This window comes from Kribbella sp. NBC_00382, assembly GCF_036067295.1.
In the GTDB taxonomy this organism is placed as follows: domain Bacteria; phylum Actinomycetota; class Actinomycetes; order Propionibacteriales; family Kribbellaceae; genus Kribbella.
The window spans coordinates 3043238-3100908 of sequence record NZ_CP107954.1; the positions used below are offsets into that span (position 1 = coordinate 3043238).

General features: G+C 68.0%; 46 protein-coding genes and 1 riboswitch (2 of these 47 running past the window's edge). Of the genes, 25 read left to right on the forward strand and 21 right to left on the reverse strand.

What is annotated here, in order from left to right; translation table 11 throughout:
* On the reverse strand, window positions 1-76 hold the start of the coding sequence (locus tag OHA70_RS14945; RefSeq protein ID WP_328332820.1) for a cytochrome P450. It extends 1145 nt beyond the left edge of the window; 76 of the gene's 1221 nt are visible here — the first part of the coding sequence; it begins with the start codon at window positions 74-76; its stop codon lies beyond the left edge, outside the window.
* A 386-nt stretch (window positions 77-462) separates the two neighbouring features.
* Window positions 463-4080 carry an NPCBM/NEW2 domain-containing protein gene (locus OHA70_RS14950; protein ID WP_328332822.1) on the reverse strand — a complete coding sequence of 1206 codons (3618 nt, stop codon included), beginning with the start codon at window positions 4078-4080 and terminating at the stop codon, window positions 463-465.
* Window positions 4081-4393: 313 nt separating this feature from the next.
* On the opposite strand from OHA70_RS14950, the gene OHA70_RS14955 reads away from it, so the two are divergent.
* The 12 genes from OHA70_RS14955 (at window position 4394) to OHA70_RS15010 (ending at window position 22296) form a co-directional block, all read left to right on the forward strand.
* The gene (locus tag OHA70_RS14955; protein ID WP_328332824.1) at window positions 4394-5722 is read left to right on the forward strand and encodes an alpha/beta hydrolase family protein; all 1329 of its coding nucleotides are present in this window, start codon (window positions 4394-4396) and stop codon (window positions 5720-5722) included.
* Window positions 5723-5810: 88 nt separating this feature from the next.
* Window positions 5811-6941 (forward strand): alpha/beta hydrolase family protein, encoded by a 1131-nt coding sequence (locus tag OHA70_RS14960; protein WP_328332826.1) that lies wholly within the window; start codon window positions 5811-5813, stop codon window positions 6939-6941.
* Between the two features lie 159 nt (window positions 6942-7100).
* A complete protein-coding gene (gene topA, locus OHA70_RS14965) occupies window positions 7101-9869 on the forward strand; it encodes a type I DNA topoisomerase (RefSeq protein ID WP_442913889.1) in 2769 nt (922 codons plus the stop codon).
* Window positions 9869-10312 carry a Fur family transcriptional regulator gene (locus OHA70_RS14970; RefSeq protein ID WP_328332828.1) on the forward strand — a complete coding sequence of 148 codons (444 nt, stop codon included), beginning with the start codon at window positions 9869-9871 and terminating at the stop codon, window positions 10310-10312. Before topA ends, OHA70_RS14970 begins: the two co-directional genes overlap by 1 nt.
* Window positions 10313-10693: 381 nt before the next feature.
* Window positions 10694-11941, forward strand: a complete 1248-nt coding sequence (locus OHA70_RS14975) for a winged helix-turn-helix domain-containing protein (RefSeq protein WP_328332830.1) — start codon at window positions 10694-10696, stop codon at window positions 11939-11941.
* Between the two features lie 70 nt (window positions 11942-12011).
* On the forward strand, window positions 12012-14861 hold the full coding sequence (locus tag OHA70_RS14980) for a glycoside hydrolase family 2 TIM barrel-domain containing protein (protein ID WP_328332832.1): 2850 nt from the start codon (window positions 12012-12014) through the stop codon (window positions 14859-14861).
* 51 nt (window positions 14862-14912) lie between these two features.
* Window positions 14913-16988: a dTMP kinase gene (gene tmk, locus OHA70_RS14985; RefSeq protein ID WP_328332834.1), complete on the forward strand. Its 2076-nt coding sequence runs from the start codon at window positions 14913-14915 to the stop codon at window positions 16986-16988.
* A complete protein-coding gene (locus tag OHA70_RS14990; RefSeq protein WP_328332836.1) occupies window positions 16985-18154 on the forward strand; it encodes a DNA polymerase III subunit delta' in 1170 nt (389 codons plus the stop codon). Before tmk ends, OHA70_RS14990 begins: the two co-directional genes overlap by 4 nt.
* 115 nt (window positions 18155-18269) lie before the next feature.
* Window positions 18270-18953, forward strand: a complete 684-nt coding sequence (locus tag OHA70_RS14995; RefSeq protein WP_328332838.1) for a DUF4190 domain-containing protein — start codon at window positions 18270-18272, stop codon at window positions 18951-18953.
* 11 nt (window positions 18954-18964) lie between these two features.
* Entirely contained in the window at window positions 18965-19639 is a 675-nt protein-coding gene (locus OHA70_RS15000) for a DUF4190 domain-containing protein (RefSeq protein WP_328332840.1), read from the forward strand.
* Window positions 19640-19732: 93 nt separating this feature from the next.
* Complete coding sequence (locus OHA70_RS15005) at window positions 19733-20764, forward strand: PSP1 domain-containing protein (RefSeq protein WP_328335132.1); 1032 nt, start codon at window positions 19733-19735, stop codon at window positions 20762-20764.
* Entirely contained in the window at window positions 20764-22296 is a 1533-nt protein-coding gene (locus OHA70_RS15010) for an alpha/beta hydrolase (protein WP_328332842.1), read from the forward strand. Before OHA70_RS15005 ends, OHA70_RS15010 begins: the two co-directional genes overlap by 1 nt.
* On the opposite strand, the gene OHA70_RS15015 is transcribed toward OHA70_RS15010, so the two are convergent.
* On the reverse strand, window positions 22297-22878 hold the full coding sequence (locus OHA70_RS15015) for a hypothetical protein (RefSeq protein ID WP_328332844.1): 582 nt from the start codon (window positions 22876-22878) through the stop codon (window positions 22297-22299).
* 136 nt (window positions 22879-23014) lie between these two features.
* Here OHA70_RS15015 and OHA70_RS15020 point away from each other — a divergent pair, with 136 nt between their 5' ends.
* Window positions 23015-23344: a sterol carrier family protein gene (locus OHA70_RS15020; RefSeq protein ID WP_328332846.1), complete on the forward strand. Its 330-nt coding sequence runs from the start codon at window positions 23015-23017 to the stop codon at window positions 23342-23344.
* A gap of 64 nt (window positions 23345-23408) precedes the next feature.
* Here the strand turns inward: OHA70_RS15020 and OHA70_RS15025 are convergent, their stop codons facing one another.
* From OHA70_RS15025 to OHA70_RS15035, 3 genes are all read right to left on the reverse strand, one after another.
* On the reverse strand, window positions 23409-24197 hold the full coding sequence (locus OHA70_RS15025; protein WP_328332848.1) for a hypothetical protein: 789 nt from the start codon (window positions 24195-24197) through the stop codon (window positions 23409-23411).
* Window positions 24198-24264: 67 nt separating this feature from the next.
* Window positions 24265-25041 carry a hypothetical protein gene (locus tag OHA70_RS15030; protein WP_328332850.1) on the reverse strand — a complete coding sequence of 259 codons (777 nt, stop codon included), beginning with the start codon at window positions 25039-25041 and terminating at the stop codon, window positions 24265-24267.
* 92 nt (window positions 25042-25133) lie between these two features.
* Window positions 25134-25937 carry a hypothetical protein gene (locus tag OHA70_RS15035; RefSeq protein ID WP_328332852.1) on the reverse strand — a complete coding sequence of 268 codons (804 nt, stop codon included), beginning with the start codon at window positions 25935-25937 and terminating at the stop codon, window positions 25134-25136.
* Between the two features lie 62 nt (window positions 25938-25999).
* Between OHA70_RS15035 and OHA70_RS15040 the strand changes: the two genes are divergently transcribed.
* The 8 genes from OHA70_RS15040 (at window position 26000) to OHA70_RS15075 (ending at window position 35654) form a co-directional block, all read left to right on the forward strand.
* The gene (locus OHA70_RS15040; protein WP_328332854.1) at window positions 26000-27298 is read left to right on the forward strand and encodes an MFS transporter; all 1299 of its coding nucleotides are present in this window, start codon (window positions 26000-26002) and stop codon (window positions 27296-27298) included.
* Between the two features lie 10 nt (window positions 27299-27308).
* The gene (locus OHA70_RS15045) at window positions 27309-28826 is read left to right on the forward strand and encodes an FMN-binding glutamate synthase family protein (protein ID WP_328332856.1); all 1518 of its coding nucleotides are present in this window, start codon (window positions 27309-27311) and stop codon (window positions 28824-28826) included.
* A gap of 10 nt (window positions 28827-28836) precedes the next feature.
* Window positions 28837-30561 carry a thiamine pyrophosphate-dependent enzyme gene (locus OHA70_RS15050; RefSeq protein ID WP_328332858.1) on the forward strand — a complete coding sequence of 575 codons (1725 nt, stop codon included), beginning with the start codon at window positions 28837-28839 and terminating at the stop codon, window positions 30559-30561.
* Between the two features lie 11 nt (window positions 30562-30572).
* On the forward strand, window positions 30573-31547 hold the full coding sequence (locus OHA70_RS15055) for a hypothetical protein (RefSeq protein WP_328332860.1): 975 nt from the start codon (window positions 30573-30575) through the stop codon (window positions 31545-31547).
* A 31-nt stretch (window positions 31548-31578) separates the two neighbouring features.
* A riboswitch (cobalamin riboswitch) is annotated at window positions 31579-31762 on the forward strand.
* Window positions 31763-31784: 22 nt separating this feature from the next.
* Window positions 31785-32807, forward strand: coding sequence for an ABC transporter substrate-binding protein (locus OHA70_RS15060; RefSeq protein ID WP_328332862.1), 1023 nt, complete (start codon window positions 31785-31787; stop codon window positions 32805-32807).
* Window positions 32808-32835: 28 nt separating this feature from the next.
* On the forward strand, window positions 32836-33837 hold the full coding sequence (locus tag OHA70_RS15065) for a FecCD family ABC transporter permease (RefSeq protein WP_328332864.1): 1002 nt from the start codon (window positions 32836-32838) through the stop codon (window positions 33835-33837).
* Window positions 33834-34862: a FecCD family ABC transporter permease gene (locus OHA70_RS15070; RefSeq protein ID WP_328332866.1), complete on the forward strand. Its 1029-nt coding sequence runs from the start codon at window positions 33834-33836 to the stop codon at window positions 34860-34862. The genes OHA70_RS15065 and OHA70_RS15070 overlap by 4 nt, the downstream gene beginning before the upstream one ends.
* Before the next feature lie 3 nt (window positions 34863-34865).
* Window positions 34866-35654 (forward strand): ABC transporter ATP-binding protein, encoded by a 789-nt coding sequence (locus OHA70_RS15075; protein WP_328332868.1) that lies wholly within the window; start codon window positions 34866-34868, stop codon window positions 35652-35654.
* A 34-nt stretch (window positions 35655-35688) separates the two neighbouring features.
* Here the strand turns inward: OHA70_RS15075 and pdxR are convergent, their stop codons facing one another.
* Complete coding sequence (gene pdxR, locus OHA70_RS15080; protein WP_328332870.1) at window positions 35689-37206, reverse strand: MocR-like pyridoxine biosynthesis transcription factor PdxR; 1518 nt, start codon at window positions 37204-37206, stop codon at window positions 35689-35691.
* 81 nt (window positions 37207-37287) lie between these two features.
* On the opposite strand from pdxR, the gene OHA70_RS15085 reads away from it, so the two are divergent.
* Window positions 37288-38772 (forward strand): CYTH and CHAD domain-containing protein, encoded by a 1485-nt coding sequence (locus OHA70_RS15085; RefSeq protein ID WP_328332872.1) that lies wholly within the window; start codon window positions 37288-37290, stop codon window positions 38770-38772.
* A gap of 107 nt (window positions 38773-38879) precedes the next feature.
* On the opposite strand, the gene OHA70_RS15090 is transcribed toward OHA70_RS15085, so the two are convergent.
* The 13 genes from OHA70_RS15090 to OHA70_RS15150 form a co-directional block, all read right to left on the reverse strand.
* Window positions 38880-40526 carry a solute symporter family protein gene (locus tag OHA70_RS15090; RefSeq protein ID WP_328332874.1) on the reverse strand — a complete coding sequence of 549 codons (1647 nt, stop codon included), beginning with the start codon at window positions 40524-40526 and terminating at the stop codon, window positions 38880-38882.
* On the reverse strand, window positions 40523-40867 hold the full coding sequence (locus tag OHA70_RS15095) for a DUF485 domain-containing protein (RefSeq protein WP_328332876.1): 345 nt from the start codon (window positions 40865-40867) through the stop codon (window positions 40523-40525). Before OHA70_RS15095 ends, OHA70_RS15090 begins: the two co-directional genes overlap by 4 nt.
* Window positions 40868-41066: 199 nt before the next feature.
* Window positions 41067-42602 (reverse strand): sodium/solute symporter, encoded by a 1536-nt coding sequence (locus tag OHA70_RS15100; RefSeq protein WP_328332878.1) that lies wholly within the window; start codon window positions 42600-42602, stop codon window positions 41067-41069.
* A gap of 12 nt (window positions 42603-42614) precedes the next feature.
* Window positions 42615-42995: a hypothetical protein gene (locus tag OHA70_RS15105; protein ID WP_328332880.1), complete on the reverse strand. Its 381-nt coding sequence runs from the start codon at window positions 42993-42995 to the stop codon at window positions 42615-42617.
* Window positions 42992-43741, reverse strand: a complete 750-nt coding sequence (locus OHA70_RS15110; RefSeq protein WP_328332882.1) for a LytR/AlgR family response regulator transcription factor — start codon at window positions 43739-43741, stop codon at window positions 42992-42994. The genes OHA70_RS15105 and OHA70_RS15110 overlap by 4 nt, the downstream gene beginning before the upstream one ends.
* Before the next feature lie 174 nt (window positions 43742-43915).
* Window positions 43916-45046 carry a histidine kinase gene (locus OHA70_RS15115; RefSeq protein WP_328332884.1) on the reverse strand — a complete coding sequence of 377 codons (1131 nt, stop codon included), beginning with the start codon at window positions 45044-45046 and terminating at the stop codon, window positions 43916-43918.
* Window positions 45047-45063: 17 nt separating this feature from the next.
* The gene (locus OHA70_RS15120; protein WP_328332886.1) at window positions 45064-45795 is read right to left on the reverse strand and encodes a metallophosphoesterase family protein; all 732 of its coding nucleotides are present in this window, start codon (window positions 45793-45795) and stop codon (window positions 45064-45066) included.
* A 60-nt stretch (window positions 45796-45855) separates the two neighbouring features.
* The gene (locus OHA70_RS15125; RefSeq protein ID WP_328332888.1) at window positions 45856-47049 is read right to left on the reverse strand and encodes a hypothetical protein; all 1194 of its coding nucleotides are present in this window, start codon (window positions 47047-47049) and stop codon (window positions 45856-45858) included.
* Between the two features lie 36 nt (window positions 47050-47085).
* Entirely contained in the window at window positions 47086-48237 is a 1152-nt protein-coding gene (locus OHA70_RS15130; protein WP_328332890.1) for a hypothetical protein, read from the reverse strand.
* The gene (locus OHA70_RS15135; RefSeq protein WP_328332892.1) at window positions 48234-49451 is read right to left on the reverse strand and encodes a hypothetical protein; all 1218 of its coding nucleotides are present in this window, start codon (window positions 49449-49451) and stop codon (window positions 48234-48236) included. The genes OHA70_RS15130 and OHA70_RS15135 overlap by 4 nt, the downstream gene beginning before the upstream one ends.
* On the reverse strand, window positions 49451-50644 hold the full coding sequence (locus tag OHA70_RS15140) for a hypothetical protein (protein WP_328332894.1): 1194 nt from the start codon (window positions 50642-50644) through the stop codon (window positions 49451-49453). The genes OHA70_RS15135 and OHA70_RS15140 overlap by 1 nt, the downstream gene beginning before the upstream one ends.
* Entirely contained in the window at window positions 50641-51828 is a 1188-nt protein-coding gene (locus OHA70_RS15145) for a hypothetical protein (protein ID WP_328332896.1), read from the reverse strand. The genes OHA70_RS15140 and OHA70_RS15145 overlap by 4 nt, the downstream gene beginning before the upstream one ends.
* 64 nt (window positions 51829-51892) lie before the next feature.
* The gene (locus OHA70_RS15150; RefSeq protein ID WP_328332898.1) at window positions 51893-52978 is read right to left on the reverse strand and encodes a hypothetical protein; all 1086 of its coding nucleotides are present in this window, start codon (window positions 52976-52978) and stop codon (window positions 51893-51895) included.
* Between the two features lie 93 nt (window positions 52979-53071).
* On the opposite strand from OHA70_RS15150, the gene OHA70_RS15155 reads away from it, so the two are divergent.
* The gene (locus tag OHA70_RS15155) at window positions 53072-54568 is read left to right on the forward strand and encodes a serine/threonine-protein kinase (protein WP_328332900.1); all 1497 of its coding nucleotides are present in this window, start codon (window positions 53072-53074) and stop codon (window positions 54566-54568) included.
* Window positions 54569-54573: 5 nt separating this feature from the next.
* Here OHA70_RS15155 and OHA70_RS15160 read toward each other — a convergent pair whose 3' ends face one another.
* The gene (locus OHA70_RS15160; protein WP_328332902.1) at window positions 54574-55515 is read right to left on the reverse strand and encodes a hypothetical protein; all 942 of its coding nucleotides are present in this window, start codon (window positions 55513-55515) and stop codon (window positions 54574-54576) included.
* An 83-nt stretch (window positions 55516-55598) separates the two neighbouring features.
* Between OHA70_RS15160 and OHA70_RS15165 the strand changes: the two genes are divergently transcribed.
* Both OHA70_RS15165 and OHA70_RS15170 read left to right on the forward strand, forming a co-directional pair.
* Entirely contained in the window at window positions 55599-56924 is a 1326-nt protein-coding gene (locus tag OHA70_RS15165; RefSeq protein WP_328332904.1) for a dipeptidase, read from the forward strand.
* A 52-nt stretch (window positions 56925-56976) separates the two neighbouring features.
* Window positions 56977-57671, forward strand: the 5' portion of a protein-coding gene (locus OHA70_RS15170; protein WP_328332906.1) for an NAD(P) transhydrogenase subunit alpha. The gene runs 430 nt beyond the window's last position; only the first 695 of its 1125 coding nucleotides appear in the window; it begins with the start codon at window positions 56977-56979; its stop codon lies off the right edge, out of view.

Below are 57671 nucleotides of genomic sequence, written 5' to 3' on the forward strand. Positions count from 1 at the left end.
TCGCGGCCATTTCGGGCACTGGGTCGAGGCCGACCCGGCGCAGCGGCATCGAGACCTGGCGCGGGAACACCCGCATCTTGGACAAGTTCAGACCACCCTTGCGAGTGGTTCGGCTCAAGACTCGGCTGCCGACCCATCTCTTCAGGTATGTCGCAACCATGACTCCCACGCGCCCTCTCTGAACCACTGCCCCCGACGGCTTTCGTCTACTTCGAAAGTAGTCGTACCGGGGACCAGATCTGATGGTGTTGGCACCACTTTCGCGGTGGCGCTGGCACCACCATGGGAGGGGGCCATGGCGCTGCTTCGTGGTGCCAGGTCAGACCTTGTCATGGACGAGGGCCGAGATACCACCGGAACCCACCTGTACCGTCCCCTGGGACGGCTGACAGGTGGGTTCCGGGGTAGCTCAGGGAAAGTCCAGCCGAAAGTCGGTTGCGCGGACTCCGGCCGGCTGCTGGATCAGGCGTTCTTGCAGGTCAGCCGCGCCTCCGCCCAGTCTGCATGGTCGCTGGTGACGCCGTCGCCGGCATCGGTCACCTGCAGCGTCAGGAGCTGGCCACCCGTCGTGTCGACGCTGACGGGCACCGTGGGTGAAGTACCGGTAAGCAGATCCGATGTGTACTTCGCCACACCGTCGACGAGCACCTTGAAGCTCACCTTGCCCCGGTCCTCCATCTCGTCGTCCACCCCGACCTTGGCGGTGAAGCCCGTGCAGTTGCCGCCGAGCCGCACGGTCACCGACGACGGCGCGTGCGTACCCAGTCCCTTCGCGTACTGCGTTCCGTCGAGCGTCAGTGCGGCTCCGTCACCGGCCGCGTCCTCACCGTTGCTCTTGTCCCGCTCGACCGGACCCCAGCCGTTGCTCGAGTCCACGAACTCCAGATCGCTCACCCACGGCTGGCCGGTCGGAGCCGGAGGCAACGGCTTGTCCGCGAGCGTCGCCGCGAAGAATCCGAGTCCGCCGCCGGGCAGCTTGATCGCCTTCACCGTCTTGCCCGGCGTCACCGGTACGGCGGTGTAGAAGACCCGGTAGTCCGTCGTGGTGTTGGACAGGCCGGACGGTGTGTACCGGCCCTTGACGGAGACGGCGAGTTTCGCGCCGCCCGTCGCCGGGTCCTGGCAGCACCAGTTGGGCAGTTGCAGCGGTGCGGTCGACTCGGTGCCGTCGGTGTAGATGATCGTCACGTTGCCCTTGGCGTTCAGGCTCGCGCCCGCGCCCAGCAGGGCCAGCGACGATCCGGTGCCCGAGACGAGGATCGGCGCGGACTGGTTCTTCACCAGGTTCGGCGTACCGGGTGCTCCGGTCGGCCAGGTGAAGTCGGCGCCCTGCACGGTGACCTTGGCGCCCGGGGTGTAGCCGGCCGCGGCCAGTGCTTCACCGTTGAAGCTGTCGCCCGAGCCATCGAAGTTGCCTTGGGCAAAGGTCTTCGCGTCGCTGATGCCGACCACGGTCGCGGCCTGCGACAACGATGCGTAAGGCAACTGTGCGAGCGCCACCGTGCTGTTGCTGTAGGTGTCCTCGTGGACCAGGTACGAAGCATCCAGCCGCAGTGTGAACGCGGCCGGCTTGACCGAGGCCGCGGGAGTCACGGCGAGCTTGGTGCTGACCGTCTTGCCTGGGTCGACCTTGGCGAAGGTGCTCGTCCCGGTCGAGGTCCAGCCGGCCGGCAGGTCCAGCGCGAGCTTGACGTTGCGCATGGTGGCGTCGGTCGGGTTGGTGAAGGAGGCCGTCAGTTCGGTGGCCTGGCCCGGTGCGTTCCACAGCGCCGGCGAGGAGAGCTCCGGCGTACCGGTGGACTCCAGGACGGCCTTGCCGCCGCCGACGGAGGTGGTGCCGGCGAGGCGGACGGTTGCTGTGGCGGCGGTGGAGATCGACGCGGTCTTGACGAGCACGACGCCGTTCTCGTAGTACCAGCCGGTGGTGGCTGCGTTGTACGTGTCCTTGGTGGCTTGCTTGTTGAGTTGGACGCTGTCCACCGAGACATCGCGCGGGGCGGTGCCGGTGTGGACGGTCAGCTCGTACGGACGTGTGGTCGGCTTACCGGCGTACGAGCCCTTGCTGGCGCCGATCTTGACGGTGACGTCGCCGCGGGCCGCGACGGGGGCGGTGACCTCCAGGAGCTGCGAGGCCGACTTTTCCTGCTTGTAGTCGCGGGTGACGCGGTCGTCCTCGTAGAGGTTGAACGACGACTTGCCCTCCGGGTAGACGTCGACAGTGAGCCGGTCGCCGAAGCCCTGCTCAGCGGCGTTGTTGATGCCGGCCTTCCACATCGGTACGACCGCGCCGGCCTTGACGAACAACGGCAGCGTGTCGAGCGGTGCGTGGTAGCCGTTCACCGTGGTCGGGCCGGTGTAGACCTTGCCGGTCCAGTAGTCGACCCAGTTGCCCTTGGGCAGGTAGATGCCGCTCTTGACGTCGTCGGCGCTCCAGGACGGCGCGACAAGGAACTCCTTGCCTGCAAGGAACTCGTACTTGGCCGCGTCGCCCCAGGTGTTCGGGTCGTCCGGGTACTCCAGCACGGGTGAACGGTTCAGCGGAGCACCGGTCGCGTGGGCCTCAGCGGCGTACGAGTAGAAGTACGGAAGCAGACGCTCGCGCAGCTTGAGGTACTTGCGGTTGATCGAGGTGTACGGCTCGCCGTACGCCCACGGCTGCTTGAACGCCGGGGTGGCCCAGCCCGACATCGTCATGAAGGCGGGGTTGAACGTCTTCCACTGCAGGTCTCGCGTGTAGCTGGTCGGTGAACCGCCGAAGATGCCGTCGACATCCCCTGCGCTGTAGGCGATTCCGGAGTTGCCGGAGCCGGTGATAGCGGGGATCTGCCACTTGATGGCGTCCAGCGAGCCGCTGTGGTCGCCGGTCCACTGCACTGCACACCGCTGCGCACCTGCCCAGCCCTCAACCATCCAGGCGTAGCCACGGGCGTTGCTGTACTGCTCGATGCCGTCGTGCGCGGTGTCGCAGGCGCTCAGCGCGTAGCGGTAGCCAGGGCCGACCCATGCGACGTCCAGCTTGCGTACGCGGACTCCTGCGTCGCCTACCTCGGCCGGCTGTCGGTCGAGCGACGACTGGGTCCACAGGCCCATCTGGATGTTCCGCTTGCGCAGCTCGTCGCCGGTCTGCTTGAGCGCGGGGATGTCCCGCTTGCCCCACCAGGTGCCGTCGACCTGCTCCGAGTCGGTGTTGGCCGAGTAGCCACAGCCGTAGTCGTCGTTGACCAGCATCCAGCCGCCGGGCATGTCGTTGTCCTGGAACTTCTGCGCGACCTTGACCGCGTCCAGCGTGGTCGTCTTCTCCGGGTTGACCTTCCAGTCGTTGCTGGGGTCCGGATCGGTGGCGTAGTGGCCGCGGTTGTAGCAGTCCGAGTCGCCGTACTCGAGCCCGTAGATCGGCGGCATGAACGGCCGGCCGGTGAGCTCGGTGTAGCGGTTGAGCGAGGTCTTGAGGTCGCCGACGAAGTAGTACGCGTCGAACCGCTTCTCGTCGTGCTTGGTGACGACGGGACTGGTGAAGCTGTAGCTACCGGGGGAGAAGGTGTTCCGCAGTACGCCGTACCCGGCTGTGCTCATGTAGTACGGAGAGGCGTTGGGGTTGCCGCCGTCCTCCCAGTTGAAGTCCTTGGCGACCGTGATGGTCTGGTCGCGATGGGAGAAGCGGCCGTTCTGCATGCCGCCGCCGAAGAACTGCTCGTTGGCGCCGCGGCTCAGCGACTGCGTGGTGGACCTGTCGGTCCAGGACAGGGGTGCCGTCTCGGACCAGACCTGCTGCCCGTTCGCCCGGTAGAGCGAGAAGCGCAGCGGCGACTTGTTCGCCCGTACCTCGACCTTGCCGGTCGTCAGCGAGTAGTAGCTGCCCTTGTCGGTCCAGCTCGTCGCGGGCTTGGCGTAGTCGGTCTTGGCGACGATGTTCGACGCCGGGGCGGTCGGGTCGGTCGGTGGGGTGTTCGCCGGGTCGGTGAACGTGCCGTCCGGGGCCAGCCAGATCCGGAACACGTCGTCCTTGACGAAGACGACCCGCACCTTCGCAGTACCGGCAGACAGCGTGTACTGCGCGCCGTCGGCGGCGAAGTCGGTCACTGCGCCCAGGGAGGTACCCGCCGCGGCGGTGCTGGTTGCGGCTGGTTCTGCGCTGGCGGGGCCGACGGCGTTGGCCAAGGCACCCGCTACTAAGGCCAGGGATGTCCCGGCGATGACTGCTGAACGTTTAACGCGGACAAAGATGCTCACGAGTGCCTCACTTCACGCATCTATGAACAGGATTGCGCTATTGATAACCCACCGGCCTACCCGTTGTCACTAGTTCGGCCGTACCTGTTGTCATGAAGTTGAGATGGGGACTCCATCGGGTGGCGGACTCACGCCGACGGTCCCGGCCGCTTTGATGATTCGCATGACGAACTATCGAAGCTTCAGCCGTAGCCTCGGCGCCGGCCTGGCGGCGAGCGTCTTCTTGTCGGTCCCGGCGCTGGCCCAGGCGTACCCCGCCGATGAGCGCGACAGCGGACCGGCCGTCAGCGGCGCACTCGCCCCGGCCGGTACTGCGACGACGTACCCGCCGACCAAGATCCACGTGCCGGCCCCGAGCGGACCGGACAAGATCGGCACGGTCGAGCTGCACCTGGTCGACCCGGCCCGTGACGACGCGAGCGCGCCGGGCGGTAAGCGTGAGCTGATGGTCAGCGTCTGGTACCCCGCGCGGCCCCGCGCCGAGGGTCCGCTGGCCAAGTACATGCCGCCGAAGACAGCGGACGTACTGAGCCACAGCCTGGCCAAGGCAGCCTTCGGCCTCAACGACCCGGTCTTCGACTTCGCGGGCAGCGACACGCACGCCCAGGTCGGTGTGCCGGCTCAAGCCGGTAGGCATCCCGTGGTGCTGTACTCACCGGGCTACCCGCTCAGCCGGTTCTACGGCACAGCTCAGGTGGAGGAGTTGGCCAGCCAGGGGTACATCGTCGTGACGATGGACCACACGCATGAGGGTGCGGTCGAGTTCCCGGGCGGCCGGTTCGTACCGGGTACGGACGTGTTGCTGCCGACAGCGGATGAGACCAAGGCGGCTGTCGACGCCAGGGTGGCTGATGCGCGGTTCGTGCTCGACCGGATCTCGCTGCTGGCCTTCGGGCTCAACCCGGATGCCGAGAAGCGCCAGTTGCCGCGTGGTCTGCGGCAGGCGATCGACATCAACCACGTGGGGATGTTCGGCTTCTCGGCCGGCGGCCACACGGCGGCCAACGCGATGCTGGCCGACCCGCGGATCAAGGCCGGGGTGGACCTCGACGGCACGCTGGCCTACGACATGCAGAAGGGTCCGCTCGGGCCGGCCGCGCTGAAAGGGCTGGACCGTCCGTTCATGCTGTTCGGATCGGACGGCAGCCAGCGGACGGATCCGACCAAGCCGGACACCTTCGACATCTCGTGGGCGACGTTCTGGCAGCAGCAGAAGGGCTGGAAGCTCAACCTCCAGTTGCCGGGGACGAACCACCTCGGCTTCTCCGACTACCAGTTCTTCTTCTACGACATCTTCTACGGGCTGACCGGGGACGACGACGGCGCGGTCCAGGTCCAGGCGAACGTCGGCGGCATCCTGGACCGGCACCGGATGCTGCTGGCCCAGCGCACGTATCTGACCGCGTTCTTCGACCAGTTCCTGAAGGGCCGGCCGCAACCCCTGTTGCAGAAGCAGTCGCAGGCGTTCCCGGAGGTCCAGTTCGTGTCCTGACCGGGCAGGCGGGTGCTACCTAGGGATGACCTCGGGATCACGCCTTAGGACGATTCGCTGAGGCGGTTGCTGGGATTGGCTGGATGGCATGATCCAGCGCCGAATCATCGCAACCGTCCTTGCGACCACCTTCGCGGCGCTTGCCGTACCGATCGCGGCTGCCCGGGGGCCGGTGGGGGCGGCTCAACCCGCGGCTGCCGCGAGTACGGCGTACCGGGTGGAACTGCCGGCGCCTACCGGGCCGTACGCGATCGGGACCTGGGAGGTGCACCTGGTGGATGCCCGGCGGGCGGACCCGTGGCAGCCGGGGAAGCGGCGGGAGTTGATGGTCAGCGTCTGGTACCCGACCCGAGGTACTCACCGGCAATTCGCCCCGTACGCCGGGCCTGCCGTCGCCCCGGCGCTGGGCGCGCAGATGGCCTCTCTCTTGGGGCTGCCCGGCAATACCGTCGACCTGGCCGGCAGTACTACGCATGCCCGGCTTCGCGCGAAGCCCTGTGGGCGGCACCCGGTACTGCTCTATTCACCCGCCTCGGGCACCTCCAGGGTGATCGGTACGAACCAGGCTGAGGAACTGGCCAGCCGGGGCTATGTAGTGGTGACTATCGACCACACCGGGGAGGTACCGGTCGAATTCCCGGGCGGCAGGGTGGTGGGCGCGCTGGTGCCGTGGGAGGCGCCGGGGGCCGCGAAGAAGGCCACGGACACGCGGGTGGCGGATGTGAGATTCGTCCTCGACTCGCTGCCGGGGCTGCCGCGCCGGCTGAGCCACGCGATGGACCTGAGCCGGATCGGGATCTACGGGTACTCGATGGGCGGCTCGACGGCCGCCTCGGCGATGCTGGTGGACCGCCGGATCTCCGCCGGGGTGAACCTTGACGGCGGGATGCGGGACGGGGAGCAGCCGAGTGAGGTGAGCCTGCGTGGACTAGACCGGCCGTTCCTTTTGGTCGGCGCGGGGGCGCATTCCCGGAGTACGGACCCGACCTGGTCCAGCTTCTGGACGGTTCAGCGCGGCTGGAAGAAGGAGTTGCGCCTCGTCGACGGCGGGCACGGGTCGCTCGGTGACTATCAGTTCACCCTGCCCGGCCTCGCGCGCGCGTCTGGTATCGACCCCACAGTGCTGTCGGAGGGCCTCGGTACGGTCTCTCCCGAGGTGTCCGTCGCCTTCACGCGACATGCTCTGGACGAGTTTTTCGGTGAGTTTCTGAAACCCTGATGAGGCCGACGGCGCCCCGAGCGGTTACCGTGCGTTGAGAAATGCGTTGCTGTCGGCCGTACTCTGTCCGTGGGCGGGGTCTGGTTTTGTGTTCGGGGGAACAAGCTGTCCGGCCGCAGGCGTTTGGGCACAGTGGAGCGTTGACAGGCAAGGAGCGCAGTGGCAGGGGCAACAGGCACGAAGACAACGTCCGGCTCGTCATCGACGGCTGCCGGCGGTCAGCGCCGCCTGGTGATCGTCGAGTCGCCGAAGAAGGCGCGGATGATCGCCGGCTTCCTGGGCGCCGGTTACGTGGTGGAGTCGAGCTTCGGCCACATCCGCGACCTGCCCAAGGGCGCCGACGAGATCCCGGCGAAGTACAAAGGCCTGCCGTGGGCGCGCCTCGGGGTCAACATCGAGGACCACTTCGACCCGCTGTACGTCGTACCGGCCGACAAGAAGGCCCAGATCCGCAAGCTGAAGGATCTGCTCAAGGACGCCGACGAGCTCTACCTGGCCACAGATGAGGACCGCGAGGGCGAGGCCATCGCGTGGCACCTGCTGGACGAGCTGAAGCCGAAGATCCCGGTCAAGCGGATGGTCTTCCACGAGATCACGCCGAAGGCGATCCAGGACGCGGTCGGCAGCGCCCGGCAGATCAACGACGCGCTCGTCGACGCCCAGGAGGCCCGGCGGATCCTGGACCGGCTGTACGGCTACGAGGTCTCGCCGGTGCTGTGGAAGAAGGTCATGCCGAAGCTGTCGGCAGGCCGGGTCCAGTCGGTCGCGATCCGGATGGTGGTCGACCGAGAGCGGGAGCGGATCGCATTCCGCTCGGCGTCGTACTGGGACCTGGACGCGAAGCTCGACGCGGGCGAGGGCAAGACCCCGCGGATCTTCCCGTCCCGGCTTGTCTCGGTGGACAGCCGGCGGGTGGCCCAGGGGCGCGACTTCGCCTCGACGGGTGAGCTGAAGAGCGGCAACACGGTCCACCTGGACGAGTCGACCGCTACCGCGCTGGCCGCGGCGCTGCAGGAGTCGACCTTCACGGTCCGCTCGATCGAGTCCAAGCCGTACACCCGCAAGCCGTACGCGCCGTTCCGGACCACCACGCTGCAGCAGGAGGCCGGGCGCAAGCTCAACATGTCCGCCTCACAGACGATGCAGATCGCGCAGCGGCTGTACGAGAACGGCAACATCACCTATATGCGTACTGACAGCGTCACGCTGTCGGACACGGCGATCACGGCGGCCCGGGCCCAGGTCCGCGAGCTGTACGGCGCGTCGTACCTGCCGGACAAGCCGCGGGTCTACACCTCCAAGGTGAAGAACGCGCAGGAGGCGCACGAGGCGATCCGGCCGGCCGGCGAGCACTTCCAGACGCCGGCCCAGACCGGGCTGAGCGGCGCGGAGTACCGGCTGTACGAACTGATCTGGATGCGGACCATCGCGTCGCAGATGAAGGACGCGGCCGGCAACAGCGTCTCGATCAAGATCGACGCCCGCGCGTCGTCGGGCGAGAACTGTGAGTTCACCTCGTCCGGCCGGGTGATCACCTTCCACGGCTTCCTGAAGGCGTACGTCGAGGGGGCGGACGACCCGTCCGCCGAGACCGACGACCGCGAGACGCAGATCCCGGACGTGTCCGAGGGCGACGTGCTGCCGGCCACCGAGGTGCTTGCCTCGGGGCACGAGACGAAGCCGCCGGCGCGTTTCACCGAAGCGACGCTGATCGCGCAGCTGGAAGATCGCGAGATCGGCCGTCCGTCGACGTACGCGTCGATCCTGGGCACCATCCAGGCGCGTGGCTATGTGTACAAGAAGGGCACCGCGCTGGTGCCTGCTTGGCTGGCCTTTGCTGTGGTGCGGCTGCTCGAGCAGCACTTCACACGGCTCGTCGACTATGCGTTCACTGCCTCGATGGAGGACGTGCTGGACGATGTCGCCGCCGGGAACCTGCAGCGCGAGGGTGTGCTCGGGCGCTTCTACTTCGGTGACGACGGGATCGAAGGCCTGCAGTCCATGGTCAGCGATCTGGGCGACATCGATGCCAGAGAGATGTCGACCTTCCCTGTCGGCGATGCGGACAGCGGGATCGTCGTACGGGTCGGTCGTTATGGGCCGTACGTCGAGGGGCCGGAGGAGACGCGGGCGAACGTGCCCGAGGATCTGCCGCCGGACGAGCTGACGGTCGACAAGGCCAAGGAACTGCTGTCGCAGCCTTCGGGTGTCGAGCTGGAGCTCGGTACTACGCCGGACACCGGGCTGAAGGTTGTTGCGAAGGCTGGTCGGTACGGGCCGTACGTGACCGAGGTACTGCCGGAGGACGCGCCGAAGAGCGCCAAGCCGCGGACCGGGTCGCTGCTGTCGACGATGCAGCTGGACACGGTGACGCTGGCGGATGCGCTGAAGCTGCTGTCGCTGCCTCGGGTGGTTGGCAAGGACCCGGAGTCCGGGGACGAGATCACCGCGCAGAACGGGCGCTACGGGCCGTACCTGAAGAAGGGCACGGACTCGCGGTCGCTGCAGACCGAGGACCAGATGTTCGACATCACCCTCGAGGAAGCGCTGAAGATCTACGCAGAGCCGAAGCAGCGTGGCCGGCGTGCTGCCGCGCCGCCGCTGAAGGAGCTGGGCGAGGATCCGGAGTCGGGTCAGCCGGTGGTGGTCAAGGAGGGTCGCTTCGGTCCGTACGTGACCGATGGCGAGACGAACGCGACGCTGCGCAAGGACGACTCGGTCGAGACGATCTCGCTGCTGCGTGCCGCTGAACTGCTTGCGGACAAGCGGGCGCGTGGGCCGGTGAAGAAGACCGCGAAGAAGGCTCCGGCCAAGAAGACCGCTGCTAAGAAGACCGCGGCCAAGAAGACTGCTGCGAAGAAGACCACCGCTAAGAAGACGGCGGCCAAGAAGACCACCGCCAAGAAGACGGCCGCTAAGAAGGCCTGATGCCCAGTACCGCGAAGGGTCCGGCCGAGGTCACCGCGCAACGCCTCCGAGAACGAGGCGAACGCGTGACCCCGGCCCGGCTCGCCGTGGTCGAGGTGCTGGCCGGCACCGACGAACACCTGAGCGCCGAACAGATCGGCGAACGCGCCGAAGAACTCCGCCCAGGAATCCACCGGGCGACTGTCTATCGGGCACTGGACGCCCTGGGCGAATTCGGCCTGGTCACGCATGTGCATTTGGGCCGAGCCGGTACCACCTACCACCTGGCCGGAGACCTGGCTCCCCGCCACCTCCACCTCCGCTGCAGCGAATGCGGCACGGTCTTGGATGTGGCCGGCGACATCCTCGACCCAGTCCGCCGCAAACTCCTCCGAGAACTAGGTTTCCACCTAGCCCCCGAACAGGTCGCCCTAGTCGGCCTCTGCAAAGACTGCAGCAGCTAACTCCAGCTCGCGACGCGGCTGGGTGGCTTCCGCCGACCGGGGTGCCCCGGAAGCGAGTCGCCGGGCCGGCTGGCGGGTTATCGGGCCACTGGCGGGAAGCATCACGCCAGCGGTACAAGAACGTGCCAGCGGCCGACGACTGGCGCGTACCGGCGTGCAGTTGCGTGCCAGCAGTTGCGGTCGGGAGGTGCAGCGGAGGTGCGCGTGCCGCCGGGCGGTTTCGACGCACTGGTGCAGCGGGGTGGGGGTATGTCCCGGTCGACAGGAGGTAGTGGTGTCTCGGGGTGGGGTTTGCGCTCAGGGATGGGGGCGTGGGGTGGCCTAGGGCTAGTACCTCCTGTCGAGCGGGACGGTGCTGCTGGTTTGGAATAGGTTTGGTGGATGGTGGTGGTTGGGGAGTTGGTTTCGCGGGAGAGTGCGCGGCGGGTTGCGTTGAGGGCGCAGGGGTTTGGGGTGGGGCGGGCTGGGCGGGGGGATGTGCGGCAGCTTCGGCGGGTGGTGGGGCGGGTTGGGGTGTTGCAGGTTGATTCGGTCAATGTGTTGTGTCGGTCGCATTATTTGCCGGTGTTCAGTCGGGTTGGGGAGTACCGGCGGGAGACGTTGGATCGGATGGCTTGGGGTGGGGAGCCGGAGCTGTTTGAGGGGTTCTGGGGGCATAAGGCGAGCCTGCTGCCGGTGAGTAGTTATCCGTTGGTGCGGTGGCGGATGCGGGCGGCTGAGGGGCAGGTTTGGGGGGGGGGGGGGGCGCTGAAGGAGGGGGTGGCGGTGCCTTGGGCTGTGGTGGTGGGGATGGAGCGGCTGCAGAAGGAGCGGCCGGGGTTGGTGGGGGAGGTGCTTGCGCGGATCGCTGATGAAGGGGCGATGACGGCGGGTGAGGTGGGGGCTGGGGAAGTACGGCGTAAGAGAGGGGATCCGGATCCGGATCCGTCGACCGGGTCTATGTGGAATTGGCAGGATGCCAAGATCGCTGTGGAGTACCTGTTCGCCACTGGGCAGGTGATGGTTGCTGGGCGGCGGAATTTTGAGCGGGTTTATGACCTGACCGAGCGGGTGCTGCCTGAGCCTGTACTCCGTGCGCCCGAGCTCTCCGCCGAGGCGCAGCGGGAATTGGTGCGGATCTCGGCGCGGTCGCTGGGTGTGGCGACGGCGCGGGAGCTGTGCGGCAAGACGGGTGGGCACTATCCGTTGCCTGCGGCAACTGCCAAGCGGGTCGTCAACGAGTTGGTGGAGTCGGGCGACCTCATCCCCGCCAACGTCGAAGGAGTCACCAAGCAGAGCTACCTGTCTTCGACCGCCGAGGACCGGCCGGTGGACGCTCGCGCCCTGCTCTCACCCTTCGACACCTTGATCTGGAACCGCGACCGCACCGAGCACCTCTTCGACTTCTTCTACCGGATCAGCATCTACACGCCGGCCGCCCAGCGCATCCACGGGTACTACGTCCTGCCGTTCCTGCTCGGCGACCGCCTGGTCGCCCGGGTCGACCTCAAGGCCGACCGCAAAACCTCCACTCTCCTCGTCCCCACCATCACCCCGGAGCCCGGCGCCCCCGATTTCACCGAGCCACTGGTCGCGGAGTTGCAGCTGATGGCTAGCTGGCTGGGGCTCGAGCGGGTTCGCTTGCCCTGACAAACTCACCAAAACCCTGTCCATATCTGTTCATCGGTGTGGATTTGTGAACAGATCGGCCGTAGGGTCGATGTCTGTGACCTACGACCACAGTTATGTCGAAGACTTTGCTTCGGGTGCGGGTGTGTTGGCTCCGCGGGCCCGGCTCGATGACGATTCCGCGCGCGTGGCGCTCGGCGGGGAGTGGAGTTTCCGGCTCTCGCCGAGTGTGGCCGAGGCGCCGGACGACCTGAAGGATCCCGATCTGTCCGGCTGGGACACGATTGTGGTGCCGGGGCATTGGCAGCTGGCGGGGTACGGCGCGCCGGCGTACACGAACATCGACTACCCGTTCCCGGTCGATCCGCCGCATGTGCCGACGGCCAATCCGACCGGCGACTACGTGCGTACCGTGCGTGTTCCGGCCGACTGGGACGGCTCCCGGATCGTGCTGCGGTTCGAGGGGGTCGACTCGCGGTTCGCGGTGTTCGTGGACGGGAATCCGGTCGGCTGGTCGTCGGGGTCGCGGTTGCCGAGCGAGTTCGAGATCACCGATTTGGTTGCTCCAGGCAATGAGGCGCAGATCGCGGTCCGCGTGCACCAGTGGTCCGCGGGCAGCTACGTCGAGGACCAGGACATGTGGTGGCTGTCCGGGATCTTCCGCGAGGTCAACCTGCTCGCGCTCAGGCCGCAGGCGCCGACCGACGTGTTCGTGCATGTCTCGTACGCCGATGGCGCGGGCACGGTGAAGGTCGATTCCGACGTACCGGGCACAGTTGTCGTCGAGGAGTTGGGCCTCGAGTTCCCGACCGGTTTCGAGACGCCGGTCGCAGCGGTTGAGCCGTGGAGTGCTGAGAGCCCGCGGCTTTATGACGCCGTACTCCGGACAGCCGGCGGCGCAGTCCGACTCAAGCTCGGGTTCCGCACGGTGGCGATCGTCGACGGTGTGCTGACCGTCAACGGCAATCGCGTGCTCTTCAACGGCGTCAACCGGCATGAGTTCCACCCGGATCGCGGTCGGGCGCTGACCGAGCAGGACATGCTTGACGACGTACTGATCATGAAGCGCGCCGGCATCAACGCCGTCCGCACCAGCCACTACCCGCCGCACCCGCATTTCCTCGATCTGTGCGACCAGTACGGCCTGTACGTCGTGGACGAATGCGATCTCGAGACGCACGGCTTCGGGTACGAGCCGCAGCCGCCGAAGCTGCCGAACCCGGTGATGGACGCGCGGTTCGAGGCCGACCTGGTCGAGCGGATGCGGCGGATGGTCGAGCGGGACAAGAACCACCCGAGCATCGTCATCTGGTCGCTCGGCAACGAGTGCGGGATGGGCGACAACCTCAAGTCGATGTACGCGTTCGCGCACGACCGCGATCCGTCGCGGCCGGTGCACTACGAGCGGGACACGCATGCGGAGTTCGTCGACATCTACTCGCAGATGTACACGTCGCCGGAGGATGTCGAGCGGATCGGGGCGGACAGTACGTCGTACCGGGGACTGCCGTTCATCCTGTGCGAGTACGGGCACGCGATGGGCAACGGGCCGGGTGGGTTGTCGGACTATCACGCGCTGTTCGAGAAGTACCCGCGCTGCCAGGGCGGTTTCATCTGGGAGTTCATCGACCACGGGCTGCGGACGACGGTCGACGGGCGGGAGTTCTACGCGTACGGCGGTGACTTCGGCGAGGAGATCCACGACGGCAACTTCGTCTGCGACGGCCTGCTGTTCCCGGACCGTACGCCGTCGCCCGGCATGCTCGAGTACATCAAGGTGATCGAGCCGGTGGTCATCACCGGCGACTCCACCGGTATCACCATCACCAACCGCCACGAGGTCCTGGACACCAGCCACCTCACCTTCCGGATTGCCACCGAGGTCGCAGGCGAGCGCGTCGCGTCAGACGCCCTGACGGTACCGCCGATCGCCGCAGGCAAGACCGTGACAGTCGAGCTGCCTGCGGGTATCGACGTACAGCCAGAGACTTGGGTGACCGTCACGGCGGAGCTGGCGGGGAACACCACCTGGGCCGAGGCGGGCCACCGCATCGCCTGGGGCCAGATCCGCCTGGACCAGCCGACTGGCGCCCGCCACGTGGGCGGCGCGCCCTCTTCTTCCTCCATCCCAGCCGAGGTCGCCGGAGGCGACGAGGCGCGGCATGCGCGGCAAGATGCCGGGGAGGACGTGGTTGCGGGGGTGCACGGCATTGATGTCGCCTCGCTTGGGGTCAGCAACCTGCGGCTGGATGTTTGGCGGGCTCCGATCGACAACGATGTGATTCCGGGGGTGGCGGACGCTTGGAAGGAAGCGGGGCTGCATCGGGTTCAGCAGCGGGTGGTGTCGGCTGGACTGGTTGATGGGGCTTGGGAGGTGGTGACTCGTACTGCGCCGCCGGCTCTCCAGTGGGGGCTGGTCGCTACCTGGCGGTGGACTCATCTCCAGGACGGGTCGGTAGTACTGGATCTGTCGGTGGAGCCTGATGGGCAGTACCCGGCGACCCTGCCGCGGCTGGGGATCACCTTCGAGTTGCCGAAGGTCGGGCAGGTTGAGTGGTTCGGTACTGGGCCTAGTGAGGCGTATGTCGACACCCGCGCGGCAGCGGTAGTCGGCAAGTACTCCGGGACAGTTGCTCAGCTGCAGACGGCGTACATCCGTCCGCAGGAGAACGGGCACCACATCGACACCCGCTGGGCCCAGCTGGACTCCCTGCGCGTCGAGGCGGCCCCCGACCTCTTCGGTCTGACCGTCCGCGACTGGACGTCAGCCGACCTGGCCAACGCGAAGCACGCCCCGGACCTGGTCGCAGGCGACACCACCTACGTCACCCTCGACTTGGCCCAGGCAGGCATCGGCTCCAACTCCTGCGGCCCGGCCCTTCCCGACCGCTACACCCTCCATACAGCTCCGGCCTCGATCTCCGTGCGCTTCGCCCGCTGACGAGATCAGGCGATGTGAGAGTTGTCGGCACACCCGACTAGGCTTTCGGGTGTGCCGGAGGTGTATGACCCGCTGACTGATCCTGCACCGGCGCATGACCTGCGCGCGGTGTTGCGGATCAGGGCGTTCCGGCGGCTCTGGATCGCGTTCGGGTTGTCGAGCCTGGGCGACTGGATCGGGTTGCTCGCGCTGACCGCGATGGCCAAGGCGTTCGCCGGGGACGACTACCAGGCGGCCAACTTCGCCATCGGCGGGGTGCTGTTCCTGCGGGTGCTGCCGGCGTTGGTGATGGGACCGGTCGCCGGTTGGGTGGCGGATCGGCTGGACCGGCGCTGGACGATGATCATCGGAGACCTGATCCGGGCGGCCTTCTTCGTCAGCATCCCGATCGTCGGCACGCTCACCTGGGTGCTGGTGGCGACCGTGCTGATCGAGATCGTCAGCCTGATCTGGGGGCCGGCCAAGGACGCCAGCGTGCCCAACCTGATCCCCCGGCACCGGCTCGAGGCGGCCAACCAGCTCAGCCTCATCACGACGTACGGGACGGCGTTGCCGGCGGCCGCGATCTTCACCGCGATCACCCTGGTCACCCGCGGTCTCGGCGACTTCTTCTCGATCAACTTGGCCGTCTACGTGAACGCGGCGACCTTCCTGATCTCCGGTCTGGCGATCGTCTCGGTCGCCGAGATCGGCCGGGCCGGCAGCCACGACCACGAAGACCACCCGACGCTGTGGCGCACGATGGTCGAGGGCTGGTCCTACGTCACCGGTACGCCGGTGGTCCGCGGACTCGTCGTCGGGATCTCGGGCGCGTTCGCGGCTGGTGCCGTGGTGATCGGGCTCGGCCGGACGTACGTGGAGGATCTGGACGCGGGCGATCCGGGGTACGGCGTGCTGTTCGGCGCTGTGTTCGGTGGGCTGGCGCTCGGGATGGGGTTCGCGCCGCGGCTGTTCTCGGGGCTGTCCCGGCGCAGGTTGTTCGCGGCGGGGCTGGTCGGGTCGGGAATCGGGCTGGCTGGGCTGGCGCTGATCCAGCAGCTCGAGATTGCCACGATGATCGCGATCGTGCTCGGCTTCTGCGCTGGGGCGTCGTGGGTCTCGGGGTACACGCTGCTTGGGCTCGAGGTGCCGGACAACGTGCGGGGGCGGACGTTCGCGTTCGTGCAGTCGGCGGTACGGACCGTGCTTGCCGTCACGCTGGCGGTTGCGCCGTTCGTGGCTGGCGCGATCGGTCGGCGTACGGTCAATCTGCCGGGCGATGGGTCGGTCACGTACAACGGCGCCTCGATGACGATGCTGATCGCCGCGATCCTGGCGGGTGTGATCGGGCTGGTCGCGTGGAAGCAGATGGACGATCGGCCGGGTGTGCCGTTCTGGCGGGATCTGCGGCGGAGCTTCGGGAAGACTCCTGGGGTGTATCCGACGACTGGACTGTTCATCGCGCTTGAGGGTGGTGAGGGCGCGGGTAAGTCGACGCAGTCCGCGCTGCTGGTCGAGTGGCTGAAGGAGCAAGGTCAACAGGTGCTGCTCACTCGCGAGCCTGGTGCGACCGATCTCGGCAAGAAGCTGCGCCAGATCGTGCTCGACCCGGCGACGGGGGATATCTCGCATCGGGCTGAGGCGCTCTTGTACGCCGCTGACAAGGCTGAGCATGTCGACTCGGTGATCAAGCCGACGCTGAAGTCGGGCGCGGTGGTGATCACTGACCGGTACGTCGATTCGGCGCTCGCGTACCAAGGGTCCGGGCGTGACTTGGATGTCGCCGACGTCGAGCGGGTGAACCGCTGGGCCACCGATGATCTGCGGCCCAACCTGACGATTTTGCTGGACCTGCCGCCGAAGAGCGGGCTCGGCCGCTTCGAGGAGCGGGACCGGATCGAGGCGCAGTCAGCCGACTTCCACGAACGCGTCCGGACGGCCTTCCTGGAACTGGCCGCCGGTGAGCCGCAGCACTACCTGGTACTCGACGCAACGCAGGACCGAGAGCAACTCGCCAAGCAGATCCAAGCCCGCCTACTCCCGATGCTCCCGCCGGTGCAGCAGCCGGTGGAGCCGCAGCAGGCAGGCGCGGAGGCTGACGCCGTGCAGCGGGAGGCCGGGCGGGAGTCGGAGGTGGGGCGGCAGTGAGTGTTTGGGATGACTTGGTGGGGCAGGAGCCTGCGGTTGAGGTGTTGCAGCGGGCCGTGGCTGGGGCGTCCGCGCGGTTGCGGGGTGAGAGTGGCAAGGCGACCGCCGGTATGACCCATGCGTGGCTGATTACGGGGCCGCCGGGGTCGGGGCGGTCTAATGCTGGGCGGGCCTTTGCTGCCGCGCTGCAGTGTTTGGATGGTGGGTGTGGGGAGTGCGCGGTTTGTCGTACTGCGCTTAACGGCGCGCATCCCGATGTCACGCTGATCCGTACCGAGATGCTGTCGATTCGGGTCAGTGAGATTCGCGAGCTGGTACGCCGGGCCGCGATGAGCCCGACGCAGGGGCGCTGGCAGGTGATGTTGATCGAGGATGCGGACCGGCTGACCGACCAGGCCGCCGACGCGTTGCTGAAGAGCATCGAGGAGCCGGCGCCGCGTACCGTCTGGGTGCTCTGCGCGCCGACCGTCGAGGACGTCGTACCGACGATCCGTTCGCGCTGCCGGTTGCTCGTCCTGCGAACCCCGCCGGTGGCCGCGGTCGCCGAGATGCTGACCCGGAAGTCCGGGATCGAGCCGGAGCTGGCCAGCTTCGCGGCTCGCGCGGCTCAGGGGCACATCGGGCGGGCCAAGGCGCTGGCGCGGGACGAGGTCGTCCGCGGCCGGCGGAACAAGGTGCTCGAGGTGCCGTTCGAGCTGCACGACATCGGCGCCTGCCTGAATGCGGCCCAACGGCTCGTCGACGCGGCGAAAGAGGAGTCGAAGGCGAGCGCCGCGAAAGTCGATGAGCAGGAGCGGACCGAACTCGAGCAGGCCCTCGGCGTCGGTACGAAGGGCGCCAAGCCGCGCGAGGCGGGCGCGGCCCTGAAGGAGCTCGAGGACGGGCAGAAGGCGCGCGCCAAACGCTGGGAACGCGACGTGCTCGATCGGTCGCTGGTCGATCTGATGGCCTTGTATCGCGATGTTCTGGTCGTTCAGACCGGTGCGGGAGCAGAACTGATCAACGCCGAGCTGGGCCAGGACATCCAGCGACTGGCGGCGCGGACCAGCCCCGAGCAGACCATCCGCCGGATCGACGCGCTGACCGGTTGCCGCGAGGCGATCGAGGGCAACGTCGCGCCGCTGCTCGCGCTCGAAGCGATGACGATCTCCCTGTTCGAGGGCTGAGACGCGCGTCTGAGTCGCGGACACGAATGTAACGAAGGCGAGGGTGCGCGCGATGTTGGGGTGGCGAGGCTGATCTGGACCCGCCAGTGTCGTTAACCCCCCGAAGGATGCATCTTTGACCCAACCGCCCTCGCCGATCCGGCCCGGACCGGTCCAGCACGGGCGGACTCCGCTTCCGTCGGCCGAGTCCTGGCTGGAGGGTGTGCCGACACCCGCGCAACGTCGGCTGGATCGCTATGCCGTGGTGGCGTTCGCGACCAGCCTGCCCGGGCTGGTGCCGATCGCGGCGGTGCTCGGGCTGATCGGGCTGCGGCGGATCAGCAAGTCGGGTGCGCGCGGGCGGCGGCTGGCGATCGGGGCGTTGGTGATCTGCGGGTGCTGGCTGATCGCGTTCGGGGTCGCTGCCGCGCTCAACCTGTACGGCGAACGCCGGGCCGGCATCGGGCGCAGTACGGGCATCTCGCAGGTGGAGGTGCAGCAGTGCTTCGACGCCGACCTCGAGGTGGCGACGTTGCGGCAGGTGACGATCGCGGACTGTGCCGTGCCGCACACGGGCGAGGGGTACGCGAAGGTCCGGGCGACGCTGACCGGGCTGTCCGCGGAGCAGAAGACGTCGGCGGCGACGCAGCAGTGCGCGACCGCCTTCCAGACCTTCGTCGGCAAGGCGTACGAGCAGTCCGAACTGGACATCTACTACGTCGTACTGGAGGATCGTGCCGTTGCTGACGGCAACGTGCTGTGCATGGTCGGTAAGCCCGGCGAACAGTTGACCGGCTCCATGCGCAATTCTCAGCGCTAGGGGGTCAGCGAGTGAGCAATCCATCCGAGCCGGATCGGGATTCGGACCGGCCGCAGGACGACGTGACGCGGCCGGTGCCGACGTACGGCGACCCGCCGACGGCGGAGTATCCGAAGCAGCTGCCGACGTACGGCCAGCCGCCGCAGCCCGAGCAGCCGCAGTACGGGCAACCCCAGGAGCCGCAGTACGGCCAGCCGCCGCAGCAGCCGCCTTACGGGCAGCCGCAGGCGCCGCAGTACGGGCAGCCCGGGTATGGGCAGCCGCAGCAGCCTGGGTACGGGCAGCCGAACCAGTACGGGCAGCCGCAGGCGCAGGGGTATGGCCAGCCGCAGTACGGGTCGGCACAGTACGGGCAAGGGCAGTACGGCCAGGCCCAGTACGGGCAGGGGCAGTATCCGGGGCAGGCGCCGGCGGCGTACGGCTATGGGTATCCGGGGGCGCAGGCCGACAAGACCAACAGCCTGGCGATCGCCTCGCTGGTGTGTGGGCTGGGCGGGCTGGTGATCGGGATCAGCGCGCCGATCGGCGTGATCCTGGGCATCATCGCGCTGATGCAGATCAAGAAGCGGAAAGAGTCCGGTACGGCGATGGCCGTCGTCGGCATCATCGTCGGCGGCCTGATCACCCTGCTCGGCATCGTGCTCATCCTGGCCTTGATCACCTTCCGCGACGCCAACGACTTCTAGCGCGAAACCGTACGTCCGACGCCGATCCATCCACGCCCGAACGCCAAACCGTCCACCACCGGACGGTTTGGCACGTAGTCTGGCGCGGTGGGCATGGTGATGGCGGTGTCGTTCGAGCGGTACGGGCGGCTGTACTACCTGGACCCCGGCCCGCACAGACCGCGGGTCGGGGAAAAAGTGCTGGTCCCGACCGACGACGGGCCCGAGGTCGCCGAGTGCGTGTGGGCGCCGCAGTACGTCACCGAGGAGATCGGTGGGCTGCCGCTGTGTGAGGGCGTCGCGACGCCGGCCGACCTCGACCGCGACGAGCAGAACCGGCAGCGCCGGGCCGATGCGCGGCTGACCGCCAAGCGGCTGATCCGAGAGCACGGGCTGCCGATGAAGGTGGTCGGCATCGACTTCGTGGATCGCCGGGCGGATGTCGACCAGCTGGTCATCGTGTACTTCTCCGCGCCGCACCGGGTGGACTTCCGGGAGCTGGTCCGCGATCTCGCCCGTGGGTTGCGGGCGCGGATCGAGCTGCGCCAGGTGGGTGCGCGCGATGAGGCGCGGCTGCAGGGTGGGATCGGGCCGTGTGGGCGAGATCTGTGTTGCGCGACCTTCCTGAAGGACTTCGAGCCGGTCAGTGTGCGGATGGCGAAGGACCAGGACCTGCCGCTCAACCCGCTGAAGATCTCGGGTGCCTGTGGGCGGTTGATGTGCTGCCTGAAGTACGAGCACCCGCTGTACCAGGAGTTCAACGCCAAAGCCCCGGCCACCGGTACGCAGGTGGAGACCCCCGCGGGTGACGGCGTCGTCGTCGGGCACAACGTCCCGAGCGACACGGTAGTAGTCCGCCTAGCCGCCTCAGGCCGCCGCTGCGCCTGCAGCCGCGCAGACGTCTGCTCCCCCCGCCAGCAGTACGAAGCCTCCGACACCACCACTCCAGACGCTCCACCGGTAGTACCAGCACAGCCGGTCGAGATCGAGTTGTCGGTACCGCCGGCCGAGCCCGAGGTATCGGTGGAGGCAGATGAGCCCGCCAAGCCGCGTCGCAAGCCGCGCCGGCGTCGCAGGTTGAGTCAGGGTGAAGGTGACAACGCAGGGCCGGAATCGGACGAGGGTACGGGAGATAGTTCGCTGTGATGATTCGTCGGGCGACTGTGGTTGTTGTTGGGCTTGCGGTGCTGGTGGCGGGGTGTGGGGTGGCTAGCCGGGCTCAGGACGCCGACGGGTCTGGTGGGAGTGACCCGAGTACTGCGCCTAAGGGGCCGGCTGGGCCGGTACCGGCGGGGCTGGAGAAGTTTTACGGGCAGCAGGTGGATTGGCAGCGGTGTGGGTCGGGGAACCAGTGCGCGACCATCAACGTGCCGCTGGATTACAGCAAGCCGGATGGCAAGACGATCGAGTTGCGGGCGCGCAAGGTGCCTGCGCGGGATCGGACCGGGAAGATCGGGACGCTGTTCATCAACCCGGGTGGGCCGGGTGCGTCCGGGCAGGAGTTCGCGGCGTCGGCCGGGTTCGTGCTCGGGGCGCCGCTGCTGCGGAAGTTCGACGTGATCGGCTGGGATCCGCGCGGAGTGGCCGACTCGACGCCGGTGCGCTGTCTCGACACCGAGCAGCTCGACAAGTTCATCGCCACCGACGGGAGCCCGGACGACGACGCCGAGATCGACGCGCTGAACACCCAGGCCAAGGCGCTCGCGGACGGCTGTGAGCAGCGCTCCGGCGACCTGCTGCCGCACGTCTCCACCAAGGACGCCGCCCGCGACATCGACGTACTGCGTGGAATCGTCGGCGACCAGGAGCTCTACTACCTCGGGATGTCGTACGGGACGCTGCTCGGCGCGACCTACGCGGAACTGTTCCCGAAGAACGTCGGCCGGCTGGTCCTCGACGGAGCGGTCGACCCGTCGAAGTCGTCCGAGGACAACAACCTGGCCCAGGCGAAGGGCTTCGACACCGCGCTGGACGCCTTCGCCGAGGACTGCGCGCAACGGTCCTGCCGGCTCGGGAGTTCCAAGGCCGAAGTACTGGCGAAGATCGACAAGCTGATCAACGACTCCGACGCCACCCCGCTGCCGGGCGACGGCGACCGGCAGGTGACGCAGGCGCTCGTCGTGCTGGGCGTGATCTTCCCGCTGTATGTGAAGGACTACTGGCCTCGGCTCGAGGACGCGGTGGTCGACGGCCTCGCGGGCAAGGGCGCGCGACTGCTGGCGCTGGCCGACGAGTACACCGACCGTACGCCGAAGGGCTACGGCAACAACCAGAACGAGGTGATCTACGCGGTCAACTGCATCGACCGCCCGGACCTCACCTCGGTCGCGGAGGGCAAAGCGGACGCGGCGAAGTTCAAGGCCGCCTCGCCACGGTTCGGCTCGTTCCTGCTCTGGGGCTCGCTGCCCTGCGCGAACTGGCCGGTCAAGCCGGAGGACAAGCCGCACAAGATCACCGCGGCCGGCTCCAAGCCGATCGTCGTCGTCGGCACTACGCGCGACCCGGCGACGCCGTACGACTGGGCGGTCGGGCTCGCCGGGCAACTGGAGAACGGCGTGCTGATCACCCGTGACGGCGATGGCCACACCGGCTACAACGAGGGCAACCAGTGTGTCGACGATGCCGTCGAGACCTACCTGCTGAAGGGCACCCCGCCCGCCACTGACATCAAGTGCTGACTAGTTAGGTCGAGTGTCGCCGACGTCCGTGCCGGAGATCTGCAGGGTGTCGGTGGCCTTCGCCAGGACGGCACGCAGGCCGGCCTCGTCCTGCGGGCGGCCGCCGACGGTGATCTCGACCAGCGTGCGGTTGCCGTCGGGGGCCGGGCGGAAGCTGGACAGGCCCATCCGCGGGCCGCGGGTCTGATCGGTGTAGGTGTAGATCAGCGTGCCGTCGTCGCGGCTGATGACGTTGAGGTCCTTCTCGTCGATGCTCTTCTCGCGGGCGGCCACCATCTCGTCCGGGCTCTGCTTGCTGCCGCGGGTGTCGAAGCGGATCTGCCAGACGCCAGTCGGATCGACGTACTTCGGTCTGGTGCCGCCGGTCGCGCTCTTCCAGCCGGTCGGGACGTCCGCGGTCGCCGGCGCGTCGTCGGAGCCGAACGCCTGGGACGTGAACTGGAGCGAGTCGGCCTGCAGCCCGTCGCCGGTCTTCGGCGTATCGGTCGGCTGGCTGGTCACCACCTGGCTCGACGTGGGGTCGTCCCCACCGCGTGAGTTGATCGCCAGTACGGTGCCGAAGACGGCGACTCCTACGGTCATTCCCGCAAGCGTCGCCACTAGCGCCTGGTGCCTGGGCGTGAGCATCCCGACCTCACTTCCGCGTCTCGGTGCGCTTCTCGATTATCGGGTACGAAGGGGGCTTGGGCGAAACCGCGTACCGTATGCGCCTGTGGAGATGGACGAAGCACTGCGCCGGTACGACGCCGGCGACGCCGGTCGCGCCGAACTCAAACTGCTGGTCAAGGAGCTGCTGAAGCTCCTGGTCGCGAAGGCGCCCGGCCATGCGGTGGAGGTCCGCGTCCCGCCGTACGGAGCGGTCCAGTGCATCGAAGGCCCCCGCCACACCCGAGGCACCCCCGGCGCAGTCATCGAGATGCCCGCCGACATCTGGATAGATCTGGCCCTCGGACGAACCACCTGGTCGGATGCTCGCCTCACCGGCAAGGTCCGAGCCTCCGGAGAGCGCACTGATCTCACCCACCTCCTCCCTCTCCTCTCCAACTGAAAGTCCGCCGCGGCGCTGCGCGCCGCGGCGGACGATGTTGAAGGCTGGGCCTGGGCTGGCTGGACTACTTGGCGGACCACACCGTGGTGCGGCCCACTACGAGGTCGAGGGCGCCTGTGTCGCGGAGGACCAGCACCCCGTCTTGGGTGGTGGCTTTGGCGGACCAGAGGGTCTGCTTCTCACCGGAGAGGACTGCGAAGCCGCCTAGGTCGTCGCCCTGGACCAGGGCGTAGGAGCCGGGGTGGCCGGCGGTCTTGCTGTGCCACAGGACCGTCTTGCCGTTCTTCAGCAGCTGGAGGTCACCGGTCGTCTGCATCTTGAGCGTGTAGACGTGGTTGCGCGAGATCATCACGTTGTCGGTCCGGAGCGCCTCCAGCTGACCCATCGTGCCGAGGATCATGTGGTGGTTCCAGATGGCGATGCCCTTGGAGTTGTAGAGCGACAGGACGCCGTCGTTGTGCAGGATCAGGTTCGCGTTGGGGGCGTTCGTGCCGAGCTTCCAGATCGTCGTCCGGCCGTAGATGAGGACCAGGTCGCCGTCCGCCTGCAGCCGCAGGACCGCACCCGGCTTGGAGACCGGCGTCGTCCAGGTCGCGTTGTAGCCGGGACCACGGGTCAGCTCGGCCCAGCCTTGGGCGTCCATCCTGAGCACGTACTTGCCGTCGTTCGACCGGAGGTACTGGCCGACCTTCAGCGACTGGCCCGGCTTCAGCGTGTCGGAGACGTACGAGGCCTGAGTAGTGGACGTGGTGGCGGCGCTGGCCGGTGCGACGGCCAGTACCGCAGTACCGGTGGCAAGTGCCGCGGCAGAGGCGGCGAGAGCGACGGTGGCGCGCAGCTTGTTCTTGAACATCTGAAGTGATCCCCCTAGGTCTGAAGCTTTCAAGGGATATGACGCCACCGCCGCCCAACTGGTTCGTTCAGTGCAGCTTCTTCACCAGCGTGCGTCCCCAGATCAGCACCAGTGAGCCGTCGTCGCGGACCTGCACGACGGTGCCGGGCTTCTTGCTGCCGGCCGTCCAGGTCGGGAGGTTGAAGTTGTTGTAGACGGCGAAGGTGCCGTCCGCCGTCAGCCTGGCGATCGAGTCCGGGGTCTTGCTGGGATCGGGCGCCCGCCACAGCAGGGTCTTGTTGTTCTTCATCAGCTCGAGGTCGCCGTTGGGCCGCAGCTGGAGGGTGTAGACCTTCGACGGCGAGAACACCGACAACGCGATGTTGCGCGGGCCGGCCGCGAAGAGCTCGGTGCCCGGCCACATGGTCTCGATCACCATGTGCCGGTTCCAGACCGACTTGCCCTGCGGAGTCAGGATCTTCAGCAGGCCGTCGGTCGGGAGCACGAGCTTGGCCTTCGGGCTCGCCTTGGCGCCGCCGCTCCAGACCTTGGTCCGGCCGTAGATGATGCTCAGGCTGCCGTCGGTCTCCATCCGCAGGACGGAGCCCTTACGCCCGGTGTCGATGGCCCACTCATAGGTACCAGTGCCCGGCCGGAGCAGTTCCAGCCGGCCGGTGGCCCGCATCACGAGGATCCACTGCTGGTCCTTGGAGCGGATGTACTGACCGGCCGTCAGCCGCTGGCCAGGGAGTAGCTGGTCGGCGACCGCTGTGGCCGAGGTGGGAGCTGCTTGGGCGGCGGGGCTGACCACCAAGGCGGCTGCGGTGGCCAGCGCGGCGGTGAGGAGTGCGGTGAATGCCTTCATTTGTCCGACGGTAGGGCTTCGATCGGCCAAAAACGCCGGACCGCCGTTGCAGGTTGATGCAACGGCGGTCCGCAGTGGTGCGGGGGTGTTGGTCAGCGACCGCCGGTGCCGCTGGCCCAGACCGGGGTACGGCCGTAGACGACGACCAGGTTGCCGTCGTCCTGCATCTGCAGGACCGAGCCCTTGCGGTTCGTCTTGCTGGACCACAGGGCCTTCTTCTTGGCGGTGTAGACGACGAAGTTGCCGTCGGTCTGCATGGTCGCGAACGCGCCCTTGCTGATCGTCCGGGTGCTCCAGATCGGCGTCTTGCCGTTCTTCACGATCACCGCGTTGCCGTCGGACTGCATCTGCAGCCGGAAGACCCGGTTGTGCGAGTACAGCAGTTGGTTCGTCGGCAGCACCCGTCCGGCGCCGAGGGTGACCAGCACCATCCAGCGCGTCCAGGCTGCCTTGCCGCGGGAGTTGTAGATCACCAGGTTGCCGTCGTTCTGCACGGCCAGGGTCGAGTTGGTGCTGCCGTGCGTGCCGCTGGCCCAGACCGGCGTACGACCGGAGAGGACGACCAGGTTGCCGTCCTTCTGCATCACGATCGCCGACGACTTCTTGTTCGTCACCGTGCTCCAGACCGGGGTCTTGCCGTTCTTGTAGAGCACCGCGTTGCCGTCGGTCTGCATGACGAAGGTGTAGATGCCGCTCTTCGAACGACGGTACTGCCCCGGCTTCAGGATCTGGCCGGGCTTCAGCAGGTCGCTCACAGCGGCCGTGGTCGAGGCCTGGGCGGTAGCGCTGGTGTTCGCCTGAGCGGCTGCCGGGACGAGCAGCGCAGTACCGGCGACTGCCGCACCGGTGGCGAAGACGGCCAACGCCCGGGCATGGGCTTTGAGATTCGAGATCATGCGGCCGACAGTAGGGCGGAAATGGGTTCATCCAGAGCCGATGCAGGTGTCACTATGTGCCAGTGGCAACAAGTTTCCGGACCCGGCTGGCCCGCCTGAAGATCGATCTGACGCCGTGGCGGGGGTCGCGGGACTTCCGGATCCTGGTGATCTCCGGCTCGGTCTTCTTCCTCGGCGGCATGGTCGGTTACGTGGCGCTGCCGTTCCAGCTGTACCAGCTGACCGGCTCGAACTTCGCGGTCGGCGCGATGGGCCTGGTGACGATCGTTCCGCTGGTCGTCTTCGGCCTGTACGGCGGTGCGCTGGCCGACCACGTCGACCGCCGCAAGATGCTGATCGCGACCGGTATCGCCCAGGCCCTCATCTGCGCGCTGATGCTCAGCAACTCGTTGCTGGCCCACCCGCAGGTCTGGCTGATCTACGTCTGCGGCGGGCTGAACGCGATCGCCACCTCACTCCAGCGGCCGAGCCGGGAGGCGCTCTTCCCGCGGGTGGTCAAGCACGAAGAGATGGCCGCCGGCGTGGCGCTGATGTCGCTGACGATGCAGATCGGGCAACTCGCCGGTCCCGCGCTGGGCGGCGTACTGGTCGGCACGGCCGGGGTGACCTGGGCTTTCGCGATCGAGCTGACCGGTCTGGTGATCGCGACCTGCCTGTACGCCGGGCTCGGGTCGTACAAGTCGAGTGAGCACAGCAAGCCGCCGAGCCTGCGCGGGATCGGCGAGGGCATCGTCTACGCCTACCGGCGCAAGGACCTGCTCGCCACCTACTTGGTCGACATGGTCGGGATGTTCCTGGCGATGCCGATCGTGTTGTTCCCCGCGTTCGCGACCGACATCCTGAAGGAGCCGAAACTGCTCGGTCTCCTCTACAGCGCCGAGGCGATCGGCGCGATGTGCGCGAGCCTGACGAGCGGCTGGGCCAAGCGCGTGCACCACCAGGGCCGGGCCGTCGTCTGCGCGACGATTGTCTGGGGAGCGTCGGTCGGGATCGCCGGGCTGGCGCCGAACATCTGGTTCGCGATCGGCTTCTTCGCGATCGCGGGCGGCGCCGACATGGTGTCGGTGCTGTTCCGGTCGGTGATCTGGAACCAGACCATCCCGGACGAGATGCGCGGCCGGCTGGCCGGGATCGAGATGCTCGGCTACTCACTCGGCCCGCTCGGCGGTCAGGCGCGTTCTGGGCTGGTGGCCGACCTGACGACCGTACGGACCGCCATCGTCAGCGGTGGCGCGCTCTGTGTCGTGGGAGTCGTCGGTACTGCGGTCTGGCTGCGTGAGTTCTGGCGGTACGACTCGCGGACCGACGAACACGCGATCCGCGAGCGTGACCTCCGGGGCGGAGTACAACCCACGGGGTAGCTTCGGGAGCATGGTGCTGCTCTTCACCCTGCTCGGCATCGTGGTCCTGCTGATCGCCGTCGGCATTCACGACGTGGTCCAGAAGAAGCACTCGATCCTGCGCAACTACCCGGTCATCGGGCATCTGCGCTTCCTGCTGGAGAAGATCCGGCCGGAGCTGCAGCAGTACTTCATCGAGCGCAACTACGACGGCCGCCCGTACGACCGCGACACTCGTACGACCATCTACGCCCGGGCCAAAGGCACCAACGAGGAACAGCCGTTCGGCACCGAGCGGGACGTGAACGAGGTCGGTTACGAGTACCTGGTCCACTCGACCGTGCCGCGCCCGGTCGCGCAGGAGATTCCGCGGGTCAGGATCGGCGGGCCGGACTGCACTTCGCCGTACGAGATGGCGCTGCTGAACGTCTCGGCGATGAGCTTCGGCGCGATCAGCGCCAACGCGATCGAGGCCCTCAACCGGGGTGCGGCGCGCGGCGGGTTCGCGCACGACACCGGTGAGGGCGGGATCAGCCGGTACCACCGCAACGGCGGCGACCTGGTCTGGGAGATCGGCAGCGGGTACTTCGGAACGCGCGACGCCGATGGTGGCTTCGACCCGGACCAGTTCCGCGACAAGGCCGCCGACGACCAGGTGAAACTCGTCTCGCTCAAGCTCAGCCAGGGCGCGAAACCCGGCATCGGCGGGGTGCTGCCCGGGGCGAAGGTGACGGCCGAGATCGCGGCCGTCCGCGGCGTACCGGTCGGCAAGAAGGTCGTCTCCCCGCCGTACCATCAGGTGTTCTCGACGCCGCGCGAACTGGTCCTGTTCATCGCCCGGATGCGTGAGCTGGCCGGCGGCAAACCGACCGGTTTCAAGCTCTGCGTCGGGTCGCGGACCGATGTGCTGGCGATCTGCAAGGCGATGGTTGCCGAGGGCATCACTCCGGACTTCATCGTGGTCGACGGCGCCGAGGGCGGGACCGGCGCGGCGCCGCAGGAGTACGAGGACCACATCGGTACGCCGCTGACCGAGGGCCTGCTGACCGTGCACAACGCGCTGACCGGCGTCGGGCTGCGGGACCGGGTGAAGATCGGGGCCAGCGGCAAGGTCGCCACCGGCGTCGACATCGTCAAGCGGATCCTGCAGGGCGCGGACTACACCAACGCGGCTCGCGCGATGATGATGGCGACCGGCTGCATCCAGGCGCAGACCTGCCACACCAACACCTGCCCGGTCGGCGTCGCGACCCAGGACCCGCGCCGGATGCGCGCGCTCGACGTCGCCGACAAGACCAGCCGGGTGGCGAACTTCCAGCGCGAGACGGTGGCGTCCGCGATGCAGGTGATCGCGTCGATGGGGCTGGACGGGCCGGATCAGCTGGAGCCGCGGATGCTGCTCCGGCGGATCGACCACACCCGCACGGAGAGCTATGCCGACCTCTTCGAGCACCTTGCGCCGGGGCAGTTGCTGGCCGGCCTTCATGACGTGTCGAAGTCCTGGGCCCGGGATTGGGTACAGGCGGATCCGGATCTGTTCAGACCGTAGGGAGCCTTTGGTGAGCACTGTCGCGGAGTTGCTGGTCGAGTCGTTGGCCGACCATGGCGTGAGCTCGGTCTGGGGTGTGGTCGGTGATGCGCTCAACCCGGTCACCGATGCGATCCGGCGCGAGGACCGGGTGGAGTGGATCGGCGTACGGCACGAGGAGGCGGGTGCCTTCGCTGCTGGGGCACAGGCGTCGCTCACTGGTCGGCTGGGTGTGTGCATGGGGACGGTCGGGCCGGGGGCGATCCATCTGCTCAACGGCCTGTACGACGCGGCCAAGTCGCGGGTGCCTGTGCTGGCGATCTGTGGGCAGGTGCCGCGGGAGGAGATCGGCAGCGACTTCTTCCAGGAGGTCAACAACGATGTGCTGTTCGCGGATGTCGCCGTGTTCTGCGCGACGGTGTCCACTGCGGAGCAGGCGCCCGGGCTGATCGAGCAGGCAGTCAATGCGGCGCTGGCGGAGCGCGGTGTCGCGGTGCTGTCGATCCCTGGTGACGTGGGCGGTCTAGAGGTGCCGCACGGTACGCCGGTGCCGCAGTTCCTCGAGCCTGCGTCGCATACCGTGCCTGACGCGGCTGAACTGGAGAAGGTAGCGGCAGTACTCAACGCTGCCGACAACGTGACGCTACTGGTGGGCATGGGGGCTCGTGAGGCACTGACTGAGGTGCAGGAGCTGGCTAGCCTGTTGGCGGCGCCCACTGTGCTGACGCTGAAGGCCAAGGAGCGGTTTGAGGAGAACTTGCCGCAGGAGGTCGGGCAGTCGGGGCTGCTGGGTAATCACGCGAGCAAGGTGGCGTTCGACGGATGTGACGTGCTGTTCCTGGTGGGGACGGACTTTCCGTACCGGGAGTTCCTGCCGGCCGGGAAGACCGTCGTACAGCTGGATCTGCGGGGTGCGCACATCGGGCGGCGGGTGCTGGTCGACCATGGGCTGGTTGGGCACGCACAGCCGACACTGGCGTCGTTGTTGCCGCTACTGCAGCAGAAGACTTCCACTGGGCATCTGGACAAGGCACTGAAGTCGTACGCGGCTTGGCGGGAGCGGCAGGTGCAGTTCACCGATCCTGCGTTCGACCGGAAGCCCAAGGGGCTGCTGCGGCGCAAGGTGGACAACCCGGAGGCGCGGATCCGGCCTGAGCTGCTGGCGGCGGCTGTTGATCGACATGCCTCGGATGACGCGTTGTTCACGAGTGACACGGGGATGTCGACGGTCTGGCTGGCGCGGTATGTGCGGATGCGGGGCGAGCGGCGGTTGATCGGGTCGTACAACCTGGGGTCGATGGCGAATGCGATGCCGCACGCGCTCGGGTTGTCGGCGGTGGATCGCTCGCGGCAGGTGGTGGCGTTCTGCGGTGATGGTGGGTTGTCGATGCTGCTCGGGGATCTGATCACGGCGGTGGCGTACGAGTTGCCGGTCAAGCTGGTGGTGTTCAACAACGGGCGGCTCGGCATGGTCAAGCTGGAAATGGAGCAGGTGGGGCTGCCGGAGTACGGGACGAAGCTGGCGAACCCGGACTTCGCCGAGGTGGCCAAGGCGATCGGGCTGACCGGGATTCGGGTGGAGCGGCCAGGCGAGGTGGATGAGGCGGTCTCGCGGGCGCTGGGGACTGCTGGGCCGGTGCTGATCGACGTGCTGACGAACCCGGACGAGATCGCGATCCCGCCGGCGCCGACGGTGCACCAGGGGTGGGGGTTCGCGATCGCCAAGACGAAGGAGTTCATCGAGAGCCACGAGTAGTCTCTGTGACCATGCGTACTCGCTTGGTGGTGGCTCTGCTCGGCAGTACTGCGTTGTTGGCCGGGTGTGGCGGTCCTGGGGGCGAGACGGCGCCCAGCGTGCCGCCGCTGGTCTCGGTGAGCACTACGCCTACTGAGTCGCCTACCCCTACGCCGACGGATACGCCGAGTACGCCGCCTAGCTCCAAGGTGGCCGACACCCTGTGCGTGCGGATGAACCAGACGCTCGTCCAGTCGACGCTGGGTGTGCCGGTGGTGCGGATCCACCCGACGCAGGTGCCGGCCGAGTTCGGCTTCCCGACGTACGACCAGTGCCAGCTCGACCTGAGCAGGACTCCGTCCGGTCCGGTACTACGAGTTGGCACGTCCGTCTTCTTCGCGACCCCCGCGGACCTTGCGGCGGCTCGCAAGGCCTACGACGCGACGAAGGGCGAGCCGGCCAAGCCGGTGACGGTCGGGCAGGGCGGGTTCGGGAACAGCCGCTTCATCGTGTTCCTGGCCGATGGCAAGCTGCGCAAGATGAGTGGGCCGCCCGCGACGCTGGCGAAGTACGTTGTACTGGCCCAGGACGCAGCCCAACAAGCCGAGGGTCTCCCAGAGCCCGCGCCCTTCATCACCCGCCCAGAATGCGAGCGGGGCACCACAGTCGCCGCGAAGGTGATGGGCGCCGAAGCTACGGTCCGCCGCGACAGCGAAACCGCCGCCGGCGACATCGTCTGCGGCTGGATCACCAAGACCCGCGTCCTCTACTCCACCGTCCGCCGAGTAGCCGACGCCCAAGCAGTCATCGCCCCCATCAGCAAAGCCACAACTTCCTTCCCCATCCCCCTAGGCGACGAGGGTTACGTAGACACCGCCACCGGCCGCTCCGTCATCCGAGTAGGCACCGACAAGCTGATCGACCTGGTCCCCCTCCCCGCCGGCACCACCGACAAAGACAACATGGTCACCTTCGCCCTAGCCATGTCAGGCCTCTACACCCGCTGACCCCGGCTTCTGCGACTGGGTTGCAGGTGGGTTACGGTTGGCGCGTCGTGGTGTTCGGGAAGCCGGTGGGATGCCGGCGCGGCCCTCGCCACTGTGAGCGGGATGTTCTTGGGTGATCTGGAGACAGAGACCACTGGCTGAGGTTTGGCTGGGAAGGTCAGCCCTGGGATGAGGTTCCCGTCAGCCAGGAGACCGGCCACGGCGTGTCACACCGTCCACGAGGTGCTGGAGGCGCGCGTGAAAACGCTGGTTGCTGCTGTCGTCGTACTGTCCTTGGTCACCGGCTGTGGGGGTGCGGCCGACGCCGGGCCGGGTGCAGGTGCGAATGCGATCACGGTGAAGAACTGTGGGATCGACGTGACTGTCGACGGGCCGCCGAAGCGGGTGTTCGCGGCCTATCAGCCGGCCATCGAGATGGCGCACGCGCTGGGGATCTCGGACCGGCTGGTCGGTACGGCGTATCTGGATGCCGAGGTGTTGCCGCAGTACGCCGCCGCGCAGAAGGACGCGAAGTACTACAAGAACCTGCCGAGTCGAGAAGAACTGCTCAGCCAGAACCCGGACTTCGTGCTCTCCGGCTTCAACGACGTGTTCGGCGGAGGCGGCAGCGACGAGAGCTTCGGCAGCCGCAAGAGCCTGTCGGACCTCGGCGTGCAGACCTGGATCTTCAGCCCGCTCTGCCCGACCGCGGACGGCAAGGGCGACGAGGCGATCGACCCCTCGACCGTCTCGATGAACAACGTGTACGCCGATCTGCGCGACCTCGGCAAGCTGTTCGCTGTCTCCGACCGCGCCGAGCAGGTGATCGCCGACCAGCAGCAGCGGATCGCCGCCGTCGAGGCGAAGGTCAAGGGCGCCGACAAGCCGACCGTCGCGATCCTGCGCCCCGGCCTGGAGGGCGGCGGCCTGACCGTGTCGGGCGGCCCCGACTTCGGCACCGTGCTGATCAAGCAGGCCGGTGGGGTGAATGCCTTCGCCGACCTGACCTCGAAGCGGAACGTGAAGATCAGCATCGAGGAGTTCATCAAGCGCGACCCCGACTACGTCCTGATCAGCGGCTGCTGCGACGCCTCGCTGACCGAGGCCAAGGTCCAGCCGGACGTCCAGAAGATCCTCGGCAATCCGGCGTACGCGAACCTCAAGTCGGTCAAGAACAGGCACGTGTACCCGTGGCTGTTCGCCCACCACTCGGCCGGTGTCCGCGGCGCCAACTCCACCGAACTGATCGCGAAACTGATCCACCCCGACCTGGTCAAGTGAAGGCTCCGGTCGCGATGGCCCCGGTCGCGTGAAGAGCGGTGGCGCGCGGGCGGCCGGCCTGGCTGTGGCCTGCGTCGTCTTGCTGGGTGCGGTGTTGCTGTCGTTGGTGGCCGGCAACCAGTGGTTCGGCCCGCACGACGTCTTCGTCGCGGCCGCCGACTTCACCGGATCCGACACGGACCGGGTGATCCGGTACCTCCGTTTCCCCCGTACTGCCGCAGGCCTACTCGCCGGGGCAGCCCTCGGCCTGGCCGGCGCCGTGATGCAGGGAATCACCCGCAACCCGTTGGCCGACCCGGGAATCCTCGGCGTGAACGCGGGTGCCGCACTGGCCGTCGTCGCCGCGATCGGTTTGCTCGGCGTCCAGTCGCTCACCGGGTACGTGTGGTTCGCGATGGGTGGCGCTCTGATCGCGACCGTCGTGGTCTATCTCGTCGGCTCGGTCGGTCGGGGTGGCGCCACCCCGATCAAGCTCGCATTGGCCGGGGCCGCCCTCTCCGCCCTGCTCGGATCGGTGACCTCGGCCATCACCTTGCTCGACCTCTCCACCCTCAACGAGTTCCGGTTCTGGGTCGTCGGTTCGTTGACCTTGGCAACCAGTGCGATCGTTGCCCAGGCCTTGCCTTTCATTGCCCTAGGCATCCTCTTGGCGTTGACTCTCGGTCGATCGCTCAACCAGTTGGCTCTCGGCGAAGACCTGGCTGTGACCTTGGGGACCAGGATCGGTCTGGTTCGCGTACTGGCAGCCCTCGCCGTCATGCTGCTCGCCGGTACTGCGACCGCGATGGCCGGACCGATCGCCTTCATCGCCCTCGCTGTGCCGCATGTGGCGAGAGCTCTGGTCGGTGCTGACTACCGGTGGATCCTTCCGTGGTCACTCGTTCTGGCGCCGACTGTTCTGCTGCTCGCGGACGTGGCCGGAAGGCTAGTAGCACGACCCGATGAACTGCAGGTCGGCATCGTCACTGCGCTGATCGGTGCTCCGCTGTTCATCGCCCTCGTCCGCCGCCGCAAGCTGGCCGAGCTGTGAAGGCGATCCGGATCGGCCCGTTCTCCACCCGGGTCGACGTCGCCGGCATCGTGGTCGCGACGGTCGCCTGGGTGGCCGCTCTGGTGATCGCTGCCATCTCGCTCACCCTCGGCGACTACGAGATCCCGCTGCCGCAGGTGCTCAACACCCTGGCAGGCAACGGCTCTTTGATCATGACGGACGTGGTGGTCAACAATCGGCTGCCCAGAGTCCTCGTCGGGATGGGGGTCGGGGCCGCGTTCGCGATCTCGGGCGCCATCTTCCAGCGGTTGGCGCGCAATCCGCTGGTCAGCCCGGACCTGATCGGGATCAACGCGGGTGCTGCGCTGGCCGCAGTACTGATGATCACGATCTTCGGTACGTCGATCGGCTGGCTCCCGGCCGGCGCGCTGGCCGGATCCTTGCTGACAGCAACCGCCATCTACCTTCTTGCTTATAGACAAGGCATTGCCGGGTATCGCCTGGTGCTGGTCGGGATCGGCGTCACAGCGATCGTCGGCTCGATCACGGCGTACCTGCTCACGCTGGCCGATATCTACGCGGCCAAGAGTGCCTCCATGTGGCTGGCGGGCAGTCTCGCCGGACGGTCCTGGCCGCATGTGACGCTGATCGGGATCACGCTGCTGATCCTGGTACCAGCGGCCATGGCTGGATCGCGACAGTTGAGGCTGCTCGAGTTGGGCGACGACCTCGCCCGGACGCTCGCCGGCCGGGTCGAGCTGTCGCGTGGGCTGTTGATCGCTGTCGGAGTCGGCTTGGCTGGGCTCGCGACGGCGGCAGCCGGACCGATCGGTTTCGTTGCGCTGGTCGCGCCGCAGCTCGCCCGTCGGTTGGTCGCCGAACGTGTCGCCGGATTGCTTGCTGCCGGGGCGATCGGGGCCCTGCTGGTGGTCGGCTCCGATCTGCTCGCGCGGGAGCTCTTCGCGCCCACCGCGCTGCCGGTCGGTGTCGTCACGGCGTTTCTCGGCGCGCCGTACCTGTTGATTCTGATGGCTCGCGCGAACCGCGTCGGGCAAGGAGGCTGACCTATGGGCGTACTGCGCACCGAGAGCCTGAGCCTCGCGTACGACGCGACGCCGGTGGTGACGGAGTTGTCGGTGGAGATTCCCGCCGGCCGGATCACCGTGATCGTCGGGGCGAATGCTTGTGGGAAGTCGACTCTGCTGCGTGGGCTGGCCAGGCTGCTGGCACCGAAGGGCGGTGCTGTCTATCTGGACGACGCCGACCTTGCTGGTCTGTCTGGGAGCACGTTGGCGACGAAGCTCGGGATGTTGCCGCAACAGCCGGTGGCGCCGGATGGGATCACTGTGTCCGATCTGGTCGGACGCGGGCGTCATCCGCATCAGCGGTGGTTCCGGCAATGGTCAGCCGAGGATGAGCGGGTGGTGGCGGCCGCGCTGGAAGCCACCGGTACTTCGGACCTGGCGAACCGTTCCCTGGATGAGCTGTCCGGCGGTCAGCGTCAGCGGGTCTGGATCGCGCTCGCACTGGCGCAGGACGCCGAGACCATGTTGCTGGACGAACCGACCACCTTCCTCGACCTCGCCCATCAACTCGAGATCCTCGATCTGGTCCACGACCTCAACCGCGACCGTGGCAAAACGGTCGTCCTCGTGCTGCACGACCTCAATCTCGCCGCCCGCTACGCCGACCACCTGATCGCCCTGAAGTCCGGCCAAGTCGTGGCCCAAGGCAATCCCGAGGAGGTCGTCACGGCAGCCCTCGTCGAACAGGTCTTCGGCCTCCCCTGCGAGGTGATCGAAGACCCCCTCACCGGTACCCCGCTAGTCCTACCCCGCCCCCGCCGCCCGCGCTGACCGTCCCCGCTCCTGCGCCGCCGACCCGTTTCCATCAAGTGGACAACGACTTGAGAGCGGTGGCGATTTGGGGGATGGCGGTGGTGATGTCGGTGGGGGTGCGGGCGGCGTAGCCGAGGACCAGGCCGGGGGCCAGGGGGTGTTGGTAGTGCCAGGAGAGCGGTTGGGTTTTGACGCCTAGGTCCAGGGCTGCTGAGGCTAGGGCTATGTCGTCGGGGCCTTCGGGGAAGGTGATGGTCAGGTGGAGGCCGGCGGCGGCGCCGTGGACTGTTGCTGTGGGCAAGTGGTTGGTGATGGCGGTGATCATCGCGTCGCGGCGGGTGCGGTGGCGGCGGCGGACGAAGCGGAGTTGGCGTTCCAGGTCGCCGGATTCCATCAGGTGGGCGAGGGTTAGTTGCGGTAGGCCTGCGTTGCCTAGGTCGGCATGGCGTTTGGCGGCGATCAGGGCGCGGCGGTAGCGGGGTGGGGGGAGCATCCAGCCGATTCGCAGCGCGGGGGCCAGGAGTTTGGAGATGCTGCCGGTGTAGATCACCTGCTCGGTGAGCATTGCGCGCATGGCGGGGACCGGTGGGCGGTCGTACCGGTGTTCGGCGTCGTAGTCGTCCTCGATGATGAGGCCGCCGTCGGTGGCCCATTGCATCAGCTCTCGTCGGCGTTCTCCGTCCAGTACTACGCCCGTCGGGAACTGGTGCGCGGGCGTGACGAGGACGGCTCGGGCGCTGCTGGCTCGTAGTACGTCGACGCGTAGTCCGCCGTCGTCGACCGGGATGGGCGGCGTCTGCATGCCCCAGATCTGCAGATGCTGGCGGGAGCCGAGTGAACCCGGATCCTCCACGGCCAGCTCGGTGATGCCGTCGCTGCCGAGCACTTGGCAGATCAAGGCGAGTGCTTGGGAAACACCGGCGACGATGATGAGGTCGGCCGGGTCGGCCTTGATTCCACGGTTGCGCGCCAGCCAGTTGGCGACGGCGAGCCGCAACGCCGGCGTACCGGCTGGGTCGCCGTAGCCGAAGGCCGATGCGGAGAGGTCGGTCAGTACCGCCCGCTCAGCCTTCAGCCAGGCGGCCCGCGGGAACGCCGCCAGATCCGGCACCCCGGGCGTCAGATCAATCCGAGCCGGCGCCGCCCGCATCGCGTCGAAGATGTCCTGATCAGGCTCAGCCAACGTAAGCCGCCCCACCCGAGCCCCCTCCACCGACAACCCACGAAGCCGGGCCCCCACAGCGGGTACCTCGTCGGAGACCGCGGGTCGGCTGACGGGCGCCGCGACCACGGTGGTGCCGGCGCGGCCGCGGCCGGCTACGTGACCGTCTTCGGTGAGGCGTTGGTAGGCCTCCGTCACCACCCCGCGGGAGACCTGCAGCTCAGTCGCGAGTTGGCGGGTCGCGGGGAGTCGGCTTCCGATAGGGAGGCGGCCGTCGGCGATCGCTGTGCGGAGCTCGGTGGCCAGCCACTCGGCCAGGCCGCCGGACGGGGCCTCCTCGGGGCGTAGTTGAAGGAAGTCGGCGCCTGCTTTGGATCTACCAGTCGCACTCTCATTGGACCTGCTCATCGGACCATTGTGAGTGGCCGACCGGGAATCTTGACGTTGAACCGGGTGCGGCGGATTGGGCGTGGCTGGTAAACAAGGGGCATGTCGCCGACCGAAGAGCTTGAGATCGAGACCAAGTACGACGTCGACGAGCACGCGATCCTGCCGGTGCTGCTGGAGCTGCCGGGAGTCGAGAGCGTCGCGCAGCCCGTCGAGCTGAACCTGGAGGCCGTGTACTTCGACACGGCCGGCCTCGACCTGGCCGCCAACAAGGTGACGCTCAGACGCCGCACCGGCGGCGAGGACGACGGCTGGCACGTGAAGCTGCCGGTCGCCTCGGGTGAGCGGCTGGAGATCCGGCACCCGCTCGGCCGGGCGGTGCGCAAGGTGCCGATCCAGGTGGTCCGGATCGTCCGCGTGCATGCCCGTGACAACGAGCTGGTCCCCGTGGTGACCCTATCGACGCGGCGGATCGTGCACCGGCTGCTGGACGCCGACGGGGAGGTGCTCGCCGAGATCGCCGACGACGAGGTGACCGCGACCGTCGACGGTGAGTCGGAGAGCTGGCGGGAGTGGGAGGTCGAGCTGGTCAACGGCGAGACCGACCTGCTCGAGGCCGCCGAGCCGGTACTCCGCGCCGCCGGCGCCAAGCCCGCGTCAGGCCCGAGCAAACTCGCGCGGGCACTCGGCGACCGGGTGCCGAAGCAGGACGGGTGGGAGCTGCCGAAGAAGCCGACCACGGCCGACCTCTTCCGCGCTTACGCGATCGCGCAGGTGCAGGCGATCCACGAGCGCGACCCCGGCGTACGCCGTGACGTCCCCGACTCGGTCCACAAGATGCGGGTCGCGACCCGACGGCTGCGCTCCGCGCTGGCGACGTACCGGCCGGTCATCGATCGTGAGGTCGGCGACCCGTTGCGCGACGAGCTCAAGTGGCTGGCGGGTGAGCTGGGCGGCGCGCGCGACGCCGAAGTACTGCGTGAGCACTTCAGCACCGCCGTCGACGAGCAGCCGGCCGAGCTGGTGATGGGCAGGGTCGGCGCCTACATCGACACCCACCTGCGATCGGTCTACAAGGCCGCCCGGGTCGAGGCACTGGCCGCATTGGAGAGCGAGCGGTACTTCCGGCTGCTCGACGCCTTGGACGAGCTGGTCGCGAACCCACCGCTGATCGGCGAAACGCGCAAGGCGTCCAAGCAGCTGCCCGAGCTGCTCGATCACGACTGGAAGCGGATGAGCAAGGGCGTCAAGCGGATGCAGGATGCTGAGGACACCGCCGAGCAGGACCACGAGCTGCACGAGGTGCGCAAGGCCTCCAAACGACTCCGGTACGCCGCTGAGTCCGCCCTCCCGGTCCTCGGCGACGAGGCGGCCGGCTTGGTCTCCCGGGCCAAGGAGGTCCAGGAGGTGCTCGGCGACCACCAGGACAGCGTGGTGGCTCGTGAGTTGCTGCGGCTGCTCGCAGTACAGACCTATCTGGATGGCGGGAACGCCTTCACCTTCGGGCGTTTGCATGCTGCCGAGGAGCAGCGTGGTGAGGCGTCGCGCATCGCCTTCCTTGAACTCTGGCCGTCGCTGAAGCACTGAGAACGCGAAAAACCCGGGGAGCCAAGCTGGGTGCTTGGTCCCCCGGGTCTCGGGGTGAAGCTGCCAGGCAGGTTCGCGTGAAAATCAGCAGGGCCTGCCTGACAGGTCTAGTGGGAGGTTGCCTTCTCGGCACCGGCCCCGGTGAGCGAGCGGACCTCCATCTCGGCGAACTTGTCGATGTTGGTGCCCTCGCGACTGGTCAGCGTGCCGATGATGCCGAGCACGAAGGCCAGCGGGATCGAGACGATGCCCGGGTTGTCGAGCGGGAACCAGTGGAAGTCGATCCCGGTGTCGGTGATCATCGACAGGCTCGCCCCGGTCTTCTTGTCCACCTTGCCGGAGACGACCGGGCTGAAGATGATCAGGAAGATCGCCGAGCCCAGACCGCCGTAGATGCTCCAGAGCGCGCCTCTGGTGTTGAAGCGCCGCCAGAACAGCGAGTAGAGGATCGTCGGCAGGTTCGCCGACGCCGCGACCGCGAAGGCGAGTGCCACCAGGAAGGCGATGTTCTGGCCGTTGGCGAAGATGCCGCCGACGATCGCGACCGCGCCGATCACGACCACGGTGATCCGGGCGACCCGGACCTCGCCGTCGCCGCTGACCTGACCCTTCTTGATGACGGAGCCGTAGATGTCGTGGGCGAAGGACGCGCTCGCCGTGATGGTCAGGCCGGCCACGACCGCCAGGATCGTGGCGAAGGCGACCGCTGAGATCACGCCCAGCAGGATCTCCCCGCCGAGTTCGTACGCGAGCAGTGGAGCCGCCGAGTTCGCCTTGCCGGGAGCCGCCTTGATCTTGTCCGGGCCGACCAGCGCGGCCGCGCCGTACCCGAGGACCAGGGTGAACAGGTAGAAGATGCCGATGATCCAGATCGCCCAGCTGACGCTGCGGCGGGCCTCACGCGAGTTCGGCACGGTGTAGAAGCGCATCAGCACGTGCGGCAGGCCGGCGGTGCCGAGCACCAGGGCCAGGCCGAGCGAGATGAAGTCGAGCTTGCTGATCCCCGTTGCGCCGTACTGAAGACCCGGGCTGAGGAGCTTCTCCCCGGCGGCGGGACTCTTGTCCACTGCGGCACCCAGCAGGCCGGACAGGTTGAACGAGTACTTCGCCAGCACCCAGATCGTCATGATGCCGGCGCCGATGACGAGCAGCACCGCCTTGACGATCTGCACCCAGGTGGTGCCCTTCATGCCACCGACGAGCACGTAGGTGATCATGATGGCGCCGACGACCGCGATCACGACGTTCTGCCCGGCCTTGCTCGAGATGCCGAGCAGTAGCGCGACCAGGCCGCCCGCACCGGCCATCTGAGCCAGCAGGTAGAAGAAGCAGACGCCCAGGGTGGAGATGGCCGCAGCCATCCGGACCGGACGCTGCTTGAGCCGGAACGACAGTACGTCGGCCATCGTGAACCGGCCGGTGTTCCGGAGCAGCTCGGCGACCAGCAGCAGGGCCACCAGCCAGGCCACCAGGAAGCCGATCGAGTACAGGAAGCCGTCGTACCCGTTCACTGCGATGGCCCCGGCGATCCCGAGGAACGACGCGGCGGACAGGTAGTCACCGGCGATCGCGATGCCGTTCTGCGGGCCGGTGAAGGACCGGCCGCCGGCGTAGAAGTCGGCCGCGCTCTTGTTGTTGCGAGAGGCCCGGATGACGATCGCCAGGGTGGCGACCACGAACGCCGCGAAGATCGCGATGTTGACCGTGGGGTTTCCGACGGTGGTTGCCAATGGCAACAGTAGCGGCGCGCTCACAGGTGCTCTCCCTCGATCTGGTCACGCAGGTGCTTGGCGTCCGGGTCGAACGACTTGTCGGCCCAGCGGACGTACAGCAGCGTGATCGCGAAGGTGGAGACGAACTGGCCGAAGCCGAACAGCAGCCCGACGGTGATGTTGCCGCCGACCTTGTGCGACATGAAACCGTGCGCGTAGTCGGCGAGCAGGACGTAGACGAAGTACCAGACCAGGAACAGGCCGGTCATCGGGAACACGAAGCGCCGGAACCGGCGACGGAGTTCGGAGAAGTCCGGTGACAGCTGGACGTCTCGGTACGTCGTCAGTTCCGGATCGCCGGCCGCGCGGCGCGTATCGCTCATCGCGGGACCTCCAGACGGGATCAGGCCGGGCGGAAGGACCGGCGCGCAGGGTTGCTGCTCGTACTGTGGTCCAGCTCACTCCGGCCGGACAGCACCGAACTGCACCGAGCGCCCAATGGCATCCACCCTTCGACCGGCGGTGGGACCGGCTGCGATGAGCGGTCGGAACGGTACGACGAGCGGTCAGGCGGTCAGACGCTCAGGCTGACGGGAGGCCGCGGTCGACGTCGACGGCTTCGGGGGTGTGCAGGCGGACCATGCTCCGGGCGGTGCCGCGGGGGATCTTGTGCGGGGTGAGCTTGGAGACCGTGATCACGGTGATGAAGGCGAGCGGCATCGTCCAGGCGGCCGGCTGGGCGATCAGCGCCTTCGGCCAGCCTGCGCTGGGTGGGCCGATGACGTTGAACAGTACTGCGGTGATCGCGGCGACCCCGCCCACGATCAGGCCGGCCGCGGCACCGACGATGGACATCTTGCGCCACCAGATCCCCAGTACCAGCAGGGGGCAGAAGGTCGACGCGGCGACGGCGAACGCCAGGCCTACGGTGTCGGCGAGGCTGAGCGCGCCGGTGATGTTGAAGGCCAAGTAGGGAAGGGCGATCGCCAGCACGGCAGCGATCCGGAAGCTGTTGACGGCCAGGTAGTCGCCGCCGGTCAGCCGGTTGAGGCGGTTGCGCAGGAGGTCCTGGTCGATCACTCCGGCGATGGCGACGGTCAGTCCGGATGACGTCGAGAGGAACGCGGCGAAGGCTCCGGCGGCGACGAGGGCGCCTAGCAAATCACCTGCTGTACCAGGGAAAATGCGGCCTGGGAGCTCGAGGACGACGGTGTCGGCGCCGCCGCCGATCAGGTCCGGTGCGAAGGTCCGGCCCAGTACGGCGTACAGGGGTGGGAAGAGGTAGAAGGCGCCGAGCAGGGCCAGTACGACGACCGTAGTACGGCGAGCGGCGCGGCCGTCCGGGTTGGTGTAGAAGCGGACCAGGACGTGCGGCAGGCCCATCGTTCCGAAACAAAGGGCCAAGAGCAACGAGTACGTCGCGTACAGCGGGTGGTTGCGGCCGCCTGCCCGGGAGAGTGGTTCGGCCCATTCGGCGCCTGCGCCTTGCAGGGAGTGCAGAACGCCGACGGGGTGATCACCCGAGCGCCAGGCGATGAAGATGACGAAGATAGGCGCGGCCAGGGCGGTGAGCTTGAGCCAGTACTGGAAGGCCTGGACGAAGGTGATCGAGCGCATCCCGCCGGCGGCGACGTTGATGACCACGATCAGCGCGACGAGGGCTGCTCCGACGGCTGGCGGCGCTCCGGTGACGGTGTGGACCGTGAGACCGGCGCCGCGCAACTGGGGTAGGAGGTAGAGGGTGCCGATGCCGACTACGAGGCAGGAGCAGATCCGGCGTACGACGGCAGACTCGAAGCGGGTCTCGGCGAAGTCGGGGAGCGTGTAGGCGCCGGACCTGCGGAGCGGGGCTGCGATCAGGACGAGCAGCATCAGATAGCCGACGGTGTAGCCGACCGAGAACCAGAGCATGTCGGCGCCGTTCACCAGCACCAGGCCGGCCACGCCGAGGAAAGATGCCGCTGACAAGTATTCGCCGCTGATCGCGGACGCGTTCCAGCGCGGGGTGACGGCGCGGCTGGCGACGTAGAAGTCACTGGTGGTGCGGGAGATCCGCAGCCCGAACAGCCCGATCCCGATAGTTGCCGCGATCACCAATCCGATCGCGGTCAAACTCATCGCCGGGTTCATCTACTTGCGCCCGACGAACTCGGTGAACTCGGCTTCGATGCGTTCGGCGTGCCGGACGTAGATGCGGGCGGCGATGTAGACGACGGGGTAGACGATGACGCCGAGCAGGAGCCAGGGGAGCGGGATGCCGAAGATCGGCAGGGTGCGGGTGGCGGGGACGAGCAGGAAGAGGAGTGGCAGGCCGCCGAGGGTGATGGCGGCACCGGCGATGACGGCGATGGCGAGCCGGAGCTGCGACTGGATCAGCGAGCTCATGTAGACCTCACCGACCCGCGTCTGCTCGTCGATCTCGCGAGTGCCTGTGTGCGCAGTCATCCGGCGCGCGGCGCTGGTCCGTGGGCTGGTGACCCTGACCCGGCGCGGTGGTTCCGGAGTACTCATCCGCGCAAGGACGTCGAGCGGACTAGGAGGTCGCGGAGTTCTCGGGTGTGGCGGCGGCTGACGGGGAGCCAGTCGTCGCCTACTCGGACGGCGCAGCGGCCGCCGTCTACGCGCATCTCGTCGACGTGGGCGAGGGCTACCAAGGTGCTGCGGTGGATGCGGGTGAAGCCGGCGTCGCGCCAGCGTTCTTCGAGGGTGCTGAGAGGGATCCGGACCAGGTGCGAGTTCTGGCCGGTATGAAGCCTGGCGTAGTCGCCTTGCGCTTCGACGTACCGGACGGTGGAGCGCTGGACGAACCGGGTGACGCCGGCCAGCTCGACCGGGATCGTCTCGTCGTCGGTGGTCTCCTCCTGCGGTGGTACTGCGGTCGGCGTCCCCAGGTTGACCACCCGGCGCACCGCGTCGCTCAGTCGCTCGGCCCGCACCGGTTTCATCACGTAGTCGGCCGCGTCCAGCTCGAAGGCGTCGACCGCGTGCTCGTCGTACGCCGTGACGAAGACGATCTGCGGCCGGCTCTTGAAGTTGGACAGGATCCTGGCCAGGACGATCCCGTCGAGGCCGGGCATCTTGATGTCGCAGAAGACGACGTCCAGGTCGCCGTCCTGCAGGAGCTTCAACGCGTCGGTGCCGTTCGAGGCGGTTTGGATCGAGCCGATCCGGGGGTCCTGGCGGAGCAGGTAGACCAGCTCGTTGAGCGCCGGCTCCTCGTCGTCAGCGACGAGGGCACGCAGTGGAGAGTCGGTCATGGGCCACACACTAGTGCTCCTCAGGCGATCTGACACGGCACTGGAGGCGCCCAGGCACGCACCTCACGGCACTGGCGAAACGTCCACGATGCTCCGCATCGAGGACGCTCCTCCAGCACCGCGATGCACGCACCTGGACACCTCCAGCACTCGCGCCAGACCGCCTGAGGAGCACTAAGCGGACGCATGCACCCCTGAGGAGTATTTGGGCACTCTGAAGCTGACCTTTGTACCGGCCTCCGGCGCGGTCTCGACCACCAGGCCGTAGGCGTCGCCGTAGACCTGGCGTAGCCGGGCGTCGACGTTGCCCAGGCCGACCGAGTCGCCGCTCGACTCGCCGGCCAGCGCAGCGCGAATGACCTCGGGGTCGCTGCCGGACCCGTCGTCCTCGACGCTGATCTCGGCCTCGAGCCCGCGGTCCTGGGCGCGGATGGTGATCCGGCCGACGCCTGAGGTCCCGTCCAGGCCGTGCCTGACAGCGTTCTCGACCAGCGGCTGGACGACCAGGAACGGGATCGCGACGGACAGCACCTCGGGCGCGATCAGCAGCGAGACCTTGAGCCGCTCGCCGAACCGGGCCTGCTCCAGTACGAGGTACCGCTCCACATTGCGCAGTTCGTCGGACAGCGTGGTGAACTCACCGCCGCGGCGCAGCGCGTACCGGGAGAAGTCGGCGAATTCGAGCAGTAGCTCCCGGGCACGCTCCGGATCCGTCCGGACGAAGGAGGCGATCGCCGCGAGCGCGTTGTAGATGAAGTGCGGGCTGATCTGGGCCCTGAGCGCCCGTAGCTCCGCCTCCATCGCCCGGGTGCGCTCTTTGTTGAGCTCAGCCAGCTCCACCTGGCCAGAGACCCACCTGGCCACCTCCTCGGTCGCCCGGACGAGTGCTGCCGACGAGCGAGGGCTGTAGGCGACCAGTACCGCGACTACTCGGTCCTCGGTGACGATGGGCGCTACTACCGCAGTACGGATCGGGCACTGCGGGTCGGCGCAGGCCACGTCATGCACACCCAGTACTGCGGTCCGCCCGGTCCGCAGGGTGGCCGCCGCGAGTCCTTTGACGTCTCCACGGTGGTTGCTCTCGTACGGGCCGCCGACCCCGTCCCAGGCCAGTACGCCGGACGAGTCGCTGATGGCGATGGCCGCAGTACCCAGGAGGTCCCGCAGATGCTTGCTCGCCTTGCCCGCCGCGGCAGGGGTCAGGCCCTCGCGCAGGCTCGGGGTAGCGAGTGAGGCGGTGTGCAGCGTTGCGTACGTCGCCTTGTCGGCCGAGGTGCCGAAGTGTTTCCGTCGCCGCGCGAACATGCCCCGACGGTAGTCGCTCACACCTCCGAGCGGGGCCTGAACGCCTCTAGTGCCTCAGTGTCGGAGTAGTTGGAGCGCAGGTACCCGTCCAGCCACTCCTCGATCCCTGGGTACGACGAGTCCTTGGCAAGCCGGTCGGCAGCGGTCTCGTCGAGCGCAGTACGGCGTAGCTGGACGCCCGCTGGAGTCAGGAGAGCCCAGCTGGCACCGGGTGCGCCGTACGGCATGCCGACGCTCCCTGCGTTGACCACCAGCCGCCGGTCGACCTGCCGGGCGAAGGGCATGTGCGTATGCCCGCACACAACGGTCCTGACCTCCTCCGGTACGCCGCTGAGCACCGTCGCCCACCTTGCGATCGGACTGTCGACCAGCACCATCTCCTCGTCGTCGCGGGGAGTCGCATGGCAGAAAAGCGTGTCGCCGATCGTCACAGTGGTCGGCAGTGTGGAGAGCAACTCGACCTGGTCAGCCCGGAGCTGCGAGGCGGCCCAGGGGCTGACCGGGTCCGGCGGATCGCCCTTGAACGTCCCACGAGCCATCTCCACCAGCTCCCGGTCCGCATTGCCCCGCACCCAGACGGCCCGCTCGCCCAACCCCACCAGGAGATCCAGCGTCTCCACCGGCTGCGGCCCACTGGCGATGTCCCCGGCCAGCACGATCAGCTCGGCAGCAACCACGTCCGGCTCGGCCAGTACCGCCTCCAACGCAGGCAGCACCCCATGAATGTCGGCCAGCACGACTAGATCCATCTGGCCAGTCTGCCGTCGCCCGGGCAATGTCCGGCCGCTCATTAGCTGCGGGCAGAAGAGTCAGCTGCCGATCTGTACGCCGGTCTTGGTCAACGGGGTCGCCAACTCACAGGCACCCGTACCGACGGTGCAGCGGAGGATCGCCCGCTGGCCGGACTCGTCCTCCCCGCCGCCGTTCTCTGCGTCAGCGACGATGAGCAGGTGCTGGTCGTCCTCGGGAACGGTGTCGAAGAAACAGCTCGTCCACTCGCGCAGGATCACACCGGTCAGCCCATCGAGCGCCGAGGCGGTCCTGGAGCAGTAGCCGTCGGCGTACGCGGGTCCGCCGAACGCGGTCCGGCTGTCCGGGGTGAAGCCCTCGACACTGCTCTCGCAGGTCTTCCAGAGGCGTCTGCCGGTGGCGATCTCGGTGATGTCGGAGCAGGACCCGCCATCCGAGACCAGCCCCATCGAGGCGACCAGCTTGCCGTCCGCCGAGATGCCGGTGGGCCGACTGATCTTCAGCGGTACACCGTTCGCCGCGCCAGGCTTCCAGGAACGGAGCTCCGAAGGGCTGCCTTCCTTGCTGCCGGCCTCGTAGTAGACCGTGCCGTTCACCACGGCGAGAACCCGCAGCCCCCACGCTGACGGCAGGTCGAGCTTGTGCTGCTCGAAGCCGCCGTTGTCGGAGTACAGGGTGCCGCCCTTGAGCTCCTCGCCTTGGCTGCCGATCCGGGTCGTGGAGTACGCCGCCAGGGCTCCGTCATCGCCGGTCACGACCGCGGAGACGTCGGGGGTCCGGTGGACGTCCCCGTCTCCCGGCCCGAGTTTGAGCAGTTCGGTTCCCAGCCCCTTGACGACGACCGCGAGCACCACCCCGTTGACCCGGGCGATCTGATGGATCTGCGCCTTGCCGGGAACCGTCACCGCACCACCCGCGCCGCCACGGACCACCCGGCCGACGAGGTAGGGCAGCTGGGGATCACGGCCTCTGGGCAGCTTGGCCAGGTCCAGCGTGATCTTGACCGGCCCGGTGGGCTTGTCCGGCGTCTTGCTGGGTGTCGCCGTCGGGGTGGCCGGCGGAGTAGTACTAGGCGTTGGGGTCTTAGCGCTGGGAGTGCTCGGTGCGGGGGTGGTGGCGGGTGCGGGCAGCGGAGCCGCGGCCCCGCCGCGGGAGCGGGGGCCCTGGCCGTAGGCGATGGCCCCGCCGATCACCACCGCCGCGACGGCGACGGAGGCCACGATCACGACCAGCCGGCCGTTCTTCTGCAACATGTCGACGTTCCTAACGCGCTGAGGGGGTCGAGACGATCATCGCAGGGCCACGACTTGGTCGACGGCGTTCGCGGTCGAGCGCTCGCACTGGCCGGTGGGGATGCTGCACCGGATGATCGCCAGCGTGTAGCCGCCTTGCACCGGGCTGCCCGAGACGACGGCGATCGCCAGCAGATGCTGGTCGTCCTCGGCGACGGCGTCGTGGAAGCAGCCCTTCCAGGTCCGGATCAGCTTGCCGGTCCGGGCCTCCAAGGCGGTCATCGTGGTCGAGCAGCTCTCAAAGGCAGCCTCGAGACCGACCGCGACCTGGCTGTCCGGGGTGAATCCGGCCAGCTTGCTGTCGCAGGTGCGCCACAGTTGGCCGCCGGTCGCGATCTCGGTGACAGTGGCGCAACTGCCGTCGTTGAGCACCTTCAGCGAGGCGGCGATCGTGCCGTCGTTCGCGATCGCGACGGGTGACTCCCCGCCCTTCAGCGACGTCGCTTTCGGCGCACCCGGCTTCCACTGGTAGAGCGTCTTCGGGCCACCGGACGTGGCGGCCGCCCGGAAGTAGACCGACGCGTTCCGGTACGCCAGTACCTCGACGTCCCAGCTGTTGGTGAGTTCGAGCCGCTGGGCCGACTCGTCGGTCGTGGCGTACATGTCGCTGCCCTTGATGCGGTCGCCCTTGGCGTCGTACCGGGTGGTCGCGTACGCCACCGCGGCCTGGTCGTCACGGCCCACGACGGTCGAGACGCCCGAGGTCTTGGTCACCTCGCCGTACCGGACCTTGATCAAGTCACTGCCGAAGGGCAGCTTGTCCTTGTCCGCGCTGACCCGCTCGACGACGGCCAGCGCGGACGTGTTCAGCCGGGCGATGCCCAGGATCGTGCCGGTGCCAGGGATCTTCACCGGGCCACCGGCTCCGCCTCGGACCTCTCGGTCGACCAGGTACGGCAACTGCGGCGCCCGGCCTTCGGCCAGCTTCTTCACTGCGACGTCGACGGTGGCAGGCCCGGTGTTGGTGGCAGTACTGGTCCCACTGGTCGGCTTGCTGCTCGGAGGAGTGCTGCTAGAACCGGGCAGCGGAGCCGCGTCGGCAGTCGAGCCCTCCGGACTCTGCCGGGAGGCGACGAAGCCGCCCGCCACGACGGCAGCCACTGCGACGGCCGCGACACCGGCGATCAGCCGGCCGTTCCGCTGGTTCATGGCGTCATCCCTGGATCCAGTCGAAGCGCGGCGTCGCCGGGAGCCACGGCGTACTCGCATGCTCCGGTGGTGATCTCGCACCGGACGAGGGAAGCCCCCGTCACACCCTCCGTGCTGATCAGGAGATGCTCGTCGTCCTCGGCGGCCACGTTGGCGAAGAAGCCGGTCCAGGCATGGATCAGCTTGCCGGTCCTGGTGTCCTGCGCCGTGATCCGGACCATCGGGGTGTCGCCGACGTACCCGCGCCCCAGCGTGACGCCACCACCGGGCGTGAAGTCCATCAGGTCGGTCTTGCAGGCCTTCCAAAGATCCTTGCCGGTGGCAACAGTTTGTACGGTCGTGCAGGTACCCGTCGTGGTGTTCCGGCGGGAGGCGGCGTACCGGCCGTCGGCGGACAGCATCGTCGTAGCGGTGACCGCCTTGACCAGCCTCGGCGTCGCGGTCCCAGGTGTCCACTCGTAGAGCCGCTCGATGTCGCCCGCCTGCTCATCGGTCGACCGGTAGTAGACCTTGCCGTCCAGCAACGCGACGACCCGCAGGGCGAAGGTGTCGGCGGGGAGAGGAAGGGTTTTCGTCGTACCACCGGCTGGCAGGTAGTGGACGGCGCCACCTCTTGTCCTGATGCCGTCGGAGTTGACCACGAGCGTCGAGTACGCCGCCGCGGTCCCCTGCCGGTCGGCGACGAGCGTGTCGACGTTTGGCACCTTCCTGATCGGATGCCCCGCGCCGATGATGAGCAGCTCGTCGTTGACGCCGTCGGTCCCGACGGTCGCGAGCAGGTCGGCGCCGAGCCGGGCGAAGTCCCCGATCCGCTGGCTGCCCGGGATCTTGATGGCCGGCCCGCCGCCACGCACCTCGCGACCGGCCAGGTGGATCGCGTCGGTACTCCGGCCTGTGGCCAGGCTGGTCAGCTCCACCGGGATCTCGACGGGGTTGCCGGTCGACGGCGGCTTGGCCGGAGTACCCGGAGTACCCGGAGTACCTGCAGTGCTAGGCGGTGTGGACGGCGTGATCGACGGTGTGCGTGACGGCGTAACGATCGGTGTCTCCGACGGCGTGCTGCTCAGGCCGGGCAGCGGAGTCGCGCCGGAGGCCTTGCTTTCAGGGCCCTGCCAGTAGGCGATCGCGCTGCCGATCACTACCGCGGCGACGGCGACAGAGGCCACTACTGCAACCAATGGGCCGTTCTTGGCCTTTAGTAGCGGCTTGGCCATCAGGAGCTCAGCAGGAGTCGGCCTGAGCCCACAGGCGTAGCCAGCTCGCAGTCACCGGTACTGACCGCGCAGCGGATGATCGCCGTCTTGGCATTGTCGCCCTCACCGGACGCGGTCGCCACCATCAGCAGGTGCTCGTCGTCCTCAGGCGTGATGCTCTGCAGGCAGCCCTTCCACTCGCGGAGCAGCTTGCCGGTCTTTGCGTCGAGGGCCGCCTCTGCCGAGGAGCAGTAGCTGTCGTCACCGGACGGCACCCCGAACACGGTCGCGCCACTGGGGCTGAAGTCGTTGAGGTAGTAGTCGCAGGTCTTCCAGGACCGCAGCCCGGTGTCGACGGCGGTGACCGCGGAACACGAGCCGGTGTCGTTGATCAGCAGGGCTGTCGCAGCGATCTGCCCGTTGGCCGCCATCTTCGTCATGGACGCGAGCGACTTCACCAGCGTGGGCCTCGACTCGCCCGGCGACCAGACGTAGGTGCTCCAGGTCGCGCCGCTGCCCAGTACGTTCGAGGACTCGAAGTAGACCTTGTCGCCCACGTACGAGAGCACCTTGAAGTTCCAGCGGGTGGTCAGCTTCAGGGCCGTCAGCGACGTGCCGGTGTCGGCGTAGATGGTTCCGCCCTCGACGGGTCCGTCACCACCTAAGGCGGCGTACGCGGCGCCGCTCTGATCGCTCTTGGCCTCCAGGTGGTTGACGTTCGCGACGCTGGCGACGCCGTTCGCGTCCAGGCGCAGTACCTGCGAGCCATTGCCGTTGGTGGTCAGGGCGAGGACGGAGCTGTTCACCCGGGCGACCTGGAGGATGTCGTCCTTACCGGGGATGTCGACCTGCCCACCAGCACCGCTACTGACCTGGCGGCCGCTGAGGTACGGGATCTGGGGCTGTCGCCCGGTGGGGAGTTTGCTGACGGCCAGGGTGATCTTGGTCGGCCCGGTCAAGGTCGGGCCGCTGGTCGGAGCCGGCGGTGTGCTGGTCGGCGGTGTCGACGGCTTGAGGGTAGGCGTGACGGATGGAGGCTTCGGGGTGCTCTTGGACGGAGTCGTCGTCGGGGTGATCGAGGCAGGGAGCGGCGCAGCGTCGGCAACATTGGCGGAATGCGGGACCTGGCGATAGGCGATGGTGCCGCCCAGTACGACGGCAGCGACCGTCACGGCGGCGACCAGGGCCACCAGGAGACCGTTCTGCCGCCTCATGACCAACCGCCCATCACCCGGAGTGCGTCCCGCTGAGGAGTCCTGGCCGGCTTCGTCGCCAGCTCGCAGGTGCCCGAGGCGATGCTGCAGCGGATGATCGCGCTCGCGGTGTTCTCGCCGGTATCGACGACCATCAGCAGGTGGTCGTCGTCCTCGGCGGTCGTGCTGAGGAACTCCACTCCGGTCCACTGCCGCCGTACTGTGCCCGACCGGCTGTCGATCGCGGTGGTGGTCGGATCGGAGCCGCCGTTGTGGAAGTCAGGCGTCGCGAAGATCGTCTGACCGTCCGGCGTGAACCCGTCGAGCGAGTACTCGCAGGTCCGCCACAGTTGCGCGCCGTCGGCCAGCGAACGCACGGCCGAGCAGAAGGTCTGCGCGGCGCCTTCGAGCTGGTCCACGCCGTTGGCGCCCTGGAAGTCCACGCCCGCTGGGGTTTTGAAGGACTTCAGGAGATCGACCTTGCCGGTCTGGGTGTGCCAGGCGTTCAGCGTCGCCTCCGGCTCGTCGCGGTCGCCGCCGGCGGCGAAGTAGACGGTGTCGCCGACCACGGCCAGGACGGTCGAGTACCAGTCGTTGGGGCGATCCAGCTTGTTGTCGACGTAGGCGTTGCGCCAGTAGACGGCGTTGCCCTTCTTGCGGGTGTGGTCGGCGTTGCTGCGGGACGTCCCGTACGCGACCGCGTCCTCGTTGACCGAGGTCACCAGGCTGGCGACGTCGGGGATGCGTTCGGGCTGGATTCCGGCTGAGTTGACCCGGACGAGTTCGGAACCGCCCAGTCCCACCTCGAGGATGACCATGGCGTCACCGTCGTACCGGGCCGCGCGGATGATCGCCTGCTTGCCGGGGACAGTGACGTCCGGGCCGAGGCCGCCCTTGACCGTGCGGCCGGTTACGTAGGCCACCTGCGGCGCACGGCCGGTCGGCAGCTTGGCCAGGTCCACCTTCGCGGTGGGGATGGCCGGGCCGGACGGGGTCTGGGGGACTGGGGTCTTGGTCGCCGGCGGGGGCGACGGCTTGGGCGTCGGCGTCGTGGGTACGGGCGTGGCGCTCGCGGTGAGCGGTTGAGCGTCCGCCGCTGGAGACGTGGCAGGGCCGCGGCGGGCCGCGAGGGCCCCACCGCTCACCACAGCCAGTACTGCGACCGCCGCCACCCCCATGGCCAGCGGGCCGTTGCCCGTTTTCACGTTCGGTCGTCCAATCGGTTCGTCCCCGTCCCCGATAGGACGCGGGCCGACGCGGGTTTGTTCGTCATGAGCCGAGAAGAAGTGTTCCGGACGCCGGCGGAGTCGCCAGTTCGCACTTGCCGGAGCTCACCGTGCAGCGGACCAGCGCCGACCGGGACCCCGGTACCGGCTTGTCGTGCCAGGCCAGTACTACGTGATCGCCGTCCTCCGGTCTGGCGTCGCGCAGGGACGGGCCGGTCCACTTGCGGAGCTGGTTGCCGGTCTTCGGGTCGAGCGCGACGTTCTCCAAGTCGCCGTACGGGTCGCTGCCGGCCGGGATGCCGATGGTGAAGGTGTTGCCGGGGCTGAAGCGGGTGAGCTGGTACTGGCAGCTCCGCCAGCGCTGGGAGCCGGTGGCGATGGTCATCAGCGTCGTGCACATGCCGCTGTCGTTCTGCGAGGCAAGTCCGGCGACCAGGGTGCCGTCGCCCGAGACAGCGATCGGGGAGCGGACGGTGCTGATCCGGGTCGGCTTCGGTTGGTCCACCTGCCAGCGGTAGAAGTTCCAGGGCCCGGTCAGGTCGTCGCTGGCCTGGAAGTAGACGGTGTCGTTGGTCACACCGAGGACCCTGAGGTCGTACACGCTGCGTTGGGCCAGCTGTTTGACCGCGCCGGTAGCAGAACGGCGGTAATAGACGGTGCCGCCGACGTGCTCCTCCGGGGCGTAGCGGCCGCCGGAGGCGTAGGCGGCTGCTTGGCCGTCGGTGCTGGTGACGACCGAGTCGACGCCGGGGACCTGCTCGATTTGCTTGCCTGAGGCATCGAGTATGACGAGGGCGGCGCTCCGGACGGTCTTCAGCTGGATGGTCAGGACTGCATCGTGCAGGCGGGCGACGGCGTCGATCTCGATACTGCCGGGGACGCGTACCGGCGTACCGGCGCCGCCGTAGACGGTCCGATCGCGCAGATAGGTCACCTGCGGAGCCGCACCGACGGGCAGCTTGCGCACATCGATCGGGACGACCTTGGGACCGGTGAACTCGAGGGCCGCAGCTGTCTGCGACGGAGTCACCAGCTGCGCCGCCGCGCCGGCCTGCGACTGTGGCGTCTGCCGGGACGCGACGAACCCACCGACCACAACCGCCGCGACTGCGACAGCCGCGACCGTCATAACCCGCAGGTTTCGCACTCCTTAGGCCCCGTTTCGGTCTCGAACACACGCTCCGGCGACCAAGTCGCAGGAAGGATCGAGCATAATGCGGGGATGGACCAGCCCCAGCGGATCGGCCGGTACTCCCTCGTCCGCCGGGTGGGTGCCGGGGGTTTCGCGACCGTCTGGCTGGCCCGCGACGAGGAGCTGGATGCCGACGTCGCGGTCAAGATCCTGTCCGACAACTGGATCGACGAAGAGGACGTCCGGCGCCGCTTCCTGGCCGAGGGCCGGTTCCTTCGCCGCGTCGACTCGCCGCATGTGGTCGGGGTGCACGATGTCGGTGAGACCGAGGACGGCCGGCCCTATCTCGTCCTGACCTATGCCGACGGCGGATCGCTCGCGGACCGGATCAAGGCCGGACCGATGCAGATCGCCGACGTCGTCGACGTGATCGCCCAGGTCGGCAGCGGCCTCAAGCAGTTGCATGCGCGTGGAGTGCTGCACCGCGACGTGAAGCCGGCCAACGTGCTGTTCCGCCTCGACGAGTCCGGCGATCGCGCGATGCTCGGCGACCTCGGCCTGGGCAAGTCGCTGGAAACCGTGTCCCAGTTGACGATGCCGGGCGGTACGCCGGCCTACGTCGCCCCCGAGCAGGTGATGGGCGACCGTCTCGACCACCGCGCCGACCTCTACTCGCTCGGCGCCGTCGCCTATGCGGCCTTCACCGGCCAAGCACCCCATGGCGTGATCAGCCTGGGTGCTGTGATGCGGATCGAGTCGCCGCCGCCGTCGATGAGCACCTTGCGCGATGACGTGTCTGACGCGATCGATGCCGTCGTACGCCGCGCCCTCGAGCCGGATCGCGACAAGCGCTGGCCGGACCTCGACAGCTTCCTCGACGCGCTGCCGGAGGCACACAAGACCGGCAAGGTCCCGGCTGGTCTCGTACCCGCCGAGCAACTGCCGGGACCAGCCGGTCCCGGCGGTGTGGACCAGGAGACAGCCCTGTCGGCCGCCAATGCCCCCACTGTCACGCCCGCTGGCACAGCCGACCCCACCACAGTGCCTGCAGCCCTGCTGGCTACTCCGGCGAAGGCCCAGAAGCGCTCGGCCCGCGCGTGGGTCATCACTGTCGTGCTCGCCCTCATCCTGGCCGCTGGTGGTGGCTATGGCGGCTACCGCCTGGTGATGAGCCGCCCGGTGACCGTGGCGACGGATGTCCTATCAGTGAAGGTCCCGCGCACCTGGGACCAGAAGTCGCAGGGCGCAACCAACCTGCTGGTCACAGAGGACGCCGCGAACTGGCAGACCGACAGCAAGGTGCCAGGGATCTACCTGGAGACCCTGACCGGGGCCGCAGGCGCCAAGCTGCCGGCTACCGGCAGGATGCCCACCGGCTGCAAGTTCACGGCTCAGAACGACCAGACCGGCGAGAAGATGATCACCTTCTACTACGAGTGCACCGACAGCGCCTCCGGGGCGAAGAGCACTGTCGGCGAGCGCTACAAGGCAGTGGTGCCCGGCACGGTGATACTGCGGACACAGGCCCGCAGTTCCACCGTCCAGGAGGTCGACAAGGTCCTCGGGTCGGCCACCTACATCAAGTAGCCCGGCTACCCCACCAGCGAGGTCAGCGAGGAAACGCTGGCCTTGTGCATGCGGGGGATGACGTTCAGCGTGGCCGAGTCGCCGCTGTAGAGGTAAGAGCCCGACTCGTAGACCAGGTACGCAGTGCCGTTGTACTCCGTGATGCCCTCGGTCATGCTCGGCGCCCGGAAGCAGCTCAGCGCGGCGGCGTCCAGGTCCTTCTGGCCGCGGCGTACGACGTACAGGTTGCTGCGGTTCCCCCGGCCGTAGGACGTGCTGTAGATGAAGTGGTTGGCGGTGACCATCAGGCCCTGCGTCTTGGTCGGTACCTCCCAGGCGCCGGCCAGGGTGGTGAGGGTGCCGTCGTCCGCGATCTTGTACTCGTACATGGTGCCGCGGCCGGTCTCGTTGAAGGTGCCGGAGAAGATGGAGTCGCCGTAGCTGGTCAGGAAGGATGAGCCGGCTACGTCGCGCGCAGTACCGACCTGGGCGAGGTACGGCGTACCAGCGGCCTTCATGGCGGTCCGGAGCTCAGTCAGCCGGTACTTGCGGATGGAACTGCCCGCGCCGGCCACGAAGGCCCAGCCCTTGCTGGTGGTGATCCCGCCGACATGCGACTCGGCGATGGCGACCACGCCGACCGTGGAGCCGGTAGCCGGGTCGATGCCGTAGATCTGGGAGTCGGCGCCCGCACGGTACGAGGCGACCAGCAGCAGGTTCTTGCCCGAGCCGTCCCAGTTGTACCAAGTACCGGCGCCTTGCGGCGTGTGCGTGCTGAGGTTGGGAATGCTGGCGCTGTTGCTGAACCTGGCGTCGTACTTCTTGGACGCCGACGGCCCGTCATAGAAGGTGCTGCCACCGGTGGTCGCGGTGTCGCAGCTGATGGCGGCACTGGCCGGCGAACTGAAGGCGGTCAGGGCAGTGGCGGTCGTGATGAAGGCAGTCAGAACGGCGAAGCGGCGGGTCATGGCATCCCCTGGAGGTTTGGGCGGTAACCTTCGAGATCTTCTCGGTAGACGGTAAGTGATTGACCCGCAGTACGGTAGGGCGCATGACCGACCTGCGTGCGGCGATCGACCGCGTTCTGCCCTCCGTCCGTGCCGACCTCGAGGACCTCATCCGGATTCCCTCGGTCAGCGCGGACCCGGCCCGTGCGGCCGATGTCCAGCGATCGGCGGAGGCTACCGCCGCGCTCTTCGAGGCCGAGGGCTTCGAGATCCAGATCGTCCGGGCGGGTGACGGCGCCCCGGCGGTGATCGCCAAGAAGCCGGCGCCGGCGGGCAAGCCGACCGTACTGCTCTACGCGCACCACGACGTCCAGCCGACCGGCAACGTGGAGGAGTGGACCTCGGAGCCGTTCGAGCCGACCGAGCGGGACGGCCGGCTGTTCGCCCGCGGCGCGGCCGACGACAAGGCCGGGATCGCCGCGCACCTCGCCGCCGTACGGGCCTTCGGCAACGACCTGCCGGTCGGCGTGACGGTCTTCGTCGAGGGCGAGGAGGAGATCGGCTCGCCGACCCTGCTGCAGCTGCTCGACGAGTACGCCGATGAGCTCACCGCCGACGCGATCGTGATCGCCGACTCGGGCAACTGGGCGATCGGCCAGCCCGCCCTGACGGTCTCGCTGCGTGGTCTGGTCGACTGCTTCGTCGAGGTGCGGACGCTGAAGCACGCCGTCCACTCGGGCCTTTTCGGCGGCGCCGTACCGGATGCGCTGTCTGCCCTGTGCCGGCTGCTCGCCACCTTGCACACCGACAACGGTGACGTCGCGGTCGACGGGCTGCACGCGACACGCGCGGCCGAGCTGGACTACCCCGAGGACCGGTTCCGGGCCGAGTCGAGTGTGCTGGACTCGGTGAAGCTGATCGGTTCGGGCACCTTGGTCGACCGGCTGTGGACCCGCCCGGCGATCGCAGTACTGGCTATCGACGCGCCGCGGGTGGCCGACGCGAGCAACACTCTGGTACCGGTCGCGCGGGCCAAGGTCAGCCTGCGGGTGGCCCCTGGCGACGACGCGGTGAAGGCGATGGAAGCCCTGCGCAACCACCTCGAGCAGAACGCGCCCTGGGGTGCCCAGGTCACTGTGACAGAAGGCGATCTCGGCCAGCCGTGCTCCATCAACGCGCGCGGTACGGCGTACGACGCGGCCCGTTCCGCCTTCGCCACCGCATGGGGTGTGGAGCCCGTCGACACCGGGATGGGTGGCTCGATCCCGTTCATCGCGGAGTTCCAGCAGGCCTTCCCGAACGCGGCCGTTCTGGTCACTGGGGTGGAGGATCCGGACACCCGGGCCCACGGCATCGACGAGGGCCTGCACCTGGAGGAGTTCACCAAGGTCTGTCTGGCCGAGGCGCAGCTTCTTCAGAACTTGGCGTGATCTGGCGGACCGGGCTTTCCGCGTACCGTGTGTTTGGCATAGGTTTCGGCGAGTGAAGATCGCAGTAGTGCGAGAGACCAGACCGGCCGAGCGCCGGGTGGCCCTGGTGCCGGAGCAAATCGTCAAACTCGTCCAGCTCGGCTACGAGGTCGCGGTCGAACCCGCGGCCGGCGAGCGCGCCCTGTACTCCGACGACGCCTACCGCGACGCCGGTGCGGAGGTGGCCTGGGGCGCCGATCATGCGGCGACGGTGGTGGTGTCGGTGCAGCCGCTCGAACGGGAGCGACTGCAGCGGCTGCACGCCGGTACGGCGCTGATGTCGTTCCTGCCGACGAATCCGCCGGACGTGATCCGGGCCGCGACCCGGGCCAAGCTGACCGCGTTCGCGATGGAGATGATCCCGCGGATCTCGCGCGCCCAGTCGATGGACGCGCTCTCCTCGCAGGCGCTGGTGGCCGGCTACCGGGCGGCCATCGTCGCCGCGGAACGCCTGCCCCGGTTCTTCCCGCTGAACATGACAGCAGCCGGTACGGTGCCGCCGGCCCAGGTCCTCGTCCTGGGCGCCGGCGTCGCCGGACTGCAGGCGATCGCGACCGCGAAGCGTCTTGGCGCGGTGGTGAAGGCGTACGACGTCCGGACCGCCGCGGCCGAGGAGATCGCCTCGATGGGCGCGCAGCCGATCGAGCTGGAGCTCGGCACGCTCGACGGGCCGGGCGGCTATGCCCGCGAGATGACCGAGGAGCGCGC

Bases quoted from the DNA above. Each gene is read 5' to 3' on its own strand.
- OHA70_RS15035 (WP_328332852.1), bottom strand. From the start codon at position 25,937: ATGATCTCGAATCTCAAAGCCCATGCCCGGGCGTTGGCCGTCTTCGCC.
- OHA70_RS15125 (WP_328332888.1), bottom strand. From the start codon at position 47,049: ATGTTGCAGAAGAACGGCCGGCTGGTCGTGATCGTGGCCTCCGTCGCC.
- OHA70_RS15075 (WP_328332868.1), top strand. From the start codon at position 34,866: ATGGGCGTACTGCGCACCGAGAGCCTGAGCCTCGCGTACGACGCGACG.
- OHA70_RS15130 (WP_328332890.1), bottom strand. From the start codon at position 48,237: ATGAACCAGCGGAACGGCCGGCTGATCGCCGGTGTCGCGGCCGTCGCA.
- OHA70_RS15115 (WP_328332884.1), bottom strand. From the start codon at position 45,046: ATGTTCGCGCGGCGACGGAAACACTTCGGCACCTCGGCCGACAAGGCG.
- OHA70_RS15160 (WP_328332902.1), bottom strand. From the start codon at position 55,515: ATGACCCGCCGCTTCGCCGTTCTGACTGCCTTCATCACGACCGCCACT.
- OHA70_RS15085 (WP_328332872.1), top strand. From the start codon at position 37,288: ATGTCGCCGACCGAAGAGCTTGAGATCGAGACCAAGTACGACGTCGAC.
- OHA70_RS15150 (WP_328332898.1), bottom strand. From the start codon at position 52,978: ATGACGGTCGCGGCTGTCGCAGTCGCGGCGGTTGTGGTCGGTGGGTTC.
- OHA70_RS15025 (WP_328332848.1), bottom strand. From the start codon at position 24,197: ATGTTCAAGAACAAGCTGCGCGCCACCGTCGCTCTCGCCGCCTCTGCC.
- OHA70_RS14960 (WP_328332826.1), top strand. From the start codon at position 5,811: ATGATCCAGCGCCGAATCATCGCAACCGTCCTTGCGACCACCTTCGCG.
- OHA70_RS15140 (WP_328332894.1), bottom strand. From the start codon at position 50,644: ATGAGGCGGCAGAACGGTCTCCTGGTGGCCCTGGTCGCCGCCGTGACG.
- OHA70_RS15055 (WP_328332860.1), top strand. From the start codon at position 30,573: ATGCGTACTCGCTTGGTGGTGGCTCTGCTCGGCAGTACTGCGTTGTTG.
- OHA70_RS14970 (WP_328332828.1), top strand. From the start codon at position 9,869: ATGCCCAGTACCGCGAAGGGTCCGGCCGAGGTCACCGCGCAACGCCTC.
- OHA70_RS14980 (WP_328332832.1), top strand. From the start codon at position 12,012: ATGTCTGTGACCTACGACCACAGTTATGTCGAAGACTTTGCTTCGGGT.
- OHA70_RS15135 (WP_328332892.1), bottom strand. From the start codon at position 49,451: ATGGCCAAGCCGCTACTAAAGGCCAAGAACGGCCCATTGGTTGCAGTA.
- OHA70_RS15165 (WP_328332904.1), top strand. From the start codon at position 55,599: ATGACCGACCTGCGTGCGGCGATCGACCGCGTTCTGCCCTCCGTCCGT.
- OHA70_RS15015 (WP_328332844.1), bottom strand. From the start codon at position 22,878: ATGACCGTAGGAGTCGCCGTCTTCGGCACCGTACTGGCGATCAACTCA.
- OHA70_RS15155 (WP_328332900.1), top strand. From the start codon at position 53,072: ATGGACCAGCCCCAGCGGATCGGCCGGTACTCCCTCGTCCGCCGGGTG.
- OHA70_RS15105 (WP_328332880.1), bottom strand. From the start codon at position 42,995: ATGAGTACTCCGGAACCACCGCGCCGGGTCAGGGTCACCAGCCCACGG.
- OHA70_RS15100 (WP_328332878.1), bottom strand. From the start codon at position 42,602: ATGAGTTTGACCGCGATCGGATTGGTGATCGCGGCAACTATCGGGATC.
- OHA70_RS15030 (WP_328332850.1), bottom strand. From the start codon at position 25,041: ATGAAGGCATTCACCGCACTCCTCACCGCCGCGCTGGCCACCGCAGCC.
- OHA70_RS14975 (WP_328332830.1), top strand. From the start codon at position 10,694: ATGGTGGTGGTTGGGGAGTTGGTTTCGCGGGAGAGTGCGCGGCGGGTT.
- pdxR (WP_328332870.1), bottom strand. From the start codon at position 37,206: ATGAGCAGGTCCAATGAGAGTGCGACTGGTAGATCCAAAGCAGGCGCC.
- OHA70_RS15045 (WP_328332856.1), top strand. From the start codon at position 27,309: ATGGTGCTGCTCTTCACCCTGCTCGGCATCGTGGTCCTGCTGATCGCC.
- OHA70_RS15095 (WP_328332876.1), bottom strand. From the start codon at position 40,867: ATGAGCGATACGCGCCGCGCGGCCGGCGATCCGGAACTGACGACGTAC.
- OHA70_RS15010 (WP_328332842.1), top strand. From the start codon at position 20,764: ATGATTCGTCGGGCGACTGTGGTTGTTGTTGGGCTTGCGGTGCTGGTG.
- OHA70_RS15020 (WP_328332846.1), top strand. From the start codon at position 23,015: ATGGACGAAGCACTGCGCCGGTACGACGCCGGCGACGCCGGTCGCGCC.
- OHA70_RS15110 (WP_328332882.1), bottom strand. From the start codon at position 43,741: ATGACCGACTCTCCACTGCGTGCCCTCGTCGCTGACGACGAGGAGCCG.
- OHA70_RS15005 (WP_328335132.1), top strand. From the start codon at position 19,733: ATGGTGATGGCGGTGTCGTTCGAGCGGTACGGGCGGCTGTACTACCTG.
- OHA70_RS14955 (WP_328332824.1), top strand. From the start codon at position 4,394: ATGACGAACTATCGAAGCTTCAGCCGTAGCCTCGGCGCCGGCCTGGCG.
- OHA70_RS15120 (WP_328332886.1), bottom strand. From the start codon at position 45,795: ATGGATCTAGTCGTGCTGGCCGACATTCATGGGGTGCTGCCTGCGTTG.